Consider the following 56024-nt stretch of genomic DNA (forward strand, 5'->3'; position numbering starts at 1 on the left):
TCGAAGGGCTTGGCCATGTCGGAAATTTCCTCGCCGCGCAGCAACCCGCCGTAGTCGAGGACGAACCCGTCGAGGAGAACGGCAAGGCGGCGGCATAGAAGGCGGACGCCGTTTGCCGCGGCGGTATCGAATGCCTATATCCGGCCGATCAACGTCCGGTGCCTTCCCTATGAGCGATGCTCCTGCCTTCGACCTCGACGCCTATCTCGCGCGTATCGGTTACGCCGGTCCGCGCGACACGTCGCTGGATACGCTGAGGACGCTGCATTTCGCGCATCCGCAGGCGATCCCCTTCGAGAACATCGATCCGTTTCTTGGCCGCCCGGTCCGGCTCGACCTCGCCGCGCTGCAGGACAAGATCGTCCTTGGCGGGCGTGGTGGTTATTGCTTCGAGCACAACCTCCTCTTCATGCATGCGCTGCGGGCGCTTGGTTTCGAGGTCGGCGGCCTGGCCGCGCGCGTGCTCCGGGGCCAGAGCGAGGACGCCATCACCGCGCGCAGCCATATGCTTTTGCGCGTCGAGCTCGATGGCCGTACCTACATCGCCGATGTCGGCTTCGGCGGCCTGACCCTGACCGCGCCGCTGCTGCTGGATCCCGGCCCGGAACAGAAAACCCCGCATGAGCCATTCCGCATCGTCGAGGCCGGCGATCATTTCCGCCTGCAGGCCGCCATCGGCGGCGACTGGCGATCGCTCTACCGCTTCGACCTGCAGCCGCAATACGAGGTCGACTATTCCGTCACCAATCACTTCCTGTCGACCAGCCCGACATCGCATTTCCTCTCCTCCGTCATTGCGGCGCGCGCCGCGCCGGATCGGCGTTACGCGCTGCGGGGAAACCGCCTGTCGATCCATCACCTTGGCGGCCGCACCGAGCAGACGGAGATGGCCACCGCCGCCGAACTCGCCGACACGCTGCAAGGCCTGCTCGGCATCATCATTCCCGACCGCGCTGCTTTCGAGGCCAAAGTGCGTGAGACGAAGATCGTGGAGACCACCGCATGACCGAATTGTCCGTTCTCGACCTGTCGCCGATCGTCGAAGGCAGCGATGCCTCGCAGTCGCTTGCCAACTCGCTCGATCTCGCCCGCCATGCCGAGCGGCTGGGCTACAAGCGCTACTGGCTGGCCGAGCACCACAACATGCCGGGCATTGCGAGCGCCGCCACATCCGTGGTCATCGCCCATGTAGCCGGCGGCACCAAAACCATCCGAGTCGGTGCCGGCGGCATCATGCTGCCCAACCATGCGCCGCTGGTGATCGCCGAGCAATTCGGCACGCTGGCCGCTCTGTTTCCCGGCCGCATCGATCTCGGCCTCGGCCGGGCGCCCGGCACCGACATGAACACCGCGCGCGCCTTGCGCCGCAACCTCGAGGCCGGCGCCGACAACTTCCCGCAGGACGTCGTCGAACTGATGGGCTATTTCCTGCCGGCGGAGGAAGGCCAGCGCCTCAGGGCCGTGCCGGGCGAGGGCCAGAACGTGCCGGTCTGGATTCTCGGCTCCAGCCTCTACGGCGCGCAGCTCGCCGCCATGCTCGGCCTGCCCTACGCCTTCGCCTCGCATTTCGCGCCGGCCGAGCTCGACCATGCGCTGGACATCTATCGCTCGCGCTTCCAGCCGTCCGAACAGCTCGACAGGCCGCATGTGATGCTCGGCCTCAACGTCTTTGCCGCGCCCACCGATGCCGAGGCACGGCTGCTGTTCACCTCGCTGCAGCAGGCCTTCGTCAATCTGCGCACCGGCCGTCCCGGACGGTTGCCGCCGCCGATCGAGAACTATGACCGCGATCTCGATCCGATGGCCAAGACCATGCTCGGCCAGGCGCTGTCCTGCGCCGTCGTCGGTTCTCCCGAAACAGTGCGCCAAGGCATCGATGCCTTCGTGCGACGCACCGGCGCCGACGAGCTGATGGTCACCGCGCAGATCTTCGATCACGCGGCGCGGGTGCGGTCGTTCGAGATCCTGGCAGACGCTCACAAATCGCTGTCGCAAGCAGCCTGACTTTTATCCGCCAGGTGCTTTTGCCGGCGGCGATGCTCTGCTAAGTGGCGGGCGCATCCCCAGCAAGAGCGAGCCTTCCCGTGACCCATGATCTTGACGCCCGCACGCAGTTTGCCATCGATCTGGCGCGGCGGGCCGGCGAACGCGGGCTCGAATATTTCCGCGATCTGGAAAGCCTGACCATCGAGAGCAAGGGCCATCAGGACCTGGTCTCGCAGGCCGACCGCGAGGTCGAGCTGTTCATCCGTGCGGCGATCGCCAAGGACTATCCGCAGGACGGCATCGTCGGCGAGGAACACGCTTCGGTCGCCGGCTCGAGCGGCTATGCCTGGGTCATCGATCCAATCGACGGCACCGCCAATTTCGTGCGCGGCATTCCGGCCTGGTGCGTGGTGATCGCTTGCGCAAGGGACGGGGAGACGATCGTCGGCGTCATCCACGAACCGTCGACCGGCGAGACGTTCCATGGCAGGCGCGGCGGCGGCGCCTTCATCAACGGCAGGCCTATCAAGGCAAGTGCCGCGACCAGCCTGGAAGAAGGCTCGGTGGGGACCGGATTCTCGAACCGGGCCGAGGCCGAGAACATCGCGGTGCTGATCAAGAAGATCCTCGCCGAAGGCGGTGTCTTCTTCCGCAACGCGTCCGGCGCCCTGATGCTGGCCTATGTGGCCTCGGGCCGGCTGCTTGGCTATGTCGAGGAACACATGAACGCCTGGGACTGCCTGGCCGGCATGCTGCTGATCGAGGAGGCCGGCGGCACCGTCCTGAAGGCGGATCCCAAGACGGTGCTGCAGAGCGGCACACAGGTCATCACCGGCGGAAAGGGCGTCTTTTCGAAGCTGCAGGAACTGTGCAGGGAAGCGTTCCCGCTCTGATCGCCATTTGATGCGATGGATCGTCGTGGCGGCACCTACGCCAGCTTGGCCAGCAGCTTCATGAAGGTGGCGATCTCCTTGGCCGAGAGCGGCGCCAGCGTTTCCCTGGTGATCTCGCGCGCCAGCGGGATCAGGCGTTCGATGGCGTCGCGGCCTTCGGCGGTCAGATTGACCAGCAGCCGCCTTTTGTCGCCCTCATGCTTGGAGAGTTCGACCAGGCCGCGCGCCTTCAACCGGTCGATCACGCCCTTCACGGTCGCCGCATCCATGGCGATCAGCGTGCCAAGCTGGTTCTGCGAGGTCTCGCCGACATCGCGCAGCTTGGCCAGCGCCGCGAATTGCGGCGGCGTCAGGTCGCCGATATGCGCGGCGAAGATCGAGACATGGCGCTGGTGCGCCTTGCGCAGGATGAAGCCGACCTGCTCCTGCAGCAGGTAATCCTGCTCCTCGGGTTCTTCGACCTCGACCAGCTTGAGCAGATTGTCCTCGCCGCTCACCGCAGCCCGTCCCAGGCCTTGATGCCGTCGGCCGCCAGGCCGCCCATGCGGTTGTGGATGCGCGGCCCGCAGGTCATGGCGAGGCAGAACAGGATCTCGTCGGGACGCGGCCCGTCGCTGATGCCGACTTCCATGGCGTCGAAATGGCTGCGCACATAGGCGGCGTTGATGTGGCCGAGCGGCACGTCGAGCTTCGAGCCGAAGGCGCCGACCTTCTTGGCCGACGGCACGATCGCCTTGGCGTCGCCAAGCCGCTCGCGCATGGCGTAGCCGCCCGGCACGTGCCAGAGCGCGCCGTGCTCCAGCTCGCCCGCCGTGCCGACAATGGCACCCTTGCCGTAGCCGTCGATCTGTTTGACGTCGCCGCCCAATGCGGCGATCAGCCTGTCGGAAAGCAGCAGGCCGAGAGGCTTCAGATCGTCCATGGCGCTCTGCAGATCCTCGACATAGCGCCCTGCGAACGGGTTCCTGACCACAGCCATGGCCGCGGCACGCCGGCGCGGCACGTCCGCGACCGGACCGCCCTCATGAAATATCTCTTCGCTCAGCACCGCGATCTTGCGGATCGGAAACTCAGACATGGGCAACTTCCTCCCTCGGATTTTTGTTGGGTGCGGCAAGCGCCACGGAACCACTGATGCGGGCCTCACCGCCAAGAAACAGCGCCGATCCGGCAATCAGGCCGCGCCGGCGAAAATCTTCGGCGACGGCAAGGCCATTGTCCAGCGCCCGCGCCACCTCGCCAGGCGCAAGCGTGCCGACGCCTTGCGTCACCAGCCGCGCGCCGAGGTCGCTGTCGGGCGACAGTTCACATGCGGGAATGCGCTGGATGGCGGGATTGCCGGGCAGGTCCACCGCATTGGCAATGAGCGTCGCCGCCGCATCGGCCTCGGCACCGGTCCGCGCCAGCACGGTGACGGCGTCGGCAATGCCAAGCGAGAAGGAACGGCCGCGCCAGCCGCTGGTGGCGACACCGCGAACGCCATCCTCCGCGCGGATCGTGATCCGGTCGGCCATGCCGTTGCCGGTGCCGGCGACCGCCAGGCCGATCGATCGGCCCGTGCCGAGGTGGAGGGCGCTGTCGCCGCCATTGTTGACATAGGCGCGCTCGAGCCTGCGGCCGGCAAGCAATGCGGCGAGCATTTCGTCGGCTACCGATCCTGCGACGGCGGCCATCGGCGTTATGAAACATTCCGCGAGCGGCATGACGGCCGCTTCCATGCGGCGCGCCGTCGGACCGTTGAAGGCCCGCGGCGCCAGGAAAAATGCCGGGAGCCGCAATTCGGGAAGCTCCCTGACCAGCTCGATCAGGATCGTCTGGAAGCGCGCGACCGCTTGCTCATACGCCAGGCGGCATTCCTGCGCTTCGCCAAAGGCCTCGACGATCAGATCGATCGGCCCATGGTTGAGATGCAGCCGCTTGCTGTCCTGCAGCCAATGTGCCTGCGGGCCGTCCATCGTCAGGCTCCGTTCGATGCGGCGCGCCGCAGCTGCGCCAGCGGCGGCCATGGATTGTCGGACGGCGCACCCGTGCCGTGGCGCGGGTTGAGGTATTCGCCGCCCTTGGCGACGATATCCTCGACACTGCGGATCTCGGCCTCGTAGCCGCCAAGCCTGACATAGTCGTCACGGCGCAAGGTGAACTCGATCGGCGCCACCAGCGCCGGCGTCGGCACATAGCCGAAGGCACCTTCCGGCACCCGGGTGACATCGACCATCAGCGTGATGCCGCCGCCCGGCCAGACATAGACCGGCGCGCCGCCGACCGTCACGTAAGTATTCAGGCCTTGCACCGAGCGGGTGAGATTGACCGGGTTTTCGGTGACGCCGGCGCGCAGCGAGCCGCCGGCACCGCCGATGAACAGCACGGTGCACAGCGCCGGCTCGCAATTGTCCTCGATCAGATTGACCGACTTCTGCAACCGCTCCGGAAACGGCTTCCCGACCGGCTTCAATTCGTCGTCGAGCTCGTAGTAGGCGAACTGCTCGCCAGTGGTCGAAACCATCAACAGCGACAGGCCCGGCCGCGCGCCCTTCTTGGCGTTCCATTCGCCGAGGATCGACAGCGGGTCGGAAATCGAGGTGCCGCCCCAGCCGAGGCCGGGCTCGGAGACCTTGAAATAGCGGCCCGGCGTCGAACGGCGTCCGATGATTTTGATGCCCGTGTCCTGCCAGCCCAGCACCTTGCCGGCCTGGTGCTCGGAGACAACGCCGGTGATGTGGTCGTCGACCACCACCACCTCGTCGACCAGCCCGCGCCATTGCGTGGCGAACATGCCGATGGTGGCCGAGCCGCAGCCGACGCGCATGCGGTGTTCCTGCTTGCCGTCGATGACAGGCGGTTTGCCGGCTTCCACGATGATGGTGGCGCCGCCGTCGATGGTCAGTTCCACCGGCTTGCGGTTGCACAGATTGAGCAGCGCGTCGCAGGTTGCCCGGCCTTCCGCCTTGGAGCCGCCGGTCAGATGGTGCACGCCGCCCAGCGACAGCATCTGCGAGCCATATTCGCCCGTCGTGACATGGCCGATCGCCTCGCCTTGCGAGCGCACGATTGCCGTTTCGGGTCCGATATGACGGTCGGTGTCGATCTTCACCTTGACGCCGCAATACGAAAAAATGCCTTCGGTGACGACGGTGACGAGATCGACGCCTTCGACTTGCTGGCTGACGATGAACGGCGCCGGCTTGTAGTCGGGATAGGTGGTGCCCGCGCCGATTGCCGTGACGAAGCGGCGGCCGGTGTTGACCAGTTCGCCGTCCCATGCCTCGCCTTCGGCGACGAAGGGCACGATTGTCCCGCCGGTCTCGGCAGCATGGTCGAGAATGGTCAGCGGGTCCATGCGCACGATCCGGCCGCCGGCATTGCCGTAGCGGTCGCAGGCGCCGGTGCGACCATCGGCTATGTAGCACATGACCGGGCAGGCATCGCAGCGGATCTTCTCCGCCACCAGCTTCTCGCCGGGATCATGGGTCTCAAAACGCTCGGCAAGCTCACTCATGCGCGTGCCTCCTTTTCGCGGATGCCATCCTTTTCACGGATGCCAGCGCGGATGCGCGTCGGCGTCGCCGGAACCTTGGTGACCAGCACGCCGGTGGCATGGCGGATGGCGTTGAGGATCGCGGGTGCCGTCGGGATCAGCACATGCTCGCCCAGGCCCTTGGCGCCGAACGGCCCTTCGGGATCGGGAACCTCGACCAGGATGGTTTCGATCGGCGGCACGTCGCCGATGGTCGGGATGAGATAGTCGTGCAGATTCTCGGTGCGGCCGGGAATGTACTCTTCCATCAGCGCCATGCCGATGCCTTGCGCGATGCCGCCCTCGATCTGGCCCTCGGCCAGCAGCGGGTTGATCGCCTTGCCGACATCATGCGCGGCGGTGACCTTGATCAGCTTGACCGTGCCGAGCTTGAGATCGACCTCCAGTTCGGCGATCTGCGCGCCATAGCCATAGACGGCATAGGGCTTGCCCTGGCCCTTGGCATCGAGCGGCAGTGTCGGCGGGTCGTAGGTCTCCTCGGCGCGGAAGACGAAGCCGTCGGCATCCATGTCGAGCGAGGCGAGATCGATGCGGCGCGCGGCTTCGCCTTCGCGGATGACGATCGCCGCACCGTCCAGTTGCAGGCTTGCCTTCTCGGAGACATTGGCAAAGCGCAGGATCTTTTCCCGCAGGGCCCGCCCGGCCTTCTCGGCGGCCTTGCCGGTCACGAAAGTCTGGCGCGAGGCAGAGGTCTTGCCCGCGTCGGGGCTGATTGCCGTATCGGCGCTTTTCAGCCGGAACCTTTCCAGCGGCAGGCCAAGCGCGTCGGCACAGATCTGCGCGATGACGGTGTTGGAACCCTGGCCGATGTCGACGGCGCCCTGGTGCAGGATGACGGTACCGTCAGCCGCGATGCCGACCCGGATGGTCGACGGATTGGGCAGCGAGGTGTTGCCGCAGCCATACCAGCAGGACGCCACGCCGACGCCGCGCTTTTTATCGCCATTGGCATTGTTGAAAGCATCCGCGTCGGCTTCCGCCCGCGCCCAATGTGGCCGCAAGGCCTCGAGACATTCGGCAATGCCGACGCCGGATTCCAGCTTCTGGCCGGTGACTGTTTCGGATCCGTTCCGAAGGCAGTTTCTCAGGCGGAAATCGAGGCGGTCGATGCCGAGCTTGCCGGCCAGCTCATCGTAAAGCGTCTCCTGCATGATCGTCGCCTGCGGCACGCCGAAGCCGCGGAAGGCGCCGGAGATCGGGCCATGGGTGTGGATGGCGCGGCCCTCGGCGCGGTAGTTCGGCGTCGCGTAGGGGCCGGAAGCATGCACCGGCACACGGTTGGCGACGGTCGGCCCCCAGCTGGCATAGGCGCCGGTGTTGAAATCGCCTGAAAAGATCATGCCGGTGACATGGCCGTCGGCATCGGCGCCGATGGTCGCCTTCATCTCTGCGGGGTGGCGCTTGGTGGTCGACGTCATCGATTCGTTGCGCGTGTAGGCCAAGGCGGCCGGACGCCCGGTCTTCAGCGCCACGAGGCCGATCAGCGGCTGCAGCGAAACGTCGAGTTTCGAGCCGAAGCCGCCGCCGGTCGCGGTCGGCACGATGCGCACCTTGTCGACAGCCAGGCCAAGCACCTTCGCCGTGTCGTCGCGGTCCATATAGGGCGCCTGGGTGCAGGCGACGACGACCAGCGTGTCGGCGTCCATATAGGCATGGCCGGCCTCGGGCTCGATATAGGCGTGCTCGACATAGGAGGTGTCGATCGCACCGGTCACGGTCACAGCGGCGCCGGCAAGCGCCGCCTCGGGATCGCCGCGCTCGACGAAGCCGGAGGTCAAGAGGTTCGAAGGGCGGTTCCGATGGATCAGCGCAGCACCCTCAGCCTGTGCTTCGCTGGGCTGCAGGACATGCGGCAGCTCGGTCCAGCGGATTGGGAAATCCGACAGGTCCAGATCGAAAATTGCCTCGCGCTCGCCGGCGACCAGCGCCACCGCCTCGCCGCGAAGCCGCGCAAACCCTTCGGCGAGCGCCGGCTGGTCGGCAAACGGGCCGATGACGCCGAAACAGTTCTTGCCCGGAATGTCGGCCGCCGTGAAGACACCAACGATGCCGGGGGTCTTCCTTGCCCAGCCGTCGAGGTCGCCGAAGGCGAAGCCGGCGTGATAATGCGGCGAGCGGACCACCAGCACAGCAAGCGCATCGGCCGGGAAGGAATCGCCGCCGAATTTCTCGGCCCCCGTCACCTTTGGCACACCGTCCAGCCTGACGGGCGACGCGCCGATCGCATGGCCGGACTGGGGCAGGCGGAAATCGAGGCTTGCCACTTGCGAGGAGGCGTCCATCACCGCCGCGATGATCTTCCGGTAGCCGGTGCAGCGGCACAGAATCCCGCCCAGCGCATCCTGCACCTCGATTTCGGTTGGTCTCGGCGTCGTGTCCAACAGTGCTGTCGCCGCCACCAGCAGCGCCGGCGTGCAGATGCCGCATTGTGCCGCGCCATGGGCCAGGAAAGAAGCCTGCAGCGCTGACAACAGGCCGTTGGCCAGCCCCTCGACCGTCGTCACCGATGCGCCCGCGGCCGAAGCCGCCGGCATCAGGCAGGCGCAGACGGGATCGCCGTCGACCAGCACCGTGCAGGCGCCGCAATCGCCGGCATCGCAGCCGACCTTGGTGCCGGTGAGCCGCAATTCGTCGCGCAGGACCTGGGACAGCCGGCGCAGCGGCGGCACGTTGACCGAGACGGCGGCGCCATTGACCGCGAAGGCGATGTCGGCGCGCTCGAGGCCGGGCTGGACTATGCCCAAATCCGGCCGACCTTCATCCACTTCGGGCAGAACCTGGTTCATGTCAGGCTGAGCTTGTCTCATGCCGCCGCCACCATATGATCGTTCATCGGCCCAGCGGCCGTCAGCACGGCCCGGGCAACAATCTCGCGCACCGCGTCGAGCCTGTACTCGGCGCTGCCGCGCACATCGGCGATCGGCGACAGTTCCGTTATCGGCGCGGACTGGATGGCGCCGGCGAGCCCGCCATCCCCAGGCAATCCGAGCAACGCCGCCTCGACGCCGGCAAGCCGCCTGGCGACAGCCGAGCAGGACCCGACGGCAATGGCCGCTTCGGCAACCCTGCCGTTCGCCACGACCAGGCGCGCCGCTACCATGGCGATGGAGATGACGAGGTAGCGCCGCGCGCCGAGCTTGACGAAAGCCGATGCACCGGCGGCGGCCAGCTTCGGCACGCGAATGGCGGTCACCATTTCGCCAGGCCGCAGGGCCGTGCGGCGATTGCCGAGAATGAAATCCGGCAAGGGCAGATGCCGCGTCGCTCTCGCCGAGCGCAGTTCGACCTCGGCATCGAGCGCGAGCAGGCCCGGCACGCCATCGGCGGCCGGCGAGGCGTTGCAGAGATTGCCGGCCACCGAGGCGACGTTCTGGATCTGCGGCGAACCGACCTCGCGCGCGGCCTGTTTCAGCGCCTCGAAAGCCGGCGGCAAGGGGTGACGGATGAGGTCGGTCCAGGTCGTGCGCGCGCCGATGACAAAGTGGTCATCCGTCTCGGCAATACCGCGCAAAGCAGCGAGGCCATTGATGTCGAGGACATTGTCGCGGAACGGCTTCGCGCCCTGCGCCGGATAGAAATCCGTGCCGCCGGCAAGAATGCGCCAGGCGCCCTCGCCAAGCAAAGCGAGCGCCTCGTCGACCGTGGTGGGTTTCGCGTAACGGATCACGCTTTGCCTTCCCAGAGAGTGGGCCTTCCCCGAAATGGCCCTCCCAGGGCGTTTACCCCAGGCATGATCTTGCCGGTCCGCAAACCGGAAATTCATTCGTATGCAAATGATATCAAGCCGGTGGAAATTGTCAAAGCCAGAGTTTGGGCCGCCGTGCTTGCCAGGGTGCATGCAACGAGATTGTTACGCCTTCGGAGGTTGACGCGGCCGGCCATCTGGTCAAGTTTCTGCCTCCGGTCGCGTCAGCGGCACCTTTCCACTGGAGCCTGAGCCCAACGCAGAGAAGAAGGAGGCCCAATGGCCGACCAAGCGCTTGTTGTGATCGACCTGCAGAACGACTTTTGCCCGGGCGGCGCGTTGGCCGTGACCGGCGGCGACGAGATCGTGCCGCTGGTCAATGACATGATCCGGCACGCCGACCATGTCGTGCTGACGCAGGACTGGCATCCCGCCGGGCATTCGAGCTTCGCCTCCAGCCATCCGGGCGCGCAGCCCTTCACCATGATCGAAATGCCCTACGGCCAGCAGACGCTGTGGCCGGATCATTGCATCCAGGGCAGCCTCGGCTCGGACTTCCATTCCGGCCTTGCCTGGACCAAGGCCGAACTCGTCATCCGCAAGGGGTTTCGCCCGGCAATCGACAGCTATTCGGCCTTTTTCGAGAACGACCACACGACGCCGACCGGCCTCGGAGGCTACCTCAAGGAGCGCGGTATCGACACCGTCACCCTGGTCGGGCTGGCGACGGATTTCTGCGTCGGCTTTTCGGCGCTGGATGCCGTCAGCCAGGGTTTCAAGACCACCGTCCGGCTTGACGCCTGCCGCGGCATCGATCTCAATGGCTCGCTCGATGCCATGCTGCGGCGCATGCGCGATGCCGGCGTGACGCTCGAAGACCATTTGTCGGACTGAACGGAAGGTGGGGCGGCAGGGGAAGTTATCGCGGGTCGGTGCAGGCGTGATGGCGGGCGCGGCCCTTGCCGTCGCCATGCTGTTGCCGGACGCCGCCGTCGCGGCGGAGGAACACACGCTGCCCGGCGCCTCGATGTCGCTGTGGTGGGCGCTGCCCTTTTCCGGCCTGCTGCTGTCGATCGCCACCGGTCCGCTGCTGTTCCACCATGTCTGGGAGCATCATTACGGCAAGATCGCGGCCCTGTGGGCGGCGCTGGTCGTCGTGCCGCTGGCGCTCGCCTTCGGCATCCCTTCGGCGACCGAGGCGGTGCTGCACGCGCTGCTCACCGAATACATGTCCTTCATCATTCTGCTGTTCGCGCTGTTCACCATTTCGGGTGGCATCCTGGTCGCCGGCAACATCCACGGCACGCCGCTGGTCAATGTCGGGCTGCTGCTGGTCGGCGCGCTGCTCGCCTCGGTCATCGGCACGACGGGCGCCTCGATGATCCTGATCCGGCCGATCATCCGCGCCAACGACGCCAGGCCATTCAACGCCCATGTCATCGTCTTCTTCATCTTCCTGGTCTCCAACATTGGCGGCTCGCTGACGCCGCTCGGTGATCCCCCGCTGTTCGTTGGCTTCCTGCGCGGAGTCGACTTCTTCTGGACGACCGCCAACCTTTGGCGCGAGACGCTGTTTGTCGGCGGCTTGGTGCTGGCGGTGTTCCTGGCGATCGACATCATCCTGCACCGGCGCGAGGCCGGCGAGCCGAAGATCAAGGATCCGACGCCGGATTCGAAGGTTCGCATCCGCGGCCTGCCCAACATTCCGCTGCTCGCCGGCGTCATCGGCGCCATCCTGCTGTCGGCCACATGGAAGCCTGATGTCACCTTGTCCATTCAAGGCGTGACGCTGGAACTGCAGAACCTGGTGCGCGACGCCGTCATCCTGGCGCTTGCCTTCGTGTCACTGGCGGTTTCGCGCAAGGAATACCGCAAGGCGAACGGCTTCAACTGGGGCCCGATCGCCGAAGTGGCAAAATTGTTTGCCGGCATCTTCATCTGCATCGTGCCGGTCGTCGCCATCCTGAGGGCCGGTCACGAGGGCGCGCTGGCGCCGCTGGTCGCGCTCGTCACTTCGGCGCAAGGCACGCCCAACGATCTCGCCTATTTCTGGCTGACCGGGGCGCTGTCGTCCTTCCTCGACAATGCGCCGACCTATCTGGTGTTCTTCGAACTGGCGGGCGGCGATCCACACCACCTGATGACCGAATTCGCCTCGACGCTTGCCGCGATCTCGGCGGGAGCGGTGTTCATGGGGGCCAACACCTATATCGGCAATGCGCCCAACTTCATGGTCTATGCCATTGCCAGGCATCGCGGCGTCAAGATGCCCGGCTTCTTCGGCTACATGCTGTGGTCCGGGCTGGTGCTGATCCCGACCTTCTTGATCGCCGGCTTCCTGTTCTTCGGCTGATCAACCAACGCCCACATACCGCCGCACCGCCGACGGATCCGCGCGCAATTCCTCGACATCCACCGTCTCGCGGTTACGGCCGTTCTCGATGAACGAGACGCGGTCGGCGACCGACAGCACCGCATCGACCCGCTGTTCCACCAGGATGGTCGAAACGTGCATCTCGCGCAGCTTCGATACCGTCTCGCGGATCTTGGCGATCATCGACGGCATCAGCCCTTCCGTCGGCTCGTCGAGCAACAGCACCTGCGGTTCGAGGCAGAGTGCGCGCGCCATCGCCAGCATCTGCTGCTCACCGCCCGACAAGGTGCCCGAGCGCTGCCGCAGCCGCTGGCGCAGCAGCGGGAACAGGTCGAGCACGCTCTCTCGTGTCGCCTTGCCCTTGCCGCGCGCCATCAGCCCGATCTCGATGTTTTCCGCCACCGTCATCTCGGCGAACAGCCGCCTGCCTTGCGGCACATAGGCGACTCCGGCCTTCGGCACTTCGTGCGCCGGCAGGCCGGTCAATTCCCGGCCGGCGAGTTTGATCGAGCCGGCGCTTGAAGGAAGCAGGCCCATGATCGCCTTCAGCGTCGTCGTCTTGCCGGCGCCATTGCGGCCGAACAGGCACAGCACCTCGCCCTTGTTCAGCACGAGGTCGAGGCCGTAGAGCACTTGGACTTCGCCATAGAAACAGTCCAGTCCCGCGATCCGCAACGCTTCCGTCTTGCTCCTCTCAATCATGGGGCGGTCCCCAGATAGGCTTCCTGCACCGCCGCGTTTTCGCGGATCGCCTCCGGCGTGCCTTCCGCCAGGATCTTGCCGGCGTTGAAGACGGTGATGCGGTCGGCCAACTGCATGACAACGGGCATATTGTGTTCGATCAGCAGCACCGTGGCGCTGCTGGCGATGTCGCGCACCAGCACGATGAAATTGTCGATCTCGCTGTCGGCCAGCCCCTGCGTAGGCTCGTCGAGGATCAGCAGGCGCGGCTTCAGCGCCAGGCCCATCGCCACCTCCAGCAGGCGCTGGTGGCCATATGACAATTGCCCGGCCGGCATATGGGCGCGGTCGGCCAGCCCGGTACGTTCCAGCGCCGTCATGACAGCGGCCTGTATCGCGCTCTTGGAAGGCCCGTGCCGCAGCGTCAGTTGCACGGGCAGCGCGACATTGGCGTAAACGGACAGGTTGGCATAGATGCTGGTAATCTGGAACGTGTAGGCGATGCCTTGGCGCACCCTGACATAGGCCGGTAGGCTGGTGATGTCGGTGCCATCGAAGACGATCGCTCCCGAAGACGGCTGGATGCGGCCGCTGACCATGCTGACGAAGGTGGTCTTCCCCGCCCCGTTGGGGCCGATGACGGCGCGAATTTCTCCGGGCATCAAGGTGAAGTCGACGCTGTCGACGGCGCGCAGGCCGCCGAAATTGCGGGACAGGCCCTTGGTGGCCAAAAGCGGCGTCATGGCAGCCACCCGAGCCAGCGCTGGCGGATGCTGCCGAGAATGCCTTTGGGAAAGAACAGCACCAAAAGGATGAGCGCGATGCCGACGATCAGCAGATAGGCCGAGGTGTAGCCGCTGGTTACGTCGATGACATAGTACATGAAGACCGTGCCGATCAGCGGCCCGAGCGTCGTGGCCGCACCGCCGAGCAGCACCCACAGCAGCGGCAGGATCGAATACTGCACCGACGCGAAGCTCGAGCCGACATAGCCAAACAGCACTGCGTAGGCGGCACCCGACGCCGCGCAGATCGTGCCGGAGACGACCACGGCTATGAGCTTGTTGGAGAAGGTATCGTAGCCCAGCATCTTCGTGCGCTCCTCATTCTCGCGGATGGCGACCAGCACGCGGCCATACCGGGAGCGGACGACAGCCAGCGTGACCAGAAGCACGAGCGCGAACAGCGTCAGCGCGCTCATGTAGCGTACGGTGGGGTTGGTGAGGTCCAGCGACATCGTGCCGAAATTGAGGGCACGCGCCGGCTGCGGCACGACCTGGCCCTGATCGCCGCCGGTCCATGCCGCGAAGTAGAGGATCAGGAGATAAAACACCTGGGCGAACATCATGGTGACGATCATGAAGGCGACACCCGTGGTGCGCAGCGCCAGAAGGCCGATCACCAGTGCCAGCACCGCGCCGCAGGCAATCCCGCCGAGCAAGGCCAGTGGCACGCTCCAGCCGAGCTGGATGATGGCAAGGCCGGCGCCGTAAAGCCCGGCGCCGAAGAACATGGCATGGCCGAGGCTGAGCAGGCCGACATAGCCGAACAGCATGTTGTAGCCCATGGCGAACACCGCCAGCACCATGATGCGGGCGAGCAGGCCGTGATAGTAGTCCGGCAGCACGAAGCTCAGCACGAAGAGCAGCGCGATGACGCCGAGATGCAGGGAATAGGCCTTTGCCGGCGAAGCCTCGCTCATCGCGATGCCGTCCCGAACAGGCCTTGCGGCCGGAACACCAGCACCATGGCGACCAGCAGCGTGGCGATGATCTTGGCCAAGGTCGGCGAGAAGAACATCGAGATGATGCCGTCGGAAAGGCCGATCAGCACGGCGGCGACGACGGTGCCGCGCAGCGAGCCGAGGCCGCCGATGATGACGACGATGAAGGACAAGAGCAGCGGATCCTGCCCCATCAGGTAATGCGCCTGGCTGATCGGCACGATCAGCACCGCGGCAATCGCCGCCAGCATGGCGCCGAGCGCGAAGACGCCGCCATAGACGCGGTCGACCGGAATGCCGAAGGCCTGCGCCGTCTCGCTGTCATACTGCGTGGCGCGCATGATCAGGCCGATCCTGGTCCGGGTCAGCACCAGCCATGTCGCGATCAAGAGAAGCGCGGAGGCGGCAATGATCGACAGCTTGTAGCCGGAATAGCCGAACCACGGCAAAAGGATGCGGTAGCTGAAGGGCGGCTCGACGGGCCGCGCCTCGGGACCATAGAAGCTCAGCGCCAGTTGCTGGATGATGTAGAGCATGCCGATGGTGGCGACGATGGTGGCTTCCGGATTATAGTTGAGCCGGCGCAGCACCAGTCGCTCGGCCACCAGCGCAATGGCGCCGACGATCAGCGGCGCGATCACCAGCGCCGCCAGGAAGCCGAGCGCCGGATGGCCCGACACCGCCGTCGAGATCGCCCAGGCGAGCACGGCGCCAAGCATGAAGAACTCGCCATGCGCGACATTGACCACCCGCATGACGCCGAACACCAGCGACAGCCCGAGCGCCGTCAGCGCCAGCACGGCTGATGTGACGAGGCCTTCGAGCGCGGCAAGGAGAAGGTGAGGACCGAAGTGCATCGGCTAAGAGCCCAAGGCAGATGCGAAGGGCCTCCCCCTTGAGGGGGGTGAGGAGTGATCCGCGGAGCGGACGGAAAGCCAATTGCCTGGCTTTCCGAACGACGAACGCCCGGAGCGACAGCGAAGGGTCGGGTCCGGCAGGGCAGAGGGGGGGAGGCCGAAGGGCACTGTGCTTAAAGAACCAAGCCTAAAGCGCCTGCGTCGTGTAATCCCCTTCCGCCTCGTAAAGCCCGTCCTCGATCTTGGTCTTGTGCACCACCTTCAGCTTGCCGCCTTCGACCTTGGAGATATTCTGGATGCCGAAGCACTGATGGATCTTGCCGTTGAAGGTCTTTGGCCCCTGCGGATGCTCCGGACCTTCGGCGAAGGCGGTCAGCGCCTCGGTCGCCTCGACCAGCTTGGCACGGTCTTCCGGGCCCTTGTAGCCGGCGTCTTCCATCGCCTTCTTGACGACATAGAGGGTTTCCCAGCAGCCGAACATGTGCGACGCGGTGGAGACGTCCTTTGGATCGCCTACGGCCGCACCATTGTCGTCGATGCCGACGGCGGCGCGATAGGCTTTTTGCGCGGCGCTGTCATCGGCCTGCGCATAGCGCGGCGAACCCTCCCAGAAATGGCTGCCGTCCAGAAATTCGAGCCCGGGGCTGTTGATGTCGGTGGCTTCCAGCGAATCCATGAAGCCGAACAGCTGCGGCCGGTTGGAGCCGTAGAACTCGCCGAGCTCCTTGACGAAGGTGAGCACCGCCGGGCCGACCATGACGTGGTAGATCACCTCGGTCTCGGGCGGGATCTGCGGAAAATATTTGGTGAAGGAGGATTCCGTCGGCGGGATGGCGATCTGCGCGATGACCTCGGCGCCCTGCGCCTTCAGCGCCGGCGGCAGGTAGTCGCGGTGGTCGTAGCCGAAGGCGAAATCCGGGAAGATCTGCGTCACCTTCTTGCCGGCATTGGCCGCGATCCACGGCGCCATCGACTGGATCTGGCTCTTCACGTCGGTGATGCCGGGCTGGAAGACATAACGGTTGAGCTTGGTCGAGGCGACATGGTGGCCTTCGCTGACGACGAAATAGGGCATCTTGTTTTCGCCGGCGGCGGGCGCCGAGCCGATGACGACGTGCGAGAACAGCGTGCCGAAGACGATGTCGGTCTTGTGCTGGGTGGCAAACTTGCCGACCACTTCGGCGCCGCGGCCGGGGTCGGTGCCGTCATCCTCGATGATCACCTCGACCTGGCGGCCATTGATGCCGCCGGCGGCGTTGATCGCCTTGACCGCGGCGGCGGTGGTCTTTTCGTACCAGCGCCCATAGGCGGCGCCGATGCCGGTGCGGTGCGACTGGAAGCCGATCTTGATCGGCGCCGAGCTCTGCGCCTGGGAATAGCGGACGAAACCGGGCGCCACGGCGAGGCCGGCGCCCGCGGCCAGGCCCTTCAGGGCTGTGCGGCGGGTGAGGGTCGTCTTGGAGAGGTCGAAAAATCCGTTCTTGTCAGCCATGTTCGTTCCCCTGTTTTTTCAGTCTTGACCAACGATAAGGCGGGTTCGGCATCCTCGCTCAGAGGATGCGGAAAATTGCATGTGTACAAACTAAATCACCAAAGCCCTGATGTGGCAAGCGAGCTTTCCCCAACGACATCCGGGCCGCCCTTTTTTCATCCAACCGTTGGCGTGGCAAGCAGCCAGAGGCCGAAGACCGTGTAGGCGATCATCAGCAGGGTGAGCGGAAACTGGCTGAGCGCGGCGCGGCCAGGCTGCGGATGCAGGCGCCAGGCAAAGCCGTGCGCGACGAGAACGGCGAGCACATGGCCAAGGATGATGGCGCCGGCCTGGATGTTCCACAGCCACCAGGCCGACTCCGCCCCGGCGACGATGCCGGCCTCGACCTGAAGGTCGGCGGTGCCGAACAGGTTCCAGCCCAGCGCGAACGGGTCGGACAGCGAGGCCAGTGCATACTGGCCGTCGACCAGCAGCGCCGTCAGATAGTGCGCGACGTGGTAGGCGAGCGCGATCGGCACGATCGACCACACCAGCAGTCCCGCGGCCTGGCCAAGCGGCGGACCGCCGCCGGCCAGGCGCTGGCCGAGCCAGACGGCGAGAAGGAACACCGCCGTCAGCATCGCGAATGTCAGAACGAGCCCAAGGCTGCCGCTGCCGATCACGGCAGTGCGGCCGGGGAATTCGAGCGGATTGACGCCGAACAGACCCAGCCAGAAGAAGGTTTTCGACAGGCCGTCGAAGGAGACCGAGGACAGGGCCAGCAGCAGGAAGGCGATGCCGCTGGGCGGCAGTGGCTCTGCCGCCAGCAGCTGGGCGGCCGGCCAGCACAGCGCAAGCCGGCCATTCTCGTCGCGCTCGGCCGGCGCGAAACGCGCCACCATCGAGAAGAAGATCGTCAGAAACTCGCCACTGCGGCTCCAGCCGCGATAGCCGAACGCCAGCATGGCAAGAAAGGTGAGCAGCCAGTACAGGCCGGCGGCGCAGGCGAGCCGTGCCGGGTCGTCAGGCGCCGGATCGACGAGTTCGAACCAGGCAAAGGCGAGGAACAGGATGACAGCCGGCCAGCAGCCGAGCCAGCCGGGGAGGCGCCATGGTCCCCCGTCGCCTGTGCCGAGCAGGCGCGAGACGAGGCGCCACGGCCCAACCCAAGGGTTCAGCCAAGACCAGAGATCGCCGAAAACGCCTTGCAGCAGCGTGATGCCGGCCCACAGCAGTGTCCAGATCGCCAGGGGCAACGGGTTGGAGAGCGGGTCGCGGCTGCCGAAAAGGCCGGCGGCGACGAGAATTGCAAAGCCGGCAAAGGATATCAGGCTGATGGCGGTGCGGGCGCTGTCGCCGAGGGTGAACAGCGGCAGGCGCCTGCGGCAGAAACGGTCGAGGGCGGCCGCGGGCAGCAGCGCCAGCACGAGGAAGCTGACGGCCACGGCGAATGCGCCGCCGATCAGATAGTAGCCGGTCGGCAACAGCAGGACGTGGCCGCGATCGGAGGCGTGGGCGAAGGCGGGGGTGGGAAGCGCTAGCGGAGCGACGAGGCATGGGAGCGCAACTCTCGCAAGAAAGCACTCTTCGGCGCCCCCCTCAGAGGGGGGCGTGAAGGAACTCGAACTATCCATGAGTCCGATCTCTCTTCACACCTTGACCAGTTGCTCCACCCGGTCCTTCTCGCCGAAAATCCTGAGATACCGCTGAATTTCTTTCTCGTCTCCCGTCGCCTTGGCCGGGTTGTCGGACAGCTTCACCGCCGGCCTGCCATTGGCTTCCGTTACCTTGCAGACCAGCGATATGGCGTCGAGGCTGTTGGTTTCCGTCGGCGCGCAGCCTTCGAAATCATTGGTCAAATTGGTGCCCCAGCCGAACGACATGCGCACCTTGCCCCTGAAATGGCGGTAGGTCTCCTCGATGGTTTCGACCTCGAGCCCGTCGGAGAAGATCAGCAGCTTCTGCTTCGGGTCCTTGCCCTTCTCGCGCCACCAGGACAGGATTTTCTCGCCGCCCTCGATCGGCGGCGCGCTGTCGGGGCGAAAGCCGGTCCAGTCGGCCACCCAGTCCGGCGCGTCGCGCAGGAAGGAGGCCGTGCCGAAAGCGTCGGGCAGTACGATCAAAAGGTTGCCGCCATAGTAGCGCTGCCAGTCCTGCAGCACCTTGTAGGGGGTCTGTTTCAGCTCCTTTTCCGAATTGGCAAGGGCTGCAAACACCATCGGCAGTTCGTGCGCATTGGTGCCGAGCGCTTCGAGGTCGTTGTCCATGGCCAAAAGCACGTTGGAGGTGCCGGTGAAGGCCTCGCCAATGCCTTCCTTCAGCGCCTCGACGCACCAGCGCTGCCACAGGAAGGAATGCCGCCGGCGTGTGCCGAAGTCGGAAATGCGGATGCCGGGAAGCGCCTTCAGCCGCTCGGTCTTGGCCCACATCTTGGCCTTGGCGCGGGCATAGAGCACATCGAGCGCAAACGGGCCGAAGGCCCGCATGGCCGCGCGGGAACGGAGCTCGTTGATGATCGCCAGCGCCGGGATTTCCCACAGCGTGGTGTACATCCACGGGCCGCCGAAGGAGAGCTCGTACTGGCCGTCGCGTTTGGACAGCTCGTAGTCCGGCAGCCTGAAGCCTTCCAGCCAGGCCAGGAACTCCGGTTCGAAGATCTGCTTGCGGCCATAGAAATTGTTGCCGCCGAGCCAGATCATCTCTTTCTTGGAGAAGCGCAAGGTGCGGGCATGGTCGAGCTGTTCGCGCAATTCGCCTTCATCGATCTCGTCGGCCAGCCGCACCGAAGTGGTGCGGTTGATCAGCGAGAAGGTGGTGTCGACCTTGGGGTACATGCCCCAGATCATCTGCAGCATCAAAAGCTTGTAGAAATCCGTGTCGAGCAGGCTGCGCACGATCGGGTCGAGCTTCCAGGTGTGGTTATAGACACGCCGCGCAATATCGGTCTTTGCCATGCTTGCTGCCGCCTTCGCTGCCTGCCATCCACAATCGCGACAGGCCTCATAGCATCGAATTGGCCAGAGCGCTGCCCGCTTTCAGGCTGGCCCGACAAAAAGAACAGCCTGCGCATGGCCTTGAGCAGTCGCTCTCAGCCGGCCGTCTTCGCGCCGATGACCTTGAGTTGCGGACGCTTGCGGCGGCTGATGATACGGCCGGCGACCGGAGCGTCGGCACGGCCGTCATCTTCGGCCTTCTCGGCGAACAGCCAGTCGATGAACACCTGCACGATCGGCGTCGTGCGCATTTCGTTGCGGCAGACAACGTAGAAATCGTCGACCGCCGGCACCGAAAGGCTGAACGGCGCGACCAGCATGCCCCTGGCCAGCAGCGCGCTTGCCGTCACCGAATCGCCGAGCGCCACGCCATGGCCGTGCACCGCCGCCTCGGTCGCCATGCGCGCATCGCCCAGATGATGGCGGCGGCCGCGCTCCAGGTCCAGCGCATCGGCGGCCGCCAGCCAGGTGTGCCATTCGCGGCCGTCATCGCCATGCAGGAAGACATGGTCGGCCAGGTCCCTGACGCTGCGGATCGGCCGGTTGTTGATCAAGGTCGGGCTGACCACGGGAAACAGTTCCAGCCCCGACCATTTGCGCATCCAGCAATCGGCCCAGCTGCCATCGCCATAGTGCACGCAGACATCGATGTGCGGCGCGCGGATATCCCTGGGGTCGTTGGACGGGATCAGCGTCAGCTGTATGTCGGGATATTGCGCGGTGAAGCTGCCGAGCCTCGGCGTCATCCACAAAAGCAGCAATGCCGGCACGCAGGACACCGACAGCGCGCCGCTGCTGGCCGGCCGCGTCAGCCGCTGCGTGGCGGCGGCGATGCCGTCGAAGGCTGTCGATACCGCCGGCAACAGCTCCGCGCCATGCGGCGTCAGCCTGACGCGCTGGCCGACGCGCTCGAACAGCTTGACGCCGAGCGACTGCTCCAGTGCCTTGATCTGGTGGCTGACGGCGCCATGCGTGACATTCAGCTCACTCGCCGCCTTGGTCAGCGAGCCATGGCGCGCCGTTGCCTCGAAGGCGTGCAGCGGGTTCAGGGGTGGCAGGCGCTTGACCATGGATGCTCGGTCTCTTTGTGAGATTTTCTCACAGAAAACACCCTAACAATATCAATTGCTTTTTCAATCGGGCTGCCGGACACTTCGGCACGAAATAACACCAAGACGTGAAATCTGCAGACAGCCAGCGGGACAGCGACCCCGGCCGGATGACGGTCAGTTCGTTTGAGATCGCCGACGGCCGCGCTGCATCAGCCCAGGAGGAGCGGATATGGGTTACGATCGCGGCAAGCTCGACGCGTTGCGCCGCAAATATGGCGAGAGCCATGGCGGCGAGATGTTCGACCCGAAATTCCGCAAGGTCGCCGACAAGATCTTCTCCAAGAGCGGCACAAGACTGGCACCCTATTCCGGCATCCCGACCTTCCTCGCCGCGCCCTATCGCGAAATCGCTGCAGAGAACCCGGATTTCGGCGACCTGCAGGTGGCCATCATCGGCGTGCCGATGGATCTGGGCGTCACCAACCGGCCGGGCTCGCGCTTCGGGCCGAGGGCGCTGCGCGCCATCGAGCGCATCGGCCCCTACAATCATGTGCTGGAATGCGCGCCGACGCACGAGCTTCGCGTCGCCGATATCGGCGACACGCCGTTCCGTAGCCGCTACCGGCTGGAGACCAGCCATGAGGATATCGAGCGCCGCACCAACCAGATCGTCGATGCCGGCGTGCTTCCCCTGTCTGTTGGCGGCGACCATTCGATCAGCCACCCGATCCTGAAGGCCGTCGGCAAGAAGGCCCCGGTCGGCCTCATCCACATCGACGCCCATTGCGACACCAGCGGCCTGTTCGACATGACCAAGTTCCACCATGGCGGGCCGTTCCGCAACGCGGTGCTCGACGGCGTGCTGGACCCGACGCGCACCATCCAGATCGGCATTCGCGGCTCGGCCGAATATCTGTGGGAGTTCACCTATGAGTCCGGGATGACCGTGGTGCACACCGAGGAGGTGACCGGTCTAGGCATCCCAGCCATCATCGAGAAGGCGCGCAAGATCGTCGGCGACGGGCCGACCTATGTCTCCTTCGACATCGACAGCGTCGATCCGGCTTTCGCGCCCGGCACCGGTACGCCGGAAGTCGGCGGGCTGACGACACGCGAAGTGCTCGAGCTGCTGCGCGGTCTCAAGGGTCTCAACATCGTCGGCGGCGACGTCGTCGAGGTGGCGCCGCAATATGACGCCACCACCAACACCGCGCATGCCGGCGCCCAGGTGCTGTTCGAGATCCTGAGCCTGATGGTGTTCAGCCCGGCCATCACGGGCAAGGTCACCTGACACCTGAAACGAAAGGCGGCCGCCGCGCTGGAGCCGGCAGCCGCCTCAAACAATCAAAGCTTCCAGAAGGGGAATAAAAATGACAATCCACTCGACACTGAAATCATCCATTGCCGCCGTCCTGGTGCTCGGGGCCGGCCTCGGTCTCGCCACCCAGGCCGCCAATGCCGATGCTCTCGCTGACATCACCAAGGCCGGCACCATCAATGTCGGCGTCTTCGCCGACTTCCCGCCCTTCTCCTCGGCCAGCGCCGATATGAGCCTCAAGGGCTACGACATGGATGTCGCGCAATACATCGCAGACACGCTCAAGGTGAAGCTCAACCCGGTCGCCGTCACCGGCCAGAACCGCATCCCCTATCTCAACGACCATCGCGTCGACATACTGATGAGCGTCGGCTACTCGAAGGAGCGCGAGCAGGTCATCGACTTCGCCGCCGCCTACGCGCCCTATTACATCGCGGTGATCGGCCCGGCGGCGATGTCGGTCAAAGGCAAGGAAGACCTTGCCGACAAGTCGATCGCCGTCAATCGCGGCACGCTTGAGGACACCTCGCTGACCGAGGCCGCGCCGGCCTCGGCCGACATCAAGCGCTTCGACAACTACAATTCGGTCATCCAGGCCTTCATCTCCGGGCAGACCCAGCTGATGGTCGTCGGCAACGATGTCGGCGCCCAGGTGCTGGCCAAGCAGGATGCGCTGAAGCCGGAGCAGAAGTTCCAGCTGCTGACCTCGCCCTCGCATATCGGCCTCAACAAGAACGAGGACGGCTTGAAGAAGGCGGTCAACGACGCCATCGCCAAGATGCTGGCCGACGGCAAGCTGGACGAAAGCTCGAAAGCCTGGCTGAAGACGCCGCTCAATCCCGACAACCTCAAGGATTGAGCCCCCGTGGCCTTTGCCTGGCTCCCGGGTGCTTTAGGCGACATCGCGCACGGCGCGGCCACGACGATCCTGCTGATCGCCGTGACCACACTGGCGGGGACGCTGCTCAGCATCCTGGGCGCCGCCGGACGGCGAAACGGCCCCGCGCTGCTGCGTCACGCCATCGCCTGGTATGTCGAAGTGATGCGCAACACGCCGTTCCTGGTGCAGCTGTTCTTCATCTTCTTCGGCCTGCCCAGCCTCGGCATCAGGCTCGACCCGATCCTGGCCGCCATGCTGGCGATGACGCTCAACATGGCGGCCTATACGATCGAGATCGTCGGCGCCGGGCTCGATGCCGTGCCGGGCGGGCAGACGGAAGCCGCCCTGGCTTTGGGGCTCAGGCCTCGGCAGGTGTTCATCAAGATCGTGCTGCCGCAGGCGCTCAAGATCATTTATCCGGCGCTCACCAGCCAGATCGTCATCATGATGCTGGAATCGGCCGTTGTGTCGCAGATCGCGGTGCGCGAGCTGACCTATGAGGCCGACATGCTGCAGGCGCGCACCTTCCGGTCCTTCGAGACCTATTTCGTCGTGACGCTGGTCTACCTCGCAATGTCGATGGCCTTGCGCCGGCTTCTGGTCACCGGCGGCCGCCGCGCGCTCGGAGCGGGCGTATCATGATCGAGTTCACTTTCTGGGACATCGTGCGCAACCTTCTGTTGGCCACACGCTGGACGGTGCTGCTGTCGCTGGCCGCTTTTGTCGGCGGCGCGCTGGTCGGCATGGCGGTGCTGTTCTTCCGGATCTCCAAGCATAAATGGAGGCGGCGCCTTGCCTCGGGCTACATCGCCCTGTTCCAGGGCACGCCGCTGTTGATGCAGCTGTTCCTGATGTTCTTCGGTCTGCCGATGCTCGGCCTGCGCATCGAGCCCTGGACCGCGGCGGTGCTCGGCCTGACCTTCTTCGCCAGCGCCTATCTCGCCGAGATCTGGCGCTCCGGCGTCGATGCCTTGCCGCGCGGCCAGTGGGACGCCGGCGCCAGCCTCGGCCTGCACTATCTGCAGGAGCTCAGGCTGATCATCCTGCCGCAGGCATTCTCGATCACCCGCGCGCCGACGGTCGGCTTCCTGGTGCAGCTGATCAAGTCGACCGCGCTGACCTCGATCATCGGCTTCGAGGAACTGGTGCGGACCTCCAACGCCATCAACAACGCCACCTTCGAGCCGTTCAAGGTCTATGGGCTGGTGGCGCTGATCTTCTTCCTCATGTGCTTCCCGCTGACGCAATATGCCCGTTCGCTCGAAAAGCGCGCGGCGGTCCGCTAGATCCAGGCGGACTAACCGAGATGGAGTGGACAACGGGCTTGTCCGCTTCTCGCGATCAGCAGGGACAAGCCGCAATCCCCATGCGCTATTTCAGAGGCAGGAAGAGTTCGACGACCACTTCGTGCAGCGGGCCCTCCGCGAGGCGGGACAGCCAGCGCTGGCAATAGACCGGAAAGTCCCGCACTTCCTCGCCGCTGGCCGGAAGCCATTCACGATAAAGGTAGAGTGCTGCGGGTTCGAGATTGTTGGTGTTGCCGGGGTAGCGCAGCACCGCGCAGCGTCTGCCGGGGATCACGCCGGCCTTCATCTGCCCGTCTTTCTCATCGATCGGCCGATCGGTCCCGACACAAATGTCCATGCTGTAGTCGGCCGCGATCGCGGGCTCCCTTTCGGAACGGAAGACGTTGAAGGTCGGGCTTGTCTCGGGCGACAAGCCCGCTGCCTTGCGCCAGGCGATGAACCGCTGGATGGTGTCCTGGAGTGTCGCCCGGTCGCCGCGATGCTCCATGATCGCCACCGGTGTGGGCGGCACATCGCGGATCGTTACGTCGTCGTGGTCAAAGATGATCTGCATGAGCGTGTTCCTTGCTTTGTCGAAAGGCCCGAAGGCCATGAGCCACGCCCCCCAGTCGGGAGATTTCCGAAACGACGAAGGCGACTGTCCGAACCGTTGCCTAAAGGCGCGGGCGAAGGCATCCGGTGCGTCGTAACCGGCATCCATCGCTATATCGGTGACGCTTTGGGCATCGCTCGCCGCAAGCCTGTGCGAAGCGCGCTTCATGCGGGCGAGTTGGACGTAGCGATGCACGGACAGCCCGAAGGTGGCCATGAATTGCCGGTGGAAATGGAATTTCGAGAACGCCGCGACGCCGCTCAACGCTTCCAGGCCCAGATCGCCGTCCAGATGCTGGTCTATGTGGTCCAGCACTCGCTGCATCCGGGCATGATAGTTTTCAACGGACGCCTTCACCGTCTCTCCCTCCGTGGCAGCACCAGATAGGCGCTACCAGATGTGTCACGCTCGACCGATCTTGCGCTTTGGCCTGGTCGGTTTCCCTGTCTTCACCACGCAACCCTGATTTGCGGTAGGCCGTGCCGCGCTTCAAGGTGAGCGCAACGGCTTCGGGAGGGAGGGGCTCTGGCGATGCAGGCGAAATATCGTGTCGCTCCCGCGGGCCTCTTTGCCTTTTGGATGACACAGCCGGCCGCGGCAACCTCCCAGGAACCCGATCGCGTCAGCATAGCGGCCGACGGCAAGAACGTGCCGGCGACGCTGGACGCAATGCTGTTCAAGCCGCAAGGGCAAGGGCCGTTTCCGGCGGTCGTGGCCATGCATGGCTGCAGCGGCCTGTGGAGCAGCAAGAACGGCACGGAGTTCAGCCCGCGCCATGCCGATTGGGGCCGGCGCCTGGCCGCTCTCGGCAGGCTACGGCGAAGTCGCCGAGCCTGACCGCTGCGCCCTTTTCCTGGAATTGCTCTAGAACGCTACTTTGAGGCCGAGCTTGGCGCCGAGCGTTGAACTGTCGGTGGACCACTTTCCCCGCACTTCGCCGTTCAGTGTCGTGGCTTCCGTCATCTTCAGGTTGAAGCCGGTCGACAGCGCGGCCGAAAAGTCGGCGTCATCGAAGTTTACCTTTCTTGTGTCGATTTCCGTGGTGTTCTTCGCCCCAAACCGTTGCTGCAGTTCCAACCGCGCGTAGGGGCTGAAGACCATGGCGTTTTCCAGCTTGAAATCACCATAGATGCCGGGCGCAAACTGCACGGCACCGAAGGAAATCCTGCTCTGGCCAAATTCGTTGCCGCCGCTGTCCGTATACGAATCCCCCTTGAAGGTGACGCCGAGCAGTCCACCGCGAAGGTCGAACCGTGTGCGGTCCCCGAGCCTGAAGATGTGGCCGACCGACCCCGTGACGGCGTAACCTTGCGTATCGTAGCTGCCGGTCGTGTCGAGCACGCCGTTACTCACATCCGTGTTGCCGATAAACGCCGACGCCGACACCAGCGCGTAGTTGTAGTCCTGGCGGAACAGCGCATAGCCGCCGAACATGCCGCTGCGGTTCCTGCCGCCGCCAATGTCGACAAAGCCCTGGAACGGATCGAGCCCGACATCGGTGGAGGCGTAGCCGGCGAAAAGGCCGAGGTTGAGCCCGTATTTGGTATCGAAGCCGAAATGCTTCGCCGCATTGAAATCCAGGCTGATGGCGGCCGAGAAATCGTCGGCGCCGAAAGTCGGGCCGACGCCGCTGAAGCCGCCGTCTGAAACATCGTAGCCATCATGCTCGGTATGCGCGAATTGGCCCGACGCGAACACGCCGAAGGACGGCGAGATCGTGATTCTCGCAGAGCCGTTGGCCAATGCCAGGTCCGCGTCCAGCGCATCCTTGTTGATGCCGTAGAGCGCGTCCACCGCAACGTCCACGATACTGGCGTTGACGGCGCTGTCGGGCGCCGTGGCGATGCCGAAACCGGCGGGCGTTGCCCGGATCAACAGGGAGCCGTCCGGCGCCTCCAGTACGGAATAGGTGAACAAGGCGCCGGGTGTTCCGGGGATGCCGGTTATGGTGAAGGTGCCCGTCACGGGGGCGCCCGTCGACACGATGATCGGAATGTCGGTCTGGCCGGTGAAATTCGGCGCTCCGATCAGATTGACGTTGACGACGTTTGCCCCGGTTGCCGCGAATGCCGCGGCGACCAGATGATCCGCCTGCCCCGTCTGTTGATTTAGATCCAACGCGATTGTCGAGTTGTTGAGCGTGATGCCGCCCAATGTGAGGACATCACCCGCCGTGCCGTTCATCATGTTGATGGTCGCGTTCGTGGCGGTGACCGCGCCGGTCAAGGTAATGTTGCCGGGGGCATAAAGGGTCGAGCCGGGGCCGAGCAGCAGATTGTTGATCTGCTGCATCGTGCCGGGTGCGAAGGCGAGCGTCGCGTTGCTTAACGCGACATTGTCGAAGCCAACGAAATTCTCGGTCTTGCTGCCGCCGGCGGCAAGGTCGACGTCGCTGATTTGGGCATTGGCGCCGATGCCGCTGAAGGTGACGCCGTTGGCGAGGTTCAAGGGATCGATCGCGCCGATATTGTCGATGACCAGCGTGTCTGCGCCGATGCCACTGACATTGCCGGTCACCGTGCCGCCATGCAGTTCGACGTGCTGCCCATTGATGCCGCCATTGACCGCGCCGCCGGTCAGCCCGACCGTCTCGGCGTCGACGTTGCCGTTGATCGTGCCGCCGGATATTGCGATGCTGTCGCCGTCGCCGCCATCGCCGGTGACATTGCCGTTGACGGTGCCGCCGGAAACTGTGACGGCATCGTTTCCGGCGCCGCCGCCGACATTGCCGTTAACCGTGCCACCGCTCATCTGGACGATGTCGGCGCCGTCGCCCAGGTCGATTCCCTTCGGCGCCGCAGCCGTGCCGATCGTGCCGCTCTTGAAGATGATCGTATCGTTTCCAGCGAGAACGGAGACGAAGCCGTTGACCCGGGCGCCGTCGATCGTGACCGTGTCGTTGCCGGCTTCAGCGTCGTTATCGTCTCCCAAAACATCGCCACCCACCATTGCGCCGTTCGTAAGGGATATGACGTCGTTTCCGGCGCCGCCGTTCACGTAGGTGGCAATGCTGCCGCCGCTGATATCCAGCGTATCGGTGCCGTCGCCGCCGCTGACGCCGCCGGCGAGCGTGCCGCCGGTCATGGTGAAGTTGTCGTCGCCGTCTTCGAGACCGACCGAATCGCTTCCTGTCCCGTCGTCGCCCGGATCCACGCCGATATGGGCAGTGCCGGAGATTGTCACCTTGTCGGCCTGGCTACCGGCAAAGATCGAACCGTCGATCGTGCCGCCGCTGACGTCATAGGTGTTGCCGCCTCCTTCGCCCAAAACCGAACCGGTGACGTGACCCGCGCTCATATTGAAAATATCGGAACCGTCGGCGAGGTCGACATCGGCCGGCTCGGCGGTCGTCCCGACGGTGCCGCCATTGATATTGACGGTATCGTTGCCGGCGTTGCCGAATATATTGCCGTCAATGGCAGCGAGGCCGGTGACCGTGACCGTATCGTTGCCGTCGGCGCCGTCCACATTGCCGACAACGGTGCCGCCGTCGACCTCGATGGTGTCGTTTCCGGCGCCGCCGTCCACGCCTGCGACATTGCCGCCGCCGATGCTGACGGTATCGTTGCCATCGCCGCCTGAGATGAGTCCGGTGGTTGGCGCGCTGAATACGGCGGTGCCGCCGGTGATCGCAACGCCAACCGATATCCTGTCCTGGCCCGCGCCACCGTCTACATCGCCGACCGTCGTACGGTCGCCGGTGATGGTTGCGGTGTCGGCCCCGTCCCCAAGCTCGATGTTGAGAATCCTGCCGCTCTCGATTGTGACCGAATCGTCGCCTGCGCCGGTGTCGAGATTGGCCTGGACGTCGGGTGCGAACGGATCCCCCAGGTAATCGCCGTCAGACATCAGAAACCGGTCGTTTCCGCCGAGCAGTTCGATGGTTCCGATCGTGGATTCAAGAGAGGGTGTTACCGGTGTCGTTATCGGTGGAAGACCGCTGACGACCGGCGTCGAATCCGCGCTGTCGGTTATGATGCCGCCGAAAATATTCACGACGTCATCGCCGTTGCCGTCGTAGTCGTGGACGATGACGGTTGACGAACTGTTGTCCAGTCCGGTGTACCCGGTGAACCGGGTCGTGAACACGCCGTCGACGTCCTGAGAGTCTCCCGTCGTCCTGCACTCGACGGTGACCGACTTCGTGTCTATCGTGTTTACGGTTGCAACGCCTGAGCCGGTTGTTGTCGTGGTGCTGTCCGGGGTCGCGGTGCAGGCCGCCGCGTCGGATACCTCGAAGACAAATGCCGCCGTCAGCGCCAGCAGCGAAACGCCGGCCAACTGACAAGCTCTGTTTGATATGCGCATTTCACCCCCGCCTGATGAAAATCGACATCAGTAACAATAGGCCGGTCAAAATCGCATCGGCGACCCGGCGTAAGCGGCGTAAGCGGCGTAACTGTACGCGGTGCGCTGATTTACGGCAATGAGTTGACGCCGCGCCTTCGGCAATTGTCGGGCTATTGTTACCGCGAGGCCACTGCTCAAGACTTGAAGCGACTTTATTGGAGCGTCAACGCTCCGGAATATGATATCTAGAGCAATTCCGGGAAAAGTGCGTAACGGGCTAGGCTCGGCGACTTCGCCCTAGCCTTTACGCCCGAATTGCGTAAAAAAGGCTCTAGAGATCAGAGTAAGCGGCCGAGACGGTCATGTCTCCGGCATGTGCGATCTTGCGGTCATAACAAGCCCATATCTCGCCACCGCATTGCTTGACCCAGCGATGACAGAAGGAAAAATCGGTGGGAAGGTCGACGTCCGGCGTCACGATCTTCGAGAACAGCGTTAGGAAATTCTCGAAACGGGCGGTGTATTTGTTGTTTCTGTAGCGGCCCCGATTTATCGCTTCAGGCAGTTTCTCGATCATCTCTCCTATGCAGTCGCGGGACACCAAAAAAATGCCGGTGCCACATGACTCCACCCGGACAAAGCCGCCCATTTCCTGCCGGGGTTCGATGACGGTTCCAAGGAATTCCAGGCTTTGCGCATAGGCTTTTTCGAAGGGAAGCGCCGAGAGGGCGTGGAGTTTTTGAAGGTCGATTACGCGGCGAGGATATAATGTGCCGACCACAGGCTTGTTCAACTCAAGCATCGCCCCGATGAGTCCGGGCGAGAAGCCCATGTCGCTGTCGATCATCAGGATGTGGCTGCAATCCGGCTTGTTGTAGTAGAAGTTCGTCAGCAGGTAGTTTCGGGAAAACGGAATGTCGGTATATTCAATTTCCGATAGGCTGAACGCGTAGCCGGACAGACTTTTGTGGGTCAGGGTTGCGAACAGGCTGCGGACGAAGATGCTCTTGTAGGCTGCCCCGTAAACCGGCAGCGCAAGGTTGATTTTGCCCGGCATTTTGTCCTCCACCGTTGCTACCCGGATATCGAACCAGGCGCATGTAAATCCCTTTTTCCTATCTTTGAAACGATCCTTGATGTAAAAATCGCGTCCGCAGCGGATTGAGGCGCCTATGGGCGAAGGAGGTGCCGATATGACCTATCAACGCAGCTCTTTTGCACTCCTTGCCGTGCTGCTGCTGATGATGCTGTCCTCTGCCCGCGCGGCCGTGGAAGGCAACGCGGCGCCGCCGCATCACAATCGACTGGCGATCGTCATCGGCAACTCCAGCTACCACAACGACAGGCTTCCACATCTTGCCAATGCCTCGAATGACGCAATCGTCTTATCGGAGACGCTGAAGAGGCTCCACTTCGACGTTGTGACAGGCACGGACCTTTCGTACGCCGGTTTCGACGAGCTGTTTGCCGATGCGGCCGCCAAACTGTCGAAGGCGGATGCGGTTCTGATCTTCTACGCCGGTCACGGCGTGCAGATTCAGGGCGAGAACTATCTGGTGCCGACCGATGCCAATGCCGAAAGTATCGACAAGCTTCAGGCGAGTTCAGTCAAACTCAACGATATCATGACCAAATTTGCCAGCCGCGACCGTCAGACCTTTATTTTCCTCGACGCCTGCCGCAACAACCCGGTAGCTGCCGCCGGCGCACAAAGCGCGGGTTTGGCGCAGGTCGACATTGGCGAAAACAGTTTCATCGCGTTCGCCACCCAGCCGGGCAACATAACCGTGGACGGTGGCGGACAGAACAGCCCGTTCACGACCGCGCTGGTGCACAATATCGAGATTCCGGGACTGAGCGTTTCGGACATGATGATTCGTGTCCGCAACGAAACCGAGGCCCTGACCGTCGGAAGGCAGGTGCCCTGGGATCAGTCGAATCTGCGCGAGCAGTTCTATTTCACCGAGGAGCAGACACTTGATCCGGCGCAATTGAGCGCGAGCCTGTCGCAAATTCTCTCGGATCCGGCTGCCAAGCAGAAGCTCGTACAGGAACTGGCTTCTTACGACCTTCAGACGGCGGTCCTGATCGTTGGCCAGACGCTCCGCTCTGTCGATATCTCCGGCCAGCAGGTCGAGCCCTCGCCTTCCGCGAGCGGGACAAAGGTGGCCAGCCTGTCGCCGCCCAGTAACATTGCCGACGACCGGCAGAATGTCGTGTCGGGGCTGAAAACCCTGATTGTCGGCACCCCGGACGGACAGGGACAAGTGGACAAGGACAACAGCCTTGCGCGCAATGTTCAAACAGAGTTGCGCCGGCTCGGTTGCTATCGGCTCGACGTGGATGGCGACTGGGGCAGCGGCTCAGTACGCGCGTTGACCGATTACTATCGCAATCGCAAGCAGCCAGCGGTGTCGACCGACCCGACATTCGAATTGTTGAGCGACCTCTTCCTGCAATCCGGGCGCGTGTGCAGGCAACCCGTCATCGTCAAGAAAAACAAGGATCCAGCCAGAACGAAACTGGTTTCGGACGAGAGCACGTCTTCAGGAAACCGGTCAAAGGCGCAGTCAGCGAAGAAACCCCGCGCCAGCCGTGCGCCTGCCGCACCGCCTCCCGACATTAGCGGGGGAATTGGCATCGGTGGGGTATTTTAGAACGACAGGCAACCGAGCGGCCGCCACAATGTCGGGACATGGCGACCGTTGGCGATTGCTGCTTTCAATGCCCGAACGCCAGCGCCGGTGCGATCCGGTCGCGGCACAGCCAGCGCGCCAGAAGCAGCGCCGCCACCACCGCCAGCCCCGATGACAGGCCGATCCAGATGCCGACGCCGTGGAAGCCGAAATGGAAGGCGAGCAGCACGCCGAGCGGCAGGCCGACGCCCCAATAGCCGATCGCTGCGTAAATCATCGGCACCTTGGTGTCGTGCAGGCCGCGCAGCATGCCGGCGGCGACCGCCTGCGCGCCGTCGAAGACCTGGAACAGTGCGGCAAACACCAGGAACGACACGGCAAGCGCGATCACCCGGGCATTGGCCGGGTTGGCGAGATCGATGAAGGCGCTGATCAGCAGATGCGGCCACAGCACCATCACCAGCCCCATCAGCGCCATGAACGAGACGCCGATGACGAAGGCGGTCCAGCCGGCACGCGACACGCCTTCCGGATTGCCGGCGCCATGCGCAAGCCCGACGCGCACCGTCACCGCCTGGTTGAGACCGAGCGGCACCATGAAGGAGATCGAGGCGATCTGGATGGCAATGGCATGCGCGGCAAGCGAATCCGCGTCGATCAGGCCCATCAAAAGGGCTGCCGCGTTGAAGATCGTCACCTCGAAGGCGAGGATGCCGGCGATCGGCAGGCCGAGCCGCAGCAGGCCCTTGAAGCGCGGCCAGTCGGACCGCCAGAAGCGGCCGAACAGGCGGTAGCGCCGGAACTTCTTCTCCAGCATCACCACGAGAGCCATGCCCATGAACATCAGCGTGCTGGAGAGCGATGTGGCAAGGCCCGAGCCGGCAATGCCCATGGCCGGGACACCGAGATTGCCGAACATGAACACCCAGTTGAACAGCGCGTTGCAGGCGACGGCGACGAAAACGATGATCAGCGCCCAGCCCGGCCGCTCCAGCGCCGAGATGAACGAGCGCAGCACGATATAGCCGTAGAAAGGCAGCACCGCCCATTCCAGCCAGCGCAGATAGATGCCGGCCTGATGCGCCAGCGCGGGTTCCTGGCCCATGGCCAGCAGGATCGCCTCGCCGTGCCAGAGCACGAGCCAGATCGGGATCGAGATCAGGATCGCCAGCCACAGGCCCTGGCGCACGGTGCGGCGCAGGTCACGCACCGAATAGCGTCGGCGGCCAAGCTCGGTGGCGATCATCGGCGACGTCGCCAGCATCAGGCCGAGGCCGAAGATCAGCGGCATGAAATAGAGGTTGGCGCCGAGCGCGCCGCTGGCCAGCGTGTCCGGCCCGAGCCTGCCCATCATCATGACGTCGGTGGCCGTCATCGCGGTTTGGCCGAGATTGGTCAGCACCATCGGCCAGGCGAGTGCCAGCGTCGCCCTGATTTCCTGACGCCAAAGATTTTCCGGCGCGCGAGCGCCGGCTTCGATCGCAGACATTGTTCCGCTCTTTCAAGGTTGCGGCGCATCGGCATAAGGCCGGAAGCCGCATTGCAAACGGCAAAACCTTCGGTTTCGCGGCGTTTGCGCCGTCTATTGAACGAAATGCGACATGATGGCAAGGGAGGAGGAGCGGGCACCGATTGAGCCAGCGCCATTTCAGGGGGAACCGTCGCCTCGTTTCCCTTGCCGGCCGCTGGCTGTTAGGGATTGCCGTGGAGACCGGCAGCCGGCGAACCGGCCGGGAGGAATGGATGGCGTTCAGGCAGCGAAAGAACACGGCCGCGATTCCGCGCACGGCGCCGGCTTTCGAACACATCGTTACCGAAGCGAGCGACAGTTTCCTGTGGCGGCTGGATGACTATCCCTGGGAACGCAATGTCTGGAACTTCCATCCGGAATACGAAATCCACCTGCTGCGGAAATCCTCCGGCGTGGTCCTGGTCGGCGATCACATCGGCGAATTCGGGCCGGGCTACCTGACCATTGTCGGCGGCGGGCTGCCGCACGACTGGGTAACGGCGGTGCAGTCGGGCGAGCTGATCGAAGGCCGCGACATCGTCCTGCAATTCGATGCGCAGAGGCTGCGCGGCTCGGCAGGCCTGCTGCCGGAACTGCGCGAACTGGAGCCGTTCCTCGAGCGCTCGCTGCGCGGCATGGTCTTTCACGGCCGCACGGCACTGGAAGGCGCCGAACTGATGGAGCGGATGGGAACCGTGCATGGGCTCGCCCGCCTCTGCCTGTTCCTCGAACTGGTCGACCTTCTGGCCAGGACCGACGAATACGAGCTCTTGTCGTCGCCGGATTTCTCGCCGGTTCTCGACGCCGCCTCGCTCGACATCATTCAGCGCACCCTGACCTATCTGTTCCAGCATTTCGCCGAGGATCTGAAGCTGCCCGACGTTGCCGAACGCGCCGGAATGAGCGAGAGCACATTCTCGCGCTTCTTCCAGAAGAACACCGGCAACTCCTTCAGCGACCACCTCGCCAAGCTCCGGCTCTGGCAGGCCTGCAAGCTCCTGGCCGACACCGATGTCGCGATCACCGACATCTGTTTCCAGGTCGGCTACATGAACATCTCCAACTTCAACCGCGCCTTCCTGCGCAAGCACAAGATGACGCCATCCTCCTATCGCAAGCTGTCGCGGCAGCGCCTGACGATGCGCGCATAAGCACAGGCTAAATCAGCGGCTTTCACGCGATCGATACTCATGTGACGGACTTCGTTGCAGAGTACCGGATTTTGCGCTGCACAATGCATAAAAGTACAGGTTTGCTGCAACGGGGCTTCTAGCTTGGCCCGGTTGAACTCCGCATTTTGGCGATGGGTGGCTTGTCGCTCGGGCGATGGTGAGGATCGCGGAGCCCGAGGACTTGCGCTTCCTGCGAATGTTCCTGGAGGAGAAAAATCAATGAAACCAATTCGGCTCGCTGCGGGCTTGGGCGCAGCTTTCATGCTTTCCGCTACCGTATCAACCATCGCGCTGGCGCAGGCGCCGGTCTGCTCGGCGCCGGTCAAGGTGCTGGCGCAGCCGCGCGACGGCCTGACGCTTCTGGAGGATTCCAAGGCCGAGTTCGAGAAGCTTGCCGGCGCCGGCTTCCAGATCGACTATCTGAACGAGAACGACCGCCGGGCGAAATCACGCGCCGATGCGTCCACCGTCGGCAATTACAACGTCTACTATGTCGACGAAGCCAATGTCGCGCTGTTTGCCTCGTCGAAATGGATCGTGCCGCTGACCGATTATTACCCGGCTGACTATGACTATGCCGACTTCGACCCCGGCCGCCAGAAGGTCGCCACCTATGACGGCAAGGTCTGGTTCGCGCCGCTGACCGGCGGCGGCGACCTGATGGTCTACCGCAAGGACGTGCTCGAGGCCGCCGGCATCCAGCCGCCCAAGACGCTGGACGAACTGATCGCCGACGTGCCGAAGCTCACCAACCCGGACAAGGGCATGTATGGCATCGCGTTGCGCGGCGCACGCGGCTCGGGCGCCAATGTCTGGCGCTGGATGCCGTTCTTCAAGGCCTATGGCGGCCAGTGGTTCGATGGCGACAAGCCGGTCTTCAATTCGGACGCCGCCGTCAAGGCGACCGAGACTTACCTCAAGCTGTTCAAGGATTCGGCACCCGGCACGCAGACCGGCAGCTGGGATGAATCGACCGGCGCCTTCCTGTCGGGCCAGGTCGCCATCCTCGTCGAATCGACGCCGCTGTCGGGCATGGCGGTCGATCCGAAGACCTCGCAGGTGGTCGGCAAGATCGGCTTCCTGCCGCCGCCCTCGCCGCTGCCCGGCGGCGGCTACGGCCATGGCCTCGCCATCGCGGCGAAGGCCAATGCCGACGATGCCTCGAAGAAATGCGCCGGCCTGTTCATCGCCTGGGCGACATCGAAGGAAAACGAGAAGCGCCGGCTCGACGCACACCAGTTCGGCGAGCTGAACCGCACCAGCATCCTGGCCAGCAAGGAGTTCGCCGACATCTACGGCGCCGATCTCGGCCAGGCGCTGGCCGAAACCGGCAAGGCCACGGCGGTCAACTTCTGGCAGGATCCGCGCTGGCCCGATCTCGGCGACCGCTGGGGCATCATCCTCGAGGAACTGGTGACGGGCACCCGCACCGACATCAAGGGCGGCCTCAACGAGCTCGATGCCTATGCCACCGAGCTGGCCAAGAAGAAGTAGGGCATCCTCCCGCCCGTGGCGCGCGGTCCGCGGCATTGTCCGCAATGCCAAGGACCTGCGCGCCGCGGGGACTTTGCCCAATGAGGAAATCATGCCGACACGACCGAGACGCAAGCGAGGATAGATGCCCATGGCCCGACGCACGTCGCTCCCTGTCACCTTCGTCGTTCCGACCATCGCTATCCTTCTGGTGCTGTCGATGGTGCCGACGCTCTACGCCATCGTCATCGCCTTGCAGAACCGTGAGCTGAGCACGCCCGATTATTCCTGGGTCTGGCTGTCGAACTTCGTCGACCTGTTCCTCGACCGCCGCTTCCTCAACGCGGTCTGGGTGTCGGTGAAATGGGAGATCGTCACCGTCGTCGCCACCATGGTGGTGGCGATCGGGCTCGGCGTGCTGATGTTCGAGGTCGCCAGCCCACGCCTGCGCAATGTCTACTGCCTGCTCTTCATCATCCCGGTTCTGTTGCCGCGCGTCTCGGCGGCCTTCGTCTGGAAGTTCGCCTATCACCCGCTCTACGGCATCGCCACCTATCCCTACAGGCTCGTCACCGGCGGGCTGATCTTCGACCCGTTGTCGAAGCCGGCGACGGCTTTGTTCGCCGTTGCGTCGGTCGATGTCTGGCAATGGGGGCTGTTCTTCGCCGTCATCGTGCTGAAACTGCTCGAAACCCTGCCGCCGCAGCCGATCGAGGCGGCGCGGCTCGACCATGCCAGACGCTGGCAGATCCACGCCTATGTCACCTTGCCGATGCTGAAGGCGCCATTGATCAGCCTGATGTTCGTCAAGATGATCGAATCGCTGCGCTCCTTCGACCTGATCTATGTCATGACCCGCGGCGGTCCGGGCGTTGCGACCGAGACGCTCGACATGTACGCTTTCTCGCAAGGCTTCATCGAATCCGGCAAGGTTTCATACGCCTCGGCCATGGCCGTGCTGATGATGATCGCCACCGTCATCACCTTCACCATGCTGTGGAAGCGGGTGCAGGCATGAGGCCCGGCAGACTGATCGGCAAGGCCATTTTGGCGCTGGCTGGGTTCCTGGCCGTGTTTCCGCTGCTGTGGACGGCGCTCAATGCGCTCAAGAACAATGTCGACATCATCACCCGCGTGCCGCGCCTGGTGTTCACGCCGACACTTGCCAACATCGGTTATATCATCGGCCGAGACAGCGTGCTGACCGGCCTCTACAACTCGGTCGTCGCCTGCGGGTCGGCCGTGCTGATCGGCGTCGTGCTCGGCCTGCCGGCGGCTTACGCGGTGGCGCGCTATCCCAACCGCTGGGCTGGCGACATTCAGTTCTTCGTCCTGTCGCTGCGCTTCCTGCCGCCGGTGGCGGTGGCCATCCCGCTGATGGTGATCTGGCTGCAGGTTGGCCTCTACGACACTTTGCCGGCGTTGATCATCACCTATTCGCTGCTCACCATCTCGGTGATTATGTGGCTCGCCATCCCGGCCTTCCAGAGCGTGCCGAAGGAGATCGAGGAAGCCGCCTTCGTCGACGGCTACGGCGCCTATTCGGTGTTCTGGCGCATCGCGCTGCCGGTGGCCGCCCGCTCCTTGGCAGGGGCGGTCGCTTTCAGCTTCGTGCTGGTCTGGAACGAATTCCTGATCGCGCTGATGCTGTCGAGCTCCAACGCCAAGACCTTGCCGATCGTCGCGTCCGAACTCTCCCAGCAAGGCATGAACGTGCCATGGGGCATTCTCAACGCCTCGGTCGTGCTCCTGTCGCTGCCGCCGCTGCTGTTCCTCGGCGTGCTCAGCGGCTTCCTGAATTCCGTTTTCCGGCAAAAAAAGACTTGATGTGAGGATTTCCCGATGCGGGCACTGGTGCTTGAGAAAAAAGGCGAACTGTCGCTGCGCGAGATCGCGCTGCCGCTCGATGTCGGACCGGACGACGTCAAGATAGCCATACACACGGTCGGCGTCTGCGGCAGCGACGTGCATTATTACACGCATGGCGCCATCGGCAGCTATGTCGTGCGCGCGCCGATGGTGCTCGGTCACGAAGCCGCGGGGACGGTCGTCGAGACCGGCGCCAATGTCGAGACGTTCAAGGTCGGCGACCGCGTCTGCATGGAGCCGGGCGTGCCGAACCTGTCGTCGCGCGCGACGAAGCTCGGCATCTACAATGTCGACCCCGACGTCAGTTTCTGGGCGACGCCGCCGGTGCATGGCGTGCTGGCGCCCTATGCGGTGCACCCCGCCGCCTTCACCTACAAACTGCCGGACAATGTCTCCTTCGCCGAGGGCGCCATGGTCGAGCCCTTCGCCATCGGCATGCAGGCGGCAAGCCGAGCCCGCATCGTCCCCGGCGATGTCGCCGTCGTCGTCGGCTGCGGCCCGATCGGCATCATGATCGCGCTTGCCGCCCTGGCTGGCGGGTGTTCGAAGGTACTGATTTCCGACTTCTCCGCGCCCAAGCTGAAGATCGCCGCGCAGTACGCCGGCATCGTGCCGGTCAATATCGGCGAGCAGTCGCTGGCCGAGGCGGTCGCGGCGGCGACCGACAAGTGGGGTGCCGATATCGTTTTCGAGGCCAGCGGCAGCCCGAAGGCCTTCGCCGATCTGTTCGATGTCGTGCGGCCGGGCGGCGCGGTGGTGCTGGTCGGCCTGCCGGTGGAACCGGTGGCCCTCAACGTGCCGGCGGCGATCTCGAAGGAGGTGCGCATCGAGACGGTGTTCCGCTACGCCAACATCTTCGACCGCGCCTTGCAGCTGATCGCCTCCGGCAAGGTCGACCTCAAGCCGCTGATCACCGGCACCTATGATTTCGCCGACAGCATCGAGGCGTTCGAGCGCGCTGCCCAGGGCAATCCGGAAGACGTCAAGCTGCAGATCCTGCTCACCGGCGAGAAGGGATGATCATGTCCGCGATCGTTTGCTCCCATGTCGACAAGGCCTATGGCGCCACCACCGTCATCCGCGATCTCAACCTCAGCATTGAAGAGCACGAATTCGTCGTGTTCCTCGGCCCGTCCGGCTGCGGCAAGTCGACCTTGCTGCGCATGCTGGCGGGGCTGGAGGACATCAGCGGCGGCGAGGTCTCGATCGGTGGCAAGGTGGTCAACGGTCTCGATCCAGGCGACCGCGGCATCGCCATGGTGTTCCAGAACTACGCGCTCTATCCGCACATGACGATCTTCGACAACATCGCCTTCGGGCTGCGGCGCCAGAAGGTGCCGGCGGCCGAGATCCGCAAGCGGGTTGACGCGGTGTCGAGGACGCTCGGGCTTGACCCTTACCTCGGCCGCAAGCCGGCCGAGCTTTCCGGCGGCCAGCAGCAGCGCGTCGCCATTGCCCGTGCGATGATCAAGACGCCAAAGGTGTTCCTGTTCGACGAGCCGCTTTCCAATCTCGACGCCAAATTGCGCAACCACATGCGCGTCGAGATCGCGCGCCTGCACCAGTCGCTGAAGACCACCACCGTCTACGTCACCCACGACCAGCTGGAGGCGATGACGCTCGCCGACCGCATCGTGCTGCTGAAAGAGGGTGTCATCGAGCAGATCGGCCCGCCGGCGGAAATCTATCTGCGCCCCGCCAACATGTTCGTGGCCGGCTTCATCGGTACGCCGAACATGAATTTCGTCGAGGTGACGGTCGGCCGCACAGGCAATGGCTGGACGTTGACCGGCGCCGGAACGGTTCTTTCTATCGAGGGCCGGGGTTTCCATCTGCGGCATGGCGACCGCGCCGTGCTCGGCATCCGGCCGCCGGACCTGAAGACGGCCGGCGCCGCCGGCATATTGCAAGGCACGGCCGATCTCATCGAATTCCACGGCAATGATGCGCTGGTGACATTCGGCTCCGGCGGCAAGGAGATCAGCGCGCTGGTCCCGGCACGTGAATGCCCGGCACTGAATGCCCCTGTCCGCTACACATTCGAGGAAGAGGCCATCCATTTGTTCGACGCCACGTCAGGCGCGTCGCTGCGCAAGCAGTAGGCCAAAGGCCTACCGGATGGCGTCGAGCGCCTGGCGCTGGCGGTGCATCTCCAGGAAGATACGGTAGTCGCGATCGAAGCGGGCGCCGGCGGCCGGGTTGGCGGCACGCCTCTTGCCGCCTTGCTGCATGGCAAGACAGGCGGCATTGAGGTCGGGGAAGAGCCCGGCGGCGGTGGCGGCGACCATGCCGGTGCCGAGCAGCACCGCCTCGTCGGCCAGCGGCTCGACCACCGTGCAGCCGGTGGCGTCGGCGTAGAGCTCCATCAGCAGCGGGTTCTTGGTGTGGCCGCCGGTGACATGCAGCGTGTCGATCAGATAGCCGTTCTCGTTCAGCGCCTCCAGCACATGGCGCACGCCGAGCGCGATGCCGACGGCGGTGCGCCAGTAGAGCTTGCACAGGCTGTCGAAGGACGAATCCAGCGTCAGCCCGCTGACGACGCCAACGGCATGCGGGTCGGCGAGCGGCGAGCGGTTGCCGTGAAAATCCGGCAGCACATGCAGGCGTGCGGCGAGGTTCTCGCCCTCGGCGGCGCGCAGTTCGGCGACCCGTTTGGCGATTTTGGCATGCATGGCGGCGTCCGGCTCGCCGCCGGCGCCGTGCCAGCGGATGATGTGGTCGAGCAGCGCGCCCGTGGCCGACTGGCCGCCTTCCGACAGCCACAGCTTCGGCAGCGCCGCGCCGTAATAGGGCCCCCAGACGCCGGCGAAAGGTTGCGGGTCGGGCGACATCGCCATGACGCAGCTCGACGTGCCGGCGATCAGTGCCAGATGCCGGCTGATATCCTGCTCGTCGCCGGCAAAGCCGCCGAGCACGCCAAGCGCGCCGGCATAGGCGTCGATAACCCCGGCGCCGACCCGGCAGCTTTGCGTCAGGCCGAGCTCCGCCGCCGCTTGCGCCGTCAGCGGACCAATGTCGGCGCCGACCGGACTGGCCCGCTCCGGCAGATTGCCGTGCTCAAAAAGGTCGTCGAGGCCGACGATCTCGAAGAAATCGCGCTGCCACGCGGTGCCTTCATGCGCCAGATAGGTCCATTTCGCCGTCAGCGTGCATTGCGAACGAGCGAGCGACCCGGTCGCCTGCCAGGTCAGGAAATCGGCCAGGTCGAATAGATAGCCGGCTTCATTCCACGTATCTGGCAGATTGCGCTTCAGCCACATCAGCTTTGGCGTCGCCATCTCCGGCGACATGACGCCGCCAATATAGTTGAGCACCTCGTGGCTGCTCGCCGTGCATTCATCGGCTTCGGCGATGGCGCGGTGGTCGAGCCAAACGATGGTGTCCCAGCGCTTCTCGCCGGTGGTCGAAACGCTGAGCTGATCGCCTTGCCGGTCGCGCACGACCAGCGAGCAGGTGGCGTCGAAGGAGATGCCGACGATATCTTGCGCGGCGACGCCGGCCTTTTCGCGGGCGGCACGCACGGCGGCGCAGACCGCCGACCAGATATCGCGCGAATCATGCTCGGCATGATCGGGCTTCGGCTGGTTCATGGCGATCGGCCGATCGGTGCGGCCAAGCAAGGTACCACTGGCATCGAGAATGCCCGCGCGAGCGCTCCCGGTGCCGACATCGACCGCGCAAACAAACTGTTTCGTCAAGATGCTCTAACTCTCGCTCCCAGGCCTGCAATCAGATCGGGCAATTGCAGCATGTCAGCGAATATAAAGTCCGGTTCACTCGACGCAAGCCGCGCTTTCAAAGCGGGGTTGCCGGCATGCGCACCGCCGGTGAAGGCAAGGACGCGCATGCCGGCCGCGCGCGCCGCCGCGACGCCGGCCGGACTGTCCTCGATGACGAGGCATTTGCGCGGATGTGCCTGCATGCTGGCGGCGGCGTGCAGGAAAAGGTCGGGCGCCGGCTTTCCCTTGGCGACCATGGCGGCGCTGAACAGATGCGGCTCCATCAACCCGAGCAGACCGGTAACGTCGAGCGCATAGCGGATGCGCTCAAGCGTGCCCGAAGAGGCGACGCAGAACGGCAGGCCGAGCTTCGGCAACATCTCCCTGACGCCGGGGATCGGCTTGAGCTCCTCGCGGAATTTTCGCATCAGGTCGACACGCATGGCGGTCAGATGTTGATCGCTGATCTCCAGGCCGAAGTCGCGGGCAAGGATCTCGCGCACGCTTTTCATGCTCTTGCCGAGGAAGTGCTCGTAGGCAGCGTCCTCGCTGACAGTGCCGCCGGCACGTTCGATCATGCCGAGCAGCGCCGAGACGGAGAGCGCCTCGCTGTCGACCAGAACGCCATCGCAGTCGAAGATGACCAGTTCAGGCGTCATGATGGCTGATGGCTCTCAGAGCTCGCCGGCGATGTAGCGGGTCAGCGTGGCGCGCGCGCCATTCGCCCACAGCACGTTGAGCGCATGGCCGAAGGCCTCGACGAATGCCTTGGCGCGGCCGACATCGCCATAGATGTCCTCCATGGCGAGCCAGGCGGCGGGCGCCTCCTTTGCCGCCTTTGCCGTCGCCTGCAGCCGGTCCCAGCTCGGGTCGTTGGGTTCGATGACGGCGCCGCTGTCTGACGTGCCGAAGCAGTAGCGGCACCACAGCGCCGATTCCAGCGCCAGGCCGGCGACGCCTCTTCCGGCCTTCAAGCGGTCGGCAATGGTCGGGATGATGAATTTCGGCTGACGGTTGGAGCCGTCGAGGCAGAGCCGGCGGATGGTGTCGCCGATCTTGGGGTTGGAGAAGCGCTTCTCGATGAGTTGGTAGTAGTCCTCCAGCACTGTGTCCGGCACCGGCGGCACGGTCGGGATGATCTCGTCATGCTCGAGCTTGTCGAGAAAGCCGCGCACCAGCGGCTCCTGCATCGCCTCATGGACGAAATGGATATCCATCAACCCGGCCGGATAGGCGATCGTGGCATGGCCGCCATTGAGGATGCGGATCTTCATCAATTCGTAGGGGGCGACGTCTTTGACGAACTGCACGCCGACCTTTTCCAGCGGCGGACGGCCATCGGTGAAGCGGTCTTCCAGCACCCATTGCCGGAACGGCTCGCAGAACACCGGCCAGGCGTCCTCGACGCCGAAATCCTTGGCCAGTATGCCGCGCTCCCGGTCGGTGGTGGCCGGCGTGATGCGGTCCACCATGCCGTTTGGAAAGGCGACGTTGCTGCTCACCCAACTGGCCAGATCCTCGTCGATCAGCCGCGCCAGGCCGATGACGCCGTCCGAGGTGACATGGCCATTATGGGGGATGTTGTCGCAGGACATCACCGTAAACGGCACGGTGCCCTCGTCGCGCCGGCGCAGCAGTCCGGCCAGGATGATGCCGAACACGGTTTTCGGCGTCGCGCCCGGCTGCGCGTCGGCGACGATGTCCGGATGGGCCGGGTTGAAGACGCCCGACGCCGGGTCGATGAAATAGCCGCCTTCGGTGATGGTCAGCGAAACGATCTTGATCGCCGGGTCGGCCAGCCGTTCGATGATGCGGGCCGCATCGCCGGGCATCAGGAAGTCGATCATGGCGCCGGTAACGCGGGCGCTCATATGGCCCTCATCCTGCTCGACCACCGTGGTCAGCCAGTCCTGCTCTTCGAGCTTGCCGCGCCCGATCTTCTCGCCCTCGAACACGCCGGCGCCGACCAGCGCCCAGTCATGGCCGACACCTGAATTGAACAGATCGTCGAGATAGACCGCCTGGTGCGAGCGATGGAAATTGCCGACGCCGAAATGCACGATGCCAGCCTTGAGCTTCGAGTGGTCGTATTTCGGAACGGCAACATTGCCGGGCAGGCTGGAGAGGTTTGAAGACGAGAGTTTCACGGTCATCTGTTTTACCCTTTGGCCGGCTTCGGCCTCGTTACTCCGCCCCTCCCGTCCTCTCTGGAGAGGGTAAGGGACGGCAAATGCCTTATGAGGCCGATGGGGGCCTCGGATATCGGCCTCTGCTCCTCGCGGAGGGACGAGAAGCAGAGGCCGCCCCCCTCAACTCATCCACTGGCCGCCATCGACATTGTAGGTCTGGGCGACGATGTATTCGGCCTCGTCGCTGGCCAAGAAGACGGCCATGCCGGCGAGGTCCTCCGGCCTGCCCATCCGGCCGTAAGGCACCCCTTCGCCAACAAGCCGCTTCTTCTCGCCCTTCGGCCGGTTCTCGTATTTGGCAAACAGGGCATCGACCTGATCCCACATGTCGCTGTCCACGACCCCGGGCGCGATGCCATTGACGTTGATGCGGTGCCTGATCAGGTCGAGCCCGGCCGACTGGGTCAGCGAAATGACGGCGGCCTTGGTGGCGCAGTAGACGCCGACCAGCGGCTCGCCGCGCCGTCCGGCCTGGCTCGCCATGTTGATGATCCTGCCGCCCTTGCCCCGCGCGATCATCGAGCGGGCGGCCGCCTGCAGCATGAACAGCGTGCCTGCCACATTGACGGAGAACAGTTTTTCATAGCTCGCCCGCGAAATCTCGACGATCGGCGCCAGATCGAACAAAGCGGCGTTGTTGATCAATATGTCGAGGCCGCCGGTCCTCGTCTCGACCGCCTTCACGGCGGCGTCGATGGAGGCCTGGTCCGTGACATCGAGTTTGACCGCATAGGCCTTGTCGCCGATCTCTGCCGCTGTCATTTGGGCGGCCTCGAGATTGATATCGGCAATGGCAACGACAGCGCCTTCGCGCGCATAGGCTTCGGCGAAGGCCTTGCCGATACCACGCGCCGATCCCGTGATCAGCGCCGATTTGCCTTTCAGCCTCACGTCGCCATCGCCTTGCCGTCGGGGCCGAAGCGATGCAGCTTGGCCTTGTCGGGCGTGAGGTAGATGGTGTCGCCATGATGCACGGCCAGTTCGCCGTCGGCACGCACCGTCAGCGGACCGACGCCGTCGGTCTGGACATGCAAGAAGGTGTCGGAGCCCAGATGCTCGGCAACGCCGACGGTGGCCTTCCATTCGCCCGCCGTGGTCGAAATCTGCATGTGCTCGGGGCGGATGCCGATGGTCTTGGCGCTATATTTGGCGGCCGGAGCGCCCTCGACCAGGTTCATCTTCGGCGAGCCGATGAAGCCGGCGACGAACAAATTGCGCGGCGTCTTGTAGAGCTCCATCGGCGAGCCGACCTGCTCGATATTGCCGGCATTCAGCACGACGATCTTGTCGGCCATGGTCATCGCCTCGACCTGGTCGTGGGTGACGTAGATCATGGTCGTCTTGAGCTGATGGTGCAGTTCGCTGATCTCCAGCCGCATCGTGCCGCGCAGGGCGGCATCGAGGTTGGACAGCGGCTCGTCGAACAGGAAGGCCGAAGGTTGGCGCACGATGGCGCGGCCTATGGCGACGCGCTGGCGCTGGCCGCCGGAGAGCTGGCCGGGCCGGCGTTCGAGATAATTGGTGAGGTTCAGGACCCGCGCCGCGTCCTTCACCTTCCGGTCGATGGTAGCCTGGTCCTCGCCCGCCATCTTCAGCGGGAAGGCGATGTTCTTGGCCACTGTCATATGCGGGTAGAGCGCGTAGGACTGGAACACCATGGCGAGCTTGCGCTTGGCCGGCGCCTCGCCGGTGACGTCGCGGCCGTCGATGTTGATGGTGCCGCCGCTGGTGTCCTCCAGCCCGGCGATCAGCCGCAGCAGCGTGGACTTGCCGCAACCGGACGGGCCGACGAAGACGACGAACTCGCCATTCTCGATCACCAGGTCAATGCCCGGAATAATGACCGTCGACCCGAACGATTTGGAGACGTTCTTGAGCGTGATGTTTCCCATGGTTTCCTCCCCGAGGGGTTATTGTCCGACGTTCTTGAGCGTCACGTTACGCCACGGCTTACTTCACGGCGCCAAAGGTCAGGCCGCGCACCAACTGCTTCTGGCTGAACCAGCCCATGATCAGGATCGGCGCGATCGCCAGCGTCGAGGCCGCCGAAAGCTTGGCCCAGAACAGGCCTTGCGGGCTGGAGAACGAACTGATGAAGGCAGTCAGCGGCGCTGCCTCCGTGGTGGTCAGGCGGATCGTCCAGAACGCCTCGTTCCAGGCCAGGATGATGTTCAAGAGCATGGTCGAGGCAATGCCGGGCACCGCCATCGGGGTCAGCACATAGATGATCTCGTTCCACAGCGAGGCGCCGTCCATGCGCGCCGCTTCCAGGATCTCGCCGGGGATCTCGCGGAAATAGGTGTAGAGCATCCACACCACGATCGGCAGGTTGATCAGCATCAGCATGACCATCAGGCCGATGCGGCTGTCGAGCAGGCCGGTGTCGCGGAAGATCAGGTAGATCGGGAACAGCACCGCGACCGCCGGCATCATCTTGGTGGACAGCATCCACATCAAAATGTCCTTGGTCCGCTTGGTCGGCGAGAACGCCATCGACCATGCCGCCGGAATGGCGACCAGCAGGGCCAGGACGGTCGATCCGACCGAGAGCAGCACCGAATTGAAGAAGAACTTGAAATAGCCGCTCTGCGCCTGAACCTCGGTATAGCTCTCGAAAGTTCCCGACGGGATCAGCGCGAAGCCCTGGATCGCCTCCTGTTCCGACTTGAACGAGGTGATGATCGTGTAGAGGATCGGGAAGAAGATCAGCAGGGCGACGATCCAGGCGGCTACCGTCGCGATCGTCTTGTGCTGGGTGGTGACTGCACGGGCCATCTTGTCCTCCCTTACTTGTCGAGGTTCTTGCCGACCGCGCGCATGGCGAAGAAGGCGACGATGTTGGCGAGAATGACGGCGATCACACCGCCTGCGGATGCCTGGCCGATTTTGAACTCCAGCAGCGCCTTCTGGTAGACGAGGAAGGGCAGGTTGGTGGAGGCGTAGCCGGGGCCGCCATTGGTGGTGACGAGGATCTCGGCATAGACCGAGAGCAGGAAGATCGTCTGGATCAGGATGACGACGGTGATGGCGCGCGACATGTGCGGCAGCGTCAGATAGATGAAGCGGCTGATGAAGCCGGCGCCGTCCATCTCGGCGGCTTCCTTCTGTTCGCCGTCGAGCGACTGCAGCGCGGTCAACAGGATCAGCGTCGCGAAAGGCAGCCACTGCCAGGCGACGATGATGATGATCGCCGTCATGGGATGCTGCCCGAACCAGTCGATCGGTTGCGCCCCGAAGAAGCGCGCTATGTCGGCGAACACCCCATATTGCGGGTGCATGATCATGTTCTTCCAGACCAGCGCGGCCACCGGCGGCATGACGAAGAACGGCGAGATGACGAGGATGCGCACGATGCCCTGTCCCCACATAGGCTGGTCGATCAACAGCGCCAAGAGGATGCCGCCGATCACCGTGATCAGCAGCACGCTGATCACCAGGATCAAGGTGTTGAGGATCGACTGCAGGAAGGCCGGGTTGGAATAAAACAGCGCGTAATTGGAGAAGCCGACGAACCCGTCGCGGATCGGGTTGAGCGGATTGTACTGCTGGAAGGAGAACCAGATGGTGATGACCAGCGGCACGATCATCCAGACGAACAGCAGCACGACGGATGGTGCCATCATGAAACGGGCAAGCGAACGGGTCTGCTGAGTAGCCATGACGGTCACCCTTCAATGGTCAGACTGGAATTTTCAGAGGCGTTGAAGGCGGCCGCCCGCGCTGGGAACTCGGGCGGCCGTTGCCGGTCGAGGAGGCAACCGGCATTCGGCACCGGGAGGAGCCTTACTTGATATACCCGCCTTCGGTCATCGCCGCGGTGGCGGCGTCCTGAGCCTGCTTCAGCGCATCGTCGACGCTCGACTGGCCGGCAAGCGCCGCCGAGAAGAGCTGGCCGACCGTGGTGCCAAGACCCTGGAATTCAGGGATGGCGACGAACTGGACGCCGACATAGGGCACCGGCTTGACGGTCGGATGCGTCGGGTCGGCGGCGTTGATGGAGTCCAGCGTCATCTTGGCGAACGGAGCCGCCTTCTGGTACTCGGCATTGGCATAGAGCGAGGAGCGCGTGCCCGGAGGAACGTTGGCCCAGCCTTCCTTCGAAGCGACGAGCTCGGCATAGTGCTTGCTGGTCGCCCACGACACGAACTTCTCGGCGGCGTCAGCCTTCTTGGTGCCGGCCGGAATGGCGAGCGACCATGCCCACAGCCAGTTGCCGCGCTTGCCGAGGCCATTGTCGGGCGCCAGGGCATAGCCGACCTTGTCCGCGACCTGGGATGCCTTGGGATCGGAGACGAAGGAGGCCGCGACGGTGGCGTCGATCCACATGCCGCACTTGCCCTGCTGGAACAGTGCCAGGTTTTCGTTGAAGCCGTTGGAGGACGCGCCCTCGGGACCGTCGGCCTTCATCAGGTCGACATAGAACTGCAAGGTCTTCTTCCACTCGGGCTGGTCGAATTGCGGCTTCCAGTTCTCGTCGAACCAGCGGGCGCCGAAGGAGTTCGACATGGCGGTCAGGAAGGCCATGTTCTCGCCCCAGCCGGCCTTGCCGCGCAGGCACACGCCGTTCACGCCATTGGCGCGGTCGGTCATCTTGTCGGCGGCCTGCTTGATGAAGTCCCAGGTCGGCGCGTCGGGCATCTTCAGTCCGGCTTTCTCCATCAGGTCCTTGCGGTACATGACGAAGGAGCTTTCGCCGTAGAAGGGCGCGGCGTAGAGCTTGCCATCGACCGAAAGACCGCCGGCGATGGCCGGGATGATGTCCTTGACATCATAGTCGTCGCCGAGCTTGTCGAGCGGCAGCAGCCAGCTCTGCTTGGCCCAGATCGGAACCTCGTAGGTGCCGATGGTCATCACGTCATACTGGCCGCCCTTGGTGGCGATGTCGGTGGTGACGCGCTCGCGCAGCACGTTCTCTTCGAGAGTGACCCAGTTGAGCTGGATGTCGGGGTTGGCCTTGGTGAAGTCGTCGGTCAGCTTCTGCATGCGGACCATATCGCCATTGTTGACCGTGGCGATGGTGATGGATTCGGCATGTGCGGCAAAAGCGAGAGCGCTGGCCGACAACAAGCCCAGGGTGAGCGTGCGCAGTTTCATCAAATTCCTCCCATGAACCAAGATGAGCATTTGCCTTGGCTGTGAGCAATTACTCACTTGCCGTGAATTATGTCAAGCCGGATTCGATGCTGCAGCGCAGCACCCGACCTGCCGATGGACGGACGACGGGAGCCGCACCCGCGCCCGATATCAGGCGGCGGGACAGGGAGGCCTGGAGGATTGGATCGGGAGAAAAGCGCCTCTCAGCAGGCGATCTCGGCCAGCAGCCAGTCGCGGAAGGCGCGGATCTTCGGCACGTTGCGGCGTGCTTCGGGATAGACCAGCCAGTAGGCGTGGCCGTCATCGCCAACCAGGTCGAAGGGCTGGATCAGGCGGCCGTCGGCAAGTTCCGCCTTGAACAGCGCCCGGGTCAGGATCGCCACGCCATGGCCCGCGATGGCCGCATTGGCCTCATAGGCCTGCGCGCCCATGCTGCTGCCGGGTCGCTTGGCAAGATCATGCGCATGCACGCCGGCCGTCTCGAACCATTGCGTCCACCAGACATCTCCCGGATCGAGGATCGGCAGCCGCAACAGGTCGGCCGGCTCCTTGACGCCGCCGATGCTCGCCGCGAGCTTCGGGCTCAGCATCGGCGTGAAATCGGCGTCGAGCAGCTTGTGGGCTTCTAGCCCCGGCCATTTGCCGCTGCCCGAGCGGATGGCGAGATCGACATCCTCGCGGGCGAAATCCGTCAGCCGGCTCGATGTTTCGAGCCGCACGGCAAGTGCTGGATGAGCCATCTGGAACGAGCCCAGATGATGCGCCAGCCAGTTCGAGGCAAAGGTCAGCACGGTGGTGACACACAGCAGCCCGTCCGCGCCGCCGCGCGCGGCGGCATAGGCCTGGCTGAGAATGGCAAAGGCCTCACTGACCGCCGGCGCCAGCCTTTGGCCGGCTTCGGTCAGCTCGATCTGCCGCGGACGGCGCAGGAACAGCGGCGCCCCGACGCGCTCTTCCAGCACCTTGATCTGATAGCTGACGGCGGCCTGTGTCATGGCGAGTTCCACGGCGGCCTTGGTGAAGGAAAGCTGCCGCGCCACCGCTTCGAACACCCGGATCGCCTGAAGCGGCGGCAGTTGCGAAACCTGCGGTGAGCTCAGATCCGGCATAAAGGCTCCTTATGGGTCCTTATCGACGTTCGATTGGCAAAGCCGGCTCGCAAGACCGACATTTACTGTCAACCCGTCATTCGGGTCCAGGATAGCGAAGGTTGACGATCATGACCATGGCGCAGCAAAAATGCACTCCCGCTCCCGATCACCGCTGGATTTCGTGGCTTGCGGACGGATTCGGCTGGTTCGCGATCAGAAAAAAGGCGCATCTCGATATCAGGGACCTGTCGCCGCATCTGCAGCGCGACCTAGGTTTCCTCGATGGCAACGACCCTTTCGGCCGGCACAGATAGACTTACTGGCTTTATCGCCAGAGGGTCGCCGCGGCCGCATCCGGGAGGCGGCAGCGCTTCCCGATCAGATGCTGGCCAGCAAAGCCGTCGCCGTCCGTTCGTCGGTGATGAGTCCGTTGACCAGCCGGCGATTCACGGCCGCCAGGATGCCCGGCAGCTTGCGCTCGCCCATGGCCAGCGCGATGACCAGCGATTTCTCGCGCGACGGCAGCGACGCCGACGACACCCGGTCGTTGGTGATGCCTTCGATCATGCGGCCTTCCCTGTCGAACACCCAGCCGACGATCTCGGCGATGCCGCCAGCCTTCTGCAAGGCCTTCAACTCGCTTTCGGAAATGAAGCCGTCCTCGTAGAGAGGCGCCTTCGGCCCGAGGTCGCCGATGCCGATGAAGGTGACATCGGCTTCCGCCGCAAGCGCCAGCGTCGGCTGGATCATCGGCTGGTTGAGCAGCATCTCGCGCTCCTGCGGCGAGGAGGCGATGACCGGCAGCGGCATCGGGAAGGAGCGCGCCTTGACCCGGTCGGCCATGGTGAAGATGACGTTGTAGAAGGCGGCCGAACCGTCAGGCGAAATGTTGCCGGTCAAGGACACCACCTTGTGCTGCGGGCATTCCATCGGCGGCAATTGCTCGATCGCCGCCTTCAGCGTGCGCCCTGTGCCGATGCCCATGACGATCGGCGTCGGAGAGCGCAGCCGCCGCTCGATCTCGGCCGCCGCCGCCTCGGCGATGCCGATGGTGGTGGAGGATGAATTGGGATCACTCGGCACCACTTCGACCAGGTCGAGCGCGAAGCGCGATTTCAGCCGGGCGGCAAGGTCCAGGCAGTTGGCGATCGGATGATCGACGCGGACTTTGATCAGGCCTTCCGACACCGCGAGCGACACCAGCCGCTGCGCCGTCTGCCGCGAGATGCCGAGCGTGGCGGCGATCTGGTCCTGTGTGTTGCCGGCGACATAGTAAAGCCAGCCGGCGCGCGCCGCGTCGTCCAGCCTGTTGCTGCCGCCATCCTGCCGGGTATTCACGTCCTGCCTCCGCAAACCGCTGCTCACAGGAGCGGTCCGCTCCCAGTTTCGCAGGGAACGGCTTTTTGCGCAATTGTCAATCTGAAGGGCAATTGTTTGGCGCGCACGGCCGGGATTTTCTCGCTTACACCATCGCGACGCGCAAAGCAGGGTGGCTTCGCTTCCGGCGGCAGTCGCCTTCTGTGATCGCGACGGTTTATCTCCCGGCGCAAACCCTTTAAGGGGATCGCAAAAGGAGCGCTGCATGACACCGAAGGCGGTTTTCTGGGACATGGACGGCACGCTGGTCGACAGCGAGCCGCTGCACGAGGCAGCCCTTGTGGCGGCAATGCGCAATGCTGGCCTCAAGCCGCCCGCCGACCTTCATGAGCGGGTGCTCGGCGTTGCCGCCTGGCCGGTCTACGAAATGATGCGCGACGAGTTCGGCCTCGATCTTCCCTTCGACGACTGGATCATGCACAAATACGAGCACTATCTGCCGCTGGTGGAGGGGCTGAAACCGCGACCTGGCGCCATAGAAGTCTTCAATGAATTGCGCGCGCTTGGCGTGCAGCAAGCGGTGGTCTCGAATTCGGACCGGATGATCGTCGACGCCAATCTGCGCATGGTCGGCCTCTTCTATCCAGGCATGAAAACGATCAGCCGCAACGATGTGCGTGATGGCAAGCCGCACGCCGAACCGTTCCTGCGCGCCGCGTACCTGGCCGATGTCGATCCCGCGCACGCCGTGGCGGTCGACGACAGCTGGCCCGGCGCCATGGCGGGACTGGCGGCGGGCATGAAGACGATCTTCTGGCCGGAAAAGCCGATGGGAGGACCGCCTGGCGCCGTCGTCATCAACAGCGCCGAGGAATTGCGGGCTCAGCTCGGGCTCTAGTTCCGGTAGACCGGCTCTTCCTCGTCGAGGATGGCCTTCAACTCGGCGAGATGGCGCTCGGCCTGGCCCGGATAATCATCCATTTCGCTCGCCGTCTTCTCGGCAATGGCGTCGGACAGCGTGCGCAGCGGCCGGCCGGTCCACAGCGCCTTGATATAGGTCTCGGCAGCGCGCTCGAAATAGAACATGCGGTTGAAGGCATCGGCGACGGTGTCGCCGATCACCAGCACGCCGTGATTGCCCATCACCATGACCTTGACCTTGGGGTCCGTGAGAAGCTGCGAGCAACGCTCGCCCTCTTCTTCGAAAGCCAGCCCGCCATAATGCGCGTCGACGACATGGCGGTTGAAGAACATCGCCGAATTCTGGTCGATCGGCGGCAATGTCGAATCGGCCAGCGAGGCCAGCACCGTGGCATGGATCGAATGCACATGCATGACGCAGCGCGCGTGCGGCACGTTGCGATGGATGGCGCCGTGCAGGCCCCAGGCCGTCGGGTCGGGCGCATTGGGGCCCGACAGCGTGTTCGGATCGTTGGCGTCGATCAACAACAGGTCGCTCGCCTTGATGCGCGAGAAATGCACCTGGTTGGGGTTCATCAGGAACTGCGTGCCGTTTTCATTGACCGCCAGCGAGAAATGGTTGGCCACCGCCTCGTGCATGTTGAGCCGCGCCGTCCAGCGAAAGGCACAGGCGAGATCGACGCGCTCTTCGTAGAAGGGCAGGTTGGTCAGCGTTTCCTTCTGCAGGCGGGCGATGCTCATCGAAATCCTCCGGTTTTGGCGAGAATGCCGCGACCGACTGCTGCCCGCAACGGGTTTCGGTTGGTGCAGGGGAGCTGATGCCTGTCAGGCCGCCGTGCTGGTGGCGGTGCCAACCCTCAGCCCGCCATGCTCGACGATGAAATCGATGACCTCCCGCAAGCCTTTGCCGCGCGACAGATCGGTAAAGCCGAACGGCCGCTTGCCGCGCATGCGGGCGGCGTCGCTCTCCATCACGTCGAGGTTGACGTTCACATAGGGCGCCAGATCGCTCTTGTTGATGATCAGGAAATCGGAACGGGTGATCGCCGGTCCGCCTTTCCTTGGGATTTCCTCACCCTGGCAGACCGAGATGACATAGAGCGTCAAATCCGCGAGATCCGGCGAGAAGGTGGCGGCAAGATTGTCGCCGCCCGATTCGATGAAGATGATGTCGAGATCGGGGAATTTCCGGTTGAGCTCGGCGATCGCCTGCAGATTGATCGAGGCGTCCTCGCGAATGGCGGTGTGCGGGCAACCGCCGGTCTCGACGCCGACGATGCGGTCTTCCGGCAGCGCCTGCAGCCGGGCCAGCATCATGGCGTCTTCCCTGGTGTAGATGTCGTTGGTGACGACGGCGATGGAGAACTCGTCGCGCAGCGCCTTGCAGAGTTTTTCGGTGAGCGTCGTCTTGCCGGAGCCGACAGGGCCGCCAATACCGATGCGAAGGGGACCGTTGGCTTGGGTCATGTCGGGAACTCCATGATGACAAGGATTGCGAAGCCGAGCCCGATCAACAGGCACAGCGGCGAATAGTAACGCACATCGAGCCGCGCGAAAGGCTGTTTGGGCGCCAGGCGCCGCCACCACGGCGTGAAGCCGGCAATGCCGCGTCCCAGGAACACCAGCCCGATGAGCAGCGAGGTGGCGGCAAGGCCCTCCCTCGGGAAAGGCGAGGCAAAGAAGCCGATGAGCGCCAGCGGCCAGAGCGTCGCCAGGCCGAGACAGGCGGCAACGGCGAAACTGGCGAAGGGCGTCGGCATTTCCTCGACGCCGCGAAAGCCGACGACCGCGCGGGCGCAGGAGGCCGCATCCCTGCCCGGCCAGATGCCGCCAATGCCCCAATAGACGTGCAGTGCCGTGATCAGCAGCAGGACGAATGAAAGCGCGAAGGCGAGGACGATCATGAACGGAACAGCCGCGAATACTGGGTTTCGTGCCGCATCGCCATGATATCGGCGACGAAGGCGCAGCCGCCGAGATCGTCCAATGTCGAACCGGACGCGCGGTCGGCGGTCGAGAGCGCCAACGGCTCGAAGCCGGCCAGCAGCGTGGTGGCTTCGCTCTGGCCGACGACACCGAGCCTGATCGCCGCCTGGACGAGGTTGGAGAAGAAGGCCTGCAGGAAGGCGGACAGCGCGTCCTGCAGTGCAATGCCATTGCCGCCGGCAATGGCGCCGATGGCGATGCAGTAGGCGCATTCGGCGGGCAGGCGCGCCAGCACCGGATTGGGCCAGGCGGCGGCCGCTTTGAGGAAGGCCGCGCCTTGCAGCATGGTCTCGGTATGGCGTTCCCGCGAACCGGCGAGCGCCTCGGCCAATGCGGCCACTTCGTCAAGATCGCCCGCGTTGCGGGCGCGGCGCCAGCTCTCGGAAAACAGCACGGCATCGTTCCAGCCCGAGCCCATCTCGACCAGCGTTTCCAGCCAGTCGCCCAGGCTCCCGGCATCGGCAACCAGCCCGTCGTGCACCGCCCGTTCGAGACCGTGGCTGTAGGCAAAGCCGCCAACCGGAAAGGCCGGCGACAGCCACGCCATCAGCCGCAGCAGGGCGATGCTCGAAGGCTGGTCAGTCATGGTCGTGGTGATGATGGTCGTCGTGGGAATGGCTATGCGCGTGCGAATGGGCCTCCGCATGGCTGTGCGCATGCGCGTGCCCGTGATCATGCCCGCCGGAATAAGCGCCGCGCACCGGCTTGAACGGTTCGGAGACCTCGCGCACCGTGGCGCCGAGCCCTTCCAGCATTGCCTTGATGACATGGTCGCGCAGGATGACGATGCGATCCGCCTCGATGCCTGCCGCGAGGTGACGGTTGCCGATATGCCAGGCCAACTCGGTCAGATGCACGCCGTCGCGGGCGCGGATGTCGTAGACCTCTTCCGGCGCCGCGATGATCTCGACATGGCGGCCATCCTCCAGCACCAGCCGGTCGCCATCGTTCAGGGCGACGGGTTCGGGCAGGTCGACCAGCACCTTGCTGCCGTCGGACAGTTCGATGGCGCGGCGGCGCAGATGCCGCTCGTCATGCGCAAGCACAGCCTTGGCAAACGCCGGCGCCGCGCCCGCCTCGCCCGCGGCCAGCACCGAGACAGCGCGCGGGAATTTGGTGAAGTCGGTGTTGAGGTTGAGCTTCATTTCATGGAGCCTCCGTTGGCCTGTGCCCGTGCGCGGGCTGGGCGCGAAAGCACCCGGTCGAAATAGGCGTTGACGCGGTCGGACTCGATCGGGAATTTTCCGGCGCGCGCCCAGTTGCCCATGTCGCCGAGCAGCACGTCGACGGCGGAAAACCGGTCGCCCAGCGCAAACGGCTTGTCGCCGAGCCGGCGGTCCAGTGCCTTGGCTTCCGAGGCGAAATCGTACGCCGCCGCCGGGCCGACATCGACGCGTACCTCCTTCGGCA

General features: G+C 64.3%; 54 protein-coding genes (2 of these 54 cut by a window edge). 20 read left to right on the forward strand and 34 right to left on the reverse strand.

All coding sequences use genetic code 11. The features are described from left to right. The 4 genes from FJV80_RS14545 to FJV80_RS14560 form a co-directional block, all read left to right on the forward strand. Positions 1-98 carry the end of an AI-2E family transporter gene (locus FJV80_RS14545; protein ID WP_142876775.1) on the forward strand. Its footprint begins 1072 nt before the window's first position, so only the last 98 of its 1170 coding nucleotides appear in the window; the start codon falls outside the window, past its left edge; the stop codon is at positions 96-98. Positions 99-169: 71 nt separating this feature from the next. Then, positions 170-1006 (forward strand): arylamine N-acetyltransferase, encoded by an 837-nt coding sequence (locus tag FJV80_RS14550; protein ID WP_142876742.1) that lies wholly within the window; start codon positions 170-172, stop codon positions 1004-1006. Then, a complete protein-coding gene (locus FJV80_RS14555) occupies positions 1003-2004 on the forward strand; it encodes an LLM class flavin-dependent oxidoreductase (protein WP_142876743.1) in 1002 nt (333 codons plus the stop codon). The genes FJV80_RS14550 and FJV80_RS14555 overlap by 4 nt, the downstream gene beginning before the upstream one ends. 80 nt (positions 2005-2084) lie before the next feature. Next, entirely contained in the window at positions 2085-2879 is a 795-nt protein-coding gene (locus tag FJV80_RS14560) for an inositol monophosphatase family protein (RefSeq protein ID WP_142876744.1), read from the forward strand. A gap of 35 nt (positions 2880-2914) precedes the next feature. On the opposite strand, the gene FJV80_RS14565 is transcribed toward FJV80_RS14560, so the two are convergent. From FJV80_RS14565 to FJV80_RS14590, 6 genes are read right to left on the reverse strand one after another with little or no spacing between them, the layout of a single operon-like run. After that, a complete protein-coding gene (locus FJV80_RS14565; RefSeq protein WP_095788478.1) occupies positions 2915-3376 on the reverse strand; it encodes a MarR family transcriptional regulator in 462 nt (153 codons plus the stop codon). Next, positions 3373-3957 carry an amino acid synthesis family protein gene (locus FJV80_RS14570; RefSeq protein ID WP_142876745.1) on the reverse strand — a complete coding sequence of 195 codons (585 nt, stop codon included), beginning with the start codon at positions 3955-3957 and terminating at the stop codon, positions 3373-3375. The genes FJV80_RS14565 and FJV80_RS14570 overlap by 4 nt, the downstream gene beginning before the upstream one ends. Next, on the reverse strand, positions 3950-4834 hold the full coding sequence (locus FJV80_RS14575) for a UPF0280 family protein (protein ID WP_142876776.1): 885 nt from the start codon (positions 4832-4834) through the stop codon (positions 3950-3952). The genes FJV80_RS14570 and FJV80_RS14575 overlap by 8 nt, the downstream gene beginning before the upstream one ends. A 2-nt stretch (positions 4835-4836) precedes the next feature. After that, complete coding sequence (locus FJV80_RS14580; protein ID WP_142876746.1) at positions 4837-6375, reverse strand: 6-hydroxynicotinate reductase; 1539 nt, start codon at positions 6373-6375, stop codon at positions 4837-4839. Next, entirely contained in the window at positions 6372-9200 is a 2829-nt protein-coding gene (locus FJV80_RS14585) for a molybdopterin-dependent oxidoreductase (RefSeq protein ID WP_142876777.1), read from the reverse strand. Before FJV80_RS14585 ends, FJV80_RS14580 begins: the two co-directional genes overlap by 4 nt. A gap of 17 nt (positions 9201-9217) precedes the next feature. Further along, a complete protein-coding gene (locus FJV80_RS14590) occupies positions 9218-10081 on the reverse strand; it encodes a xanthine dehydrogenase family protein subunit M (protein WP_142876747.1) in 864 nt (287 codons plus the stop codon). 297 nt (positions 10082-10378) lie between these two features. Here FJV80_RS14590 and pncA point away from each other — a divergent pair, with 297 nt between their 5' ends. Then, a complete protein-coding gene (gene pncA / locus FJV80_RS14595) occupies positions 10379-10993 on the forward strand; it encodes a bifunctional nicotinamidase/pyrazinamidase (RefSeq protein WP_095773232.1) in 615 nt (204 codons plus the stop codon). Positions 10994-11042: 49 nt separating this feature from the next. Next, on the forward strand, positions 11043-12452 hold the full coding sequence (locus FJV80_RS14600; protein WP_095793942.1) for a sodium:proton antiporter: 1410 nt from the start codon (positions 11043-11045) through the stop codon (positions 12450-12452). Here the strand turns inward: FJV80_RS14600 and FJV80_RS14605 are convergent, their stop codons facing one another. The 8 genes from FJV80_RS14605 to gcvA (FJV80_RS14640) form a co-directional block, all read right to left on the reverse strand. After that, complete coding sequence (locus tag FJV80_RS14605) at positions 12453-13175, reverse strand: ABC transporter ATP-binding protein (RefSeq protein WP_095773230.1); 723 nt, start codon at positions 13173-13175, stop codon at positions 12453-12455. Continuing rightward, positions 13172-13897 carry an ABC transporter ATP-binding protein gene (locus FJV80_RS14610; RefSeq protein WP_095773229.1) on the reverse strand — a complete coding sequence of 242 codons (726 nt, stop codon included), beginning with the start codon at positions 13895-13897 and terminating at the stop codon, positions 13172-13174. The genes FJV80_RS14605 and FJV80_RS14610 overlap by 4 nt, the downstream gene beginning before the upstream one ends. Continuing rightward, on the reverse strand, positions 13894-14856 hold the full coding sequence (locus FJV80_RS14615; RefSeq protein ID WP_142876748.1) for a branched-chain amino acid ABC transporter permease: 963 nt from the start codon (positions 14854-14856) through the stop codon (positions 13894-13896). Before FJV80_RS14615 ends, FJV80_RS14610 begins: the two co-directional genes overlap by 4 nt. Next, on the reverse strand, positions 14853-15734 hold the full coding sequence (locus tag FJV80_RS14620; RefSeq protein ID WP_095773227.1) for a branched-chain amino acid ABC transporter permease: 882 nt from the start codon (positions 15732-15734) through the stop codon (positions 14853-14855). Before FJV80_RS14620 ends, FJV80_RS14615 begins: the two co-directional genes overlap by 4 nt. Before the next feature lie 187 nt (positions 15735-15921). Next, positions 15922-17226 (reverse strand): ABC transporter substrate-binding protein, encoded by a 1305-nt coding sequence (locus FJV80_RS14625; protein ID WP_142876749.1) that lies wholly within the window; start codon positions 17224-17226, stop codon positions 15922-15924. Between the two features lie 155 nt (positions 17227-17381). Then, on the reverse strand, positions 17382-18839 hold the full coding sequence (locus FJV80_RS14630; RefSeq protein ID WP_142876750.1) for a hypothetical protein: 1458 nt from the start codon (positions 18837-18839) through the stop codon (positions 17382-17384). A 15-nt stretch (positions 18840-18854) separates the two neighbouring features. Beyond that, on the reverse strand, positions 18855-20159 hold the full coding sequence (gene pncB, locus FJV80_RS14635) for a nicotinate phosphoribosyltransferase (RefSeq protein WP_095773224.1): 1305 nt from the start codon (positions 20157-20159) through the stop codon (positions 18855-18857). Positions 20160-20293: 134 nt separating this feature from the next. Next, positions 20294-21268, reverse strand: a complete 975-nt coding sequence (gene gcvA, locus FJV80_RS14640; protein WP_142876751.1) for a transcriptional regulator GcvA — start codon at positions 21266-21268, stop codon at positions 20294-20296. Between the two features lie 211 nt (positions 21269-21479). Between gcvA (FJV80_RS14640) and speB the strand changes: the two genes are divergently transcribed. From speB to FJV80_RS14660, 4 genes are all read left to right on the forward strand, one after another. Continuing rightward, complete coding sequence (gene speB, locus FJV80_RS14645; protein ID WP_142876752.1) at positions 21480-22541, forward strand: agmatinase; 1062 nt, start codon at positions 21480-21482, stop codon at positions 22539-22541. Positions 22542-22620: 79 nt separating this feature from the next. Further along, positions 22621-23427, forward strand: a complete 807-nt coding sequence (locus tag FJV80_RS14650; RefSeq protein WP_095793950.1) for a transporter substrate-binding domain-containing protein — start codon at positions 22621-22623, stop codon at positions 23425-23427. Positions 23428-23433: 6 nt separating this feature from the next. Next, positions 23434-24090: an amino acid ABC transporter permease gene (locus tag FJV80_RS14655; protein WP_095773220.1), complete on the forward strand. Its 657-nt coding sequence runs from the start codon at positions 23434-23436 to the stop codon at positions 24088-24090. Next, positions 24087-24734 (forward strand): amino acid ABC transporter permease, encoded by a 648-nt coding sequence (locus tag FJV80_RS14660; RefSeq protein WP_095773219.1) that lies wholly within the window; start codon positions 24087-24089, stop codon positions 24732-24734. The genes FJV80_RS14655 and FJV80_RS14660 overlap by 4 nt, the downstream gene beginning before the upstream one ends. Positions 24735-24819: 85 nt before the next feature. Here FJV80_RS14660 and FJV80_RS14665 read toward each other — a convergent pair whose 3' ends face one another. After that, a complete protein-coding gene (locus tag FJV80_RS14665; protein ID WP_142876753.1) occupies positions 24820-25704 on the reverse strand; it encodes an AraC family transcriptional regulator in 885 nt (294 codons plus the stop codon). A 222-nt stretch (positions 25705-25926) separates the two neighbouring features. Between FJV80_RS14665 and FJV80_RS14670 the strand changes: the two genes are divergently transcribed. Then, a complete protein-coding gene (locus tag FJV80_RS14670) occupies positions 25927-26184 on the forward strand; it encodes a hypothetical protein (RefSeq protein ID WP_246688969.1) in 258 nt (85 codons plus the stop codon). A gap of 27 nt (positions 26185-26211) precedes the next feature. On the opposite strand, the gene FJV80_RS14675 is transcribed toward FJV80_RS14670, so the two are convergent. Continuing rightward, complete coding sequence (locus FJV80_RS14675; RefSeq protein WP_185975211.1) at positions 26212-29628, reverse strand: autotransporter; 3417 nt, start codon at positions 29626-29628, stop codon at positions 26212-26214. A gap of 340 nt (positions 29629-29968) precedes the next feature. Then, on the reverse strand, positions 29969-30694 hold the full coding sequence (locus FJV80_RS14680) for a hypothetical protein (protein ID WP_142876755.1): 726 nt from the start codon (positions 30692-30694) through the stop codon (positions 29969-29971). 136 nt (positions 30695-30830) lie between these two features. Between FJV80_RS14680 and FJV80_RS14685 the strand changes: the two genes are divergently transcribed. Further along, positions 30831-32294, forward strand: coding sequence for a caspase family protein (locus FJV80_RS14685; protein ID WP_142876756.1), 1464 nt, complete (start codon positions 30831-30833; stop codon positions 32292-32294). A 64-nt stretch (positions 32295-32358) separates the two neighbouring features. On the opposite strand, the gene FJV80_RS14690 is transcribed toward FJV80_RS14685, so the two are convergent. After that, a complete protein-coding gene (locus FJV80_RS14690) occupies positions 32359-33762 on the reverse strand; it encodes an MATE family efflux transporter (protein ID WP_142876757.1) in 1404 nt (467 codons plus the stop codon). 254 nt (positions 33763-34016) lie between these two features. On the opposite strand from FJV80_RS14690, the gene FJV80_RS14695 reads away from it, so the two are divergent. From FJV80_RS14695 to ugpC, 6 genes are all read left to right on the forward strand, one after another. Next, positions 34017-34934, forward strand: coding sequence for an AraC family transcriptional regulator (locus FJV80_RS14695; RefSeq protein ID WP_142876758.1), 918 nt, complete (start codon positions 34017-34019; stop codon positions 34932-34934). 282 nt (positions 34935-35216) lie between these two features. Beyond that, positions 35217-36449 (forward strand): extracellular solute-binding protein, encoded by a 1233-nt coding sequence (locus FJV80_RS14700; RefSeq protein ID WP_245318139.1) that lies wholly within the window; start codon positions 35217-35219, stop codon positions 36447-36449. Positions 36450-36579: 130 nt separating this feature from the next. Beyond that, positions 36580-37446, forward strand: coding sequence for a sugar ABC transporter permease (locus FJV80_RS14705; protein ID WP_095773214.1), 867 nt, complete (start codon positions 36580-36582; stop codon positions 37444-37446). Next, positions 37443-38255 carry a carbohydrate ABC transporter permease gene (locus FJV80_RS14710; RefSeq protein WP_142876759.1) on the forward strand — a complete coding sequence of 271 codons (813 nt, stop codon included), beginning with the start codon at positions 37443-37445 and terminating at the stop codon, positions 38253-38255. The genes FJV80_RS14705 and FJV80_RS14710 overlap by 4 nt, the downstream gene beginning before the upstream one ends. A 15-nt stretch (positions 38256-38270) precedes the next feature. Continuing rightward, entirely contained in the window at positions 38271-39317 is a 1047-nt protein-coding gene (locus tag FJV80_RS14715) for an NAD(P)-dependent alcohol dehydrogenase (RefSeq protein ID WP_095793954.1), read from the forward strand. A 2-nt stretch (positions 39318-39319) separates the two neighbouring features. Beyond that, positions 39320-40399 carry a sn-glycerol-3-phosphate ABC transporter ATP-binding protein UgpC gene (gene ugpC, locus FJV80_RS14720; RefSeq protein ID WP_142876760.1) on the forward strand — a complete coding sequence of 360 codons (1080 nt, stop codon included), beginning with the start codon at positions 39320-39322 and terminating at the stop codon, positions 40397-40399. Between the two features lie 9 nt (positions 40400-40408). Here the strand turns inward: ugpC and FJV80_RS14725 are convergent, their stop codons facing one another. The 9 genes from FJV80_RS14725 to gcvA (FJV80_RS14765) form a co-directional block, all read right to left on the reverse strand. Next, positions 40409-41995: an FGGY-family carbohydrate kinase gene (locus FJV80_RS14725; RefSeq protein WP_142876761.1), complete on the reverse strand. Its 1587-nt coding sequence runs from the start codon at positions 41993-41995 to the stop codon at positions 40409-40411. Beyond that, a complete protein-coding gene (locus FJV80_RS14730) occupies positions 41992-42675 on the reverse strand; it encodes an HAD-IA family hydrolase (RefSeq protein ID WP_095790538.1) in 684 nt (227 codons plus the stop codon). Before FJV80_RS14730 ends, FJV80_RS14725 begins: the two co-directional genes overlap by 4 nt. Positions 42676-42690: 15 nt before the next feature. Then, entirely contained in the window at positions 42691-44169 is a 1479-nt protein-coding gene (locus FJV80_RS14735; protein WP_095790537.1) for a mannitol dehydrogenase family protein, read from the reverse strand. Positions 44170-44325: 156 nt separating this feature from the next. After that, a complete protein-coding gene (locus FJV80_RS14740) occupies positions 44326-45096 on the reverse strand; it encodes an L-iditol 2-dehydrogenase (protein ID WP_095790536.1) in 771 nt (256 codons plus the stop codon). Then, positions 45093-46097 carry an ABC transporter ATP-binding protein gene (locus FJV80_RS14745; protein WP_095773207.1) on the reverse strand — a complete coding sequence of 335 codons (1005 nt, stop codon included), beginning with the start codon at positions 46095-46097 and terminating at the stop codon, positions 45093-45095. Before FJV80_RS14745 ends, FJV80_RS14740 begins: the two co-directional genes overlap by 4 nt. 58 nt (positions 46098-46155) lie before the next feature. After that, positions 46156-46980 (reverse strand): carbohydrate ABC transporter permease, encoded by an 825-nt coding sequence (locus FJV80_RS14750; protein ID WP_019862521.1) that lies wholly within the window; start codon positions 46978-46980, stop codon positions 46156-46158. Between the two features lie 11 nt (positions 46981-46991). After that, complete coding sequence (locus FJV80_RS14755; protein WP_027047618.1) at positions 46992-47864, reverse strand: sugar ABC transporter permease; 873 nt, start codon at positions 47862-47864, stop codon at positions 46992-46994. 124 nt (positions 47865-47988) lie between these two features. After that, the gene (locus tag FJV80_RS14760; RefSeq protein ID WP_095773206.1) at positions 47989-49299 is read right to left on the reverse strand and encodes a sugar ABC transporter substrate-binding protein; all 1311 of its coding nucleotides are present in this window, start codon (positions 49297-49299) and stop codon (positions 47989-47991) included. 203 nt (positions 49300-49502) lie between these two features. Further along, positions 49503-50408 carry a transcriptional regulator GcvA gene (gene gcvA / locus FJV80_RS14765; RefSeq protein ID WP_095773205.1) on the reverse strand — a complete coding sequence of 302 codons (906 nt, stop codon included), beginning with the start codon at positions 50406-50408 and terminating at the stop codon, positions 49503-49505. Positions 50409-50518: 110 nt separating this feature from the next. Between gcvA (FJV80_RS14765) and FJV80_RS14770 the strand changes: the two genes are divergently transcribed. Continuing rightward, positions 50519-50704 (forward strand): hypothetical protein, encoded by a 186-nt coding sequence (locus FJV80_RS14770; protein WP_095773430.1) that lies wholly within the window; start codon positions 50519-50521, stop codon positions 50702-50704. A gap of 64 nt (positions 50705-50768) precedes the next feature. Here FJV80_RS14770 and FJV80_RS14775 read toward each other — a convergent pair whose 3' ends face one another. Beyond that, positions 50769-51728 (reverse strand): sugar-binding transcriptional regulator, encoded by a 960-nt coding sequence (locus FJV80_RS14775; RefSeq protein ID WP_010912814.1) that lies wholly within the window; start codon positions 51726-51728, stop codon positions 50769-50771. A 244-nt stretch (positions 51729-51972) separates the two neighbouring features. Between FJV80_RS14775 and FJV80_RS14780 the strand changes: the two genes are divergently transcribed. Next, positions 51973-52605, forward strand: coding sequence for an HAD family phosphatase (locus tag FJV80_RS14780; RefSeq protein WP_095773204.1), 633 nt, complete (start codon positions 51973-51975; stop codon positions 52603-52605). Here FJV80_RS14780 and FJV80_RS14785 read toward each other — a convergent pair. The 6 genes from FJV80_RS14785 to FJV80_RS14810 all read right to left on the reverse strand — a co-directional run. Further along, positions 52602-53369 (reverse strand): class II aldolase and adducin N-terminal domain-containing protein, encoded by a 768-nt coding sequence (locus FJV80_RS14785; RefSeq protein ID WP_095773203.1) that lies wholly within the window; start codon positions 53367-53369, stop codon positions 52602-52604. The two genes, FJV80_RS14780 and FJV80_RS14785, sit on opposite strands and share 4 nt — an antisense overlap. A gap of 84 nt (positions 53370-53453) precedes the next feature. Then, a complete protein-coding gene (gene ureG / locus FJV80_RS14790; RefSeq protein ID WP_010912817.1) occupies positions 53454-54095 on the reverse strand; it encodes an urease accessory protein UreG in 642 nt (213 codons plus the stop codon). Then, entirely contained in the window at positions 54092-54532 is a 441-nt protein-coding gene (locus tag FJV80_RS14795) for a DUF3995 domain-containing protein (RefSeq protein WP_142876762.1), read from the reverse strand. Before FJV80_RS14795 ends, ureG begins: the two co-directional genes overlap by 4 nt. Then, on the reverse strand, positions 54529-55200 hold the full coding sequence (locus tag FJV80_RS14800; RefSeq protein ID WP_142876778.1) for an urease accessory protein UreF: 672 nt from the start codon (positions 55198-55200) through the stop codon (positions 54529-54531). The genes FJV80_RS14795 and FJV80_RS14800 overlap by 4 nt, the downstream gene beginning before the upstream one ends. Next, positions 55193-55759, reverse strand: a complete 567-nt coding sequence (gene ureE / locus FJV80_RS14805) for an urease accessory protein UreE (protein WP_095790530.1) — start codon at positions 55757-55759, stop codon at positions 55193-55195. The genes FJV80_RS14800 and ureE overlap by 8 nt, the downstream gene beginning before the upstream one ends. Continuing rightward, positions 55756-56024, reverse strand: partial view of a glutathione S-transferase family protein gene (locus FJV80_RS14810; RefSeq protein WP_142876763.1) — the 3' end only. It continues 337 nt past the right edge of the window; 269 of the gene's 606 nt are visible here — the last part of the coding sequence; its start codon lies off the right edge, out of view; its stop codon occupies positions 55756-55758. The genes ureE and FJV80_RS14810 overlap by 4 nt, the downstream gene beginning before the upstream one ends.

The sequence above is a fragment of the Mesorhizobium sp. WSM4310 genome (genome assembly GCF_007003935.1).
In the GTDB taxonomy this organism is placed as follows: Bacteria; Pseudomonadota; Alphaproteobacteria; order Rhizobiales; family Rhizobiaceae; genus Mesorhizobium.

What these genes read in the sequence shown, in the direction of transcription:
- FJV80_RS14550 (WP_142876742.1), top strand. Translation starts at nt 170, where the DNA reads ATGAGCGATGCTCCTGCCTTCGACCTCGACGCCTATCTCGCGCGTATC.
- FJV80_RS14555 (WP_142876743.1), top strand. Translation starts at nt 1,003, where the DNA reads ATGACCGAATTGTCCGTTCTCGACCTGTCGCCGATCGTCGAAGGCAGC.
- FJV80_RS14570 (WP_142876745.1), bottom strand. Translation starts at nt 3,957, where the DNA reads ATGTCTGAGTTTCCGATCCGCAAGATCGCGGTGCTGAGCGAAGAGATA.
- FJV80_RS14575 (WP_142876776.1), bottom strand. Translation starts at nt 4,834, where the DNA reads ATGGACGGCCCGCAGGCACATTGGCTGCAGGACAGCAAGCGGCTGCAT.
- FJV80_RS14580 (WP_142876746.1), bottom strand. Translation starts at nt 6,375, where the DNA reads ATGAGTGAGCTTGCCGAGCGTTTTGAGACCCATGATCCCGGCGAGAAG.
- FJV80_RS14585 (WP_142876777.1), bottom strand. Translation starts at nt 9,200, where the DNA reads ATGAACCAGGTTCTGCCCGAAGTGGATGAAGGTCGGCCGGATTTGGGC.
- pncA (WP_095773232.1), top strand. Translation starts at nt 10,379, where the DNA reads ATGGCCGACCAAGCGCTTGTTGTGATCGACCTGCAGAACGACTTTTGC.
- FJV80_RS14600 (WP_095793942.1), top strand. Translation starts at nt 11,043, where the DNA reads ATGGCGGGCGCGGCCCTTGCCGTCGCCATGCTGTTGCCGGACGCCGCC.
- FJV80_RS14605 (WP_095773230.1), bottom strand. Translation starts at nt 13,175, where the DNA reads ATGATTGAGAGGAGCAAGACGGAAGCGTTGCGGATCGCGGGACTGGAC.
- FJV80_RS14610 (WP_095773229.1), bottom strand. Translation starts at nt 13,897, where the DNA reads ATGACGCCGCTTTTGGCCACCAAGGGCCTGTCCCGCAATTTCGGCGGC.
- FJV80_RS14615 (WP_142876748.1), bottom strand. Translation starts at nt 14,856, where the DNA reads ATGAGCGAGGCTTCGCCGGCAAAGGCCTATTCCCTGCATCTCGGCGTC.
- FJV80_RS14620 (WP_095773227.1), bottom strand. Translation starts at nt 15,734, where the DNA reads ATGCACTTCGGTCCTCACCTTCTCCTTGCCGCGCTCGAAGGCCTCGTC.
- FJV80_RS14625 (WP_142876749.1), bottom strand. Translation starts at nt 17,226, where the DNA reads ATGGCTGACAAGAACGGATTTTTCGACCTCTCCAAGACGACCCTCACC.
- FJV80_RS14630 (WP_142876750.1), bottom strand. Translation starts at nt 18,839, where the DNA reads ATGGATAGTTCGAGTTCCTTCACGCCCCCCTCTGAGGGGGGCGCCGAA.
- pncB (WP_095773224.1), bottom strand. Translation starts at nt 20,159, where the DNA reads ATGGCAAAGACCGATATTGCGCGGCGTGTCTATAACCACACCTGGAAG.
- gcvA (WP_142876751.1), bottom strand. Translation starts at nt 21,268, where the DNA reads ATGGTCAAGCGCCTGCCACCCCTGAACCCGCTGCACGCCTTCGAGGCA.
- speB (WP_142876752.1), top strand. Translation starts at nt 21,480, where the DNA reads ATGGGTTACGATCGCGGCAAGCTCGACGCGTTGCGCCGCAAATATGGC.
- FJV80_RS14650 (WP_095793950.1), top strand. Translation starts at nt 22,621, where the DNA reads ATGACAATCCACTCGACACTGAAATCATCCATTGCCGCCGTCCTGGTG.
- FJV80_RS14660 (WP_095773219.1), top strand. Translation starts at nt 24,087, where the DNA reads ATGATCGAGTTCACTTTCTGGGACATCGTGCGCAACCTTCTGTTGGCC.
- FJV80_RS14670 (WP_246688969.1), top strand. Translation starts at nt 25,927, where the DNA reads ATGACACAGCCGGCCGCGGCAACCTCCCAGGAACCCGATCGCGTCAGC.
- FJV80_RS14680 (WP_142876755.1), bottom strand. Translation starts at nt 30,694, where the DNA reads ATGCCGGGCAAAATCAACCTTGCGCTGCCGGTTTACGGGGCAGCCTAC.
- FJV80_RS14685 (WP_142876756.1), top strand. Translation starts at nt 30,831, where the DNA reads ATGACCTATCAACGCAGCTCTTTTGCACTCCTTGCCGTGCTGCTGCTG.
- FJV80_RS14690 (WP_142876757.1), bottom strand. Translation starts at nt 33,762, where the DNA reads ATGTCTGCGATCGAAGCCGGCGCTCGCGCGCCGGAAAATCTTTGGCGT.
- FJV80_RS14695 (WP_142876758.1), top strand. Translation starts at nt 34,017, where the DNA reads ATGGCGTTCAGGCAGCGAAAGAACACGGCCGCGATTCCGCGCACGGCG.
- FJV80_RS14700 (WP_245318139.1), top strand. Translation starts at nt 35,217, where the DNA reads ATGCTTTCCGCTACCGTATCAACCATCGCGCTGGCGCAGGCGCCGGTC.
- FJV80_RS14705 (WP_095773214.1), top strand. Translation starts at nt 36,580, where the DNA reads ATGGCCCGACGCACGTCGCTCCCTGTCACCTTCGTCGTTCCGACCATC.
- FJV80_RS14710 (WP_142876759.1), top strand. Translation starts at nt 37,443, where the DNA reads ATGAGGCCCGGCAGACTGATCGGCAAGGCCATTTTGGCGCTGGCTGGG.
- FJV80_RS14715 (WP_095793954.1), top strand. Translation starts at nt 38,271, where the DNA reads ATGCGGGCACTGGTGCTTGAGAAAAAAGGCGAACTGTCGCTGCGCGAG.
- ugpC (WP_142876760.1), top strand. Translation starts at nt 39,320, where the DNA reads ATGTCCGCGATCGTTTGCTCCCATGTCGACAAGGCCTATGGCGCCACC.
- FJV80_RS14730 (WP_095790538.1), bottom strand. Translation starts at nt 42,675, where the DNA reads ATGACGCCTGAACTGGTCATCTTCGACTGCGATGGCGTTCTGGTCGAC.
- FJV80_RS14735 (WP_095790537.1), bottom strand. Translation starts at nt 44,169, where the DNA reads ATGACCGTGAAACTCTCGTCTTCAAACCTCTCCAGCCTGCCCGGCAAT.
- FJV80_RS14745 (WP_095773207.1), bottom strand. Translation starts at nt 46,097, where the DNA reads ATGGGAAACATCACGCTCAAGAACGTCTCCAAATCGTTCGGGTCGACG.
- FJV80_RS14750 (WP_019862521.1), bottom strand. Translation starts at nt 46,980, where the DNA reads ATGGCCCGTGCAGTCACCACCCAGCACAAGACGATCGCGACGGTAGCC.
- FJV80_RS14755 (WP_027047618.1), bottom strand. Translation starts at nt 47,864, where the DNA reads ATGGCTACTCAGCAGACCCGTTCGCTTGCCCGTTTCATGATGGCACCA.
- FJV80_RS14760 (WP_095773206.1), bottom strand. Translation starts at nt 49,299, where the DNA reads ATGAAACTGCGCACGCTCACCCTGGGCTTGTTGTCGGCCAGCGCTCTC.
- gcvA (WP_095773205.1), bottom strand. Translation starts at nt 50,408, where the DNA reads ATGCCGGATCTGAGCTCACCGCAGGTTTCGCAACTGCCGCCGCTTCAG.
- FJV80_RS14770 (WP_095773430.1), top strand. Translation starts at nt 50,519, where the DNA reads ATGACCATGGCGCAGCAAAAATGCACTCCCGCTCCCGATCACCGCTGG.
- FJV80_RS14780 (WP_095773204.1), top strand. Translation starts at nt 51,973, where the DNA reads ATGACACCGAAGGCGGTTTTCTGGGACATGGACGGCACGCTGGTCGAC.
- FJV80_RS14785 (WP_095773203.1), bottom strand. Translation starts at nt 53,369, where the DNA reads ATGAGCATCGCCCGCCTGCAGAAGGAAACGCTGACCAACCTGCCCTTC.
- ureG (WP_010912817.1), bottom strand. Translation starts at nt 54,095, where the DNA reads ATGACCCAAGCCAACGGTCCCCTTCGCATCGGTATTGGCGGCCCTGTC.
- FJV80_RS14795 (WP_142876762.1), bottom strand. Translation starts at nt 54,532, where the DNA reads ATGATCGTCCTCGCCTTCGCGCTTTCATTCGTCCTGCTGCTGATCACG.
- FJV80_RS14800 (WP_142876778.1), bottom strand. Translation starts at nt 55,200, where the DNA reads ATGACTGACCAGCCTTCGAGCATCGCCCTGCTGCGGCTGATGGCGTGG.
- ureE (WP_095790530.1), bottom strand. Translation starts at nt 55,759, where the DNA reads ATGAAGCTCAACCTCAACACCGACTTCACCAAATTCCCGCGCGCTGTC.